Below are 56,244 nucleotides of genomic sequence, written 5' to 3'. Positions count from 1 at the left end.
CAGCCGAGGCCGTCGGTTTCTTCGTACTCATGCCCTTTGCGGGCCAGAAGCTGCATGCCGACGCAGATGCCCAGGAAGGGCACACCGCGGGTTTCGACCGCCTCTATCATCGCCTGAAAGCAGCCCGACTGGCGCAGGGCCCGGGCGCAGGACGGGAAAGCCCCGTCACCGGGCAGCACGATGCGATCGGCCTTGGCGACCGTTTCGGGATCTGTGGTCACAACGACCTTGCCAGCCTCAGTTTCCGCCGCCATGCGCTGAAACGCCTTTTCGGCGGAATGCAGGTTGCCGCTTTCGTAGTCGATGATGGCGGTCAGCATGGCGCGCTCCTGCGTCAGAGGTTTTCGTATTGCGGCATGCCGAGCACGTGGAAGCCACCGTCGACGTGGATGATCTCGCCGGTGGTGCAGGCGCCATGATCGGACACGAGGTAGACCGCCGTGCCGCCGACCGCGTCGAGCGTGGCGTTGGCGCGCATCGGGGCGTTCATGTCGGTGTGTTTGTAGGTCTTGCGCGCGCCCCCGATGGCGGCCCCGGCAAGCGTTTTCATCGGGCCGGGAGAGATGGCGTTGACCCGGATGCCTTCGGGGCCAAGATCGTTGGCAAGGTAGCGCGTCGCCGATTCCAGCGCTGCCTTGGCCACGCCCATGACGTTGTAATTGGGCACGACGCGCTGCGAGCCCTCGTAGGTGAGGGTGATCAGCGTGCCGCCGTTTTCGACCATCAGCGGGTGGGCGCGGCGCGCTACCTCGATGAAGCTGTAGCACGAGATGTCGAGCGAGTTGCGGAAGTTGGCGCGCGAGGTGTTCAGGATGCGCCCCGTCAGTTCCGATTTGTCGGAAAACGCGATGGCATGCACCACGAAATCGATCGTGGGCCAGCGCGTCCCAAGCTGTTCGAAGGCCGCATCCAGCGAGGCATCGTCGGTCACATCGACATCGACCATGAAATCGCTGCCGACCGAGGCCGCCAGCGGTTCGAGCCGCTTGCCGAAAGCGTCGCCCTGATAGGTGAAGGCCAGATCGGCCCCCGCGCCATGCAGGGCTTTTGCGATACCCCACGCGATGGAGCGGTCATTGGCCACCCCCATGACAAGCCCGCGCTTGCCCTTCAAGAGCTCCGACATGTGCTGCTTTCCGCCTGTTAGTCTTTGAACCGGCTCAGCAGCATCGACCCGTTGGTCCCGCCGAAGCCGAAGGAATTGGTCATCACCGTATCGAGCCCGGCATTGTCGACGCGCGCGGTGGCGATTTCGGCCGGCTTGAGCGCGGGGTCGAGCGTTTCGACGTTGATCGAGGGGATGATGAAATCATTGTCGAGCGCCAGCAGGCAGTAGATTGCCTCCTGCGCACCGGTGGCACCCTGGCTGTGGCCGGTCATCGATTTGGTCGAGGACACGGGCGGGGTCGTTCCTTCGCCAAAGACGCGGCGGACGGCCTCGATTTCGCCGACATCGCCGACCGGGGTCGAGGTGCCATGGGCGTTGATGTAGCTGACCTTGCGGCCCTCGGGGAGCGTTTGCAGCGCAAGGCGCATGGCGCGCTCGCCGCCCTCGCCCGAGGGGGCGACCATGTCGTGACCATCGGAGGTGGCGGCAAAGCCGGTGACTTCGGCGTAAATCTTGGCGCCGCGGGCCCGGGCGTGTTCGAGTTCTTCGAGCACGAGGATGCCGCCGCCCGCCGAGATGACGAAGCCGTCGCGCCCGGCGTCGAAGGCGCGCGAAGCTTTTTCCGGGGTGTCGTTGTATTTCGAGGACATCGCGCCCATCGCATCGAACAGGCAGGACAGGGTCCAGTCGAGTTCCTCGCCGCCGCCAGCGAACATCACGTCCTGCTTGCCCATCATGATCTGTTCGGCGGCACTGCCGATGCAATGCAGCGAGGTCGAGCAGGCCGAGGTGATGGAATAGTTGATGCCTTTGATCTTATGCGCGGTCGACAGGTTCGCGCTAACCGTAGAGCACATCGCCTTGGGCACCGCGAAGGGCCCGACGCGCTTGGTGCTGCCGGTCTTGAGCACGGTCTGCTGCGCTGTCAGCAGCGCCGAGGTCGATGGCCCGCCCGATCCGGCGATGAGGCCGGTGCGCGGGTTGACGATGTCTGACTCTTCAAGCCCGCTGTCGGCGATCGCCTGTTTCATGGCGATATGGGCATAGGCGGCGCCCGGCCCCATGAAGCGCAGCGTGCGCTTGTCGACATGCGCGGCCAGATCGAGGTTGATGGCCCCGGCGATCTGGCTGCGGAAGCCGTGTTCCTGCATTTGCTCGTTGGCAGTGATGCCGGAGCGGCCTGCCTTGAGCGAGGCGAGAACCTCTTCGGCGTTGTTGCCGATGGACGATACGATGCCCAGTCCGGTGACGACGACGCGGCGCATGTGGCCTCCCTTGCGTTGGTTGGGGGCTATGTAGGGCAAGGGGCAGGGGGGACGCAAGCGGGGGATGACGCTGTTTTGCGGCGCGGGGCGCGTTGGTCTGCTGCGGCGGTGCCGGAGGGGGCGCTGCCCCCGCCCTTCGGGCCCCCCGGGATATTTGGGGCCAGAAGAAACCGGGGCGGCGCGGGGTCGGGTCAGCTTTCGCTGAGCGCGACCTTCATGTCCTTGACCTGATAGATCACCTCGCCGTCGGCTTCGACGATGCCGTCGGCGACGCCCATGGTCAGGCGGCGCGTCTGGATGGCCTTGGTGAAGTCGATCTTGTAGGTCAGCAGCTTGCGGTCGGGGCGGACCATGCCGGTCAGCTTGACCTCGCCGACGCCAAGCGCGTAGCCGCGCCCGAGCCAGCCGCGCCAGCCGAGGTTGAAGCCGGTCAGCTGCCACAGCCCGTCAAGCCCGAGGCAGCCAGGCATGATCGGGTTGCCGGGGAAGTGGCACTCGAAGAACCACAGGTCGGGGGTGATGTCGAATTCCGCCACGACGTGGCCCTTGCCGTGCGCGCCGCCATCGCCGGAGATCTCGGTGATGCGGTCCATCATCAGCATGGGCGGGGCCGGAAGCTGGGCGTTGCCCGGCCCGAACAGCTCGCCGCGCGCACATTTCAGAAGGTCATCCTTGCCGAAGCTGGTGGGGTAGTCGGCCATGGGTGAAGGCCCTCTCGTTCCTTGAATGTCTGGTTGCGCCCCCTCTAGCATCGCGCCTGCGCAGCTTGCAACCCTGTGCCCATGTCCCGCAGTGGTGCGGGCCATGGCGGTTTCGAATTGAAATCCGGGGCGCATCTTCCCTATATATACAGAATGTGCGGGATTTCTTGAATCGACGGTCAGGCGAGACAGATGACAGCAAATGCAATGACACGGGGCACGCAATGGCTGGGGCAGGCCGGGCTGCGCCCGACGAAACAGCGCCTTGCCCTGGCAGCGCTGCTGATCGGCGACGGTCGAAACCGGCATGTCACCGCGGAAAGCCTGTTTGCCGCCGCGCAGGACAAGGGCGAGAGCGTTTCGCTGGCCACCGTCTACAATACGCTGCGCGCCTTTTGCGAGGCCGGGCTGATGCAGGAAGTCACCGTCGATGGCTCGCGCAGCTATTTCGATACCAACACCCATGAGCATCCGCATTTCTTCTGGGAGGATGACGGGCATCTGACCGATGCCCCGTCCGAACAGCTGGTGATCACGCGGCTGCCCGATGCCCCCGAGGGGGCCGAGATTGCCTCGGTCGATGTCGTGATCCGCCTGCGCCGCAAGGACTGAGCGTTTCGGCGGCTGCGCGGAACCGAGGTGCGGCAGCGGTCGTTGTTCCTGCATAAGGAGGCAACGACATGAGGAGGCAACGACATGACCACCACGCTTACGATCCGCGCCGTCGAGGCGATCACCCACGACACCCAGCGCGTGACCTTTGACAAGCCAGACGGCTTTCGCCATGTGCCCGGCCAGGCCGCGCATATCGCGCTGGACAAGGATGGCTGGCGCGATGTGTGGAAGTCCTTCACCATGACCTCGCTGCCCGAGGATGAGGCGCTTGAGTTCGTCATCAAGAGTTATCCCGAAGAGGCCGAGGGCCATGACGGGGTATCGCAGCGGATTGCCCGGTTGCAACCGGGCGACACGATGGTTCTAAAGGATGTCTGGGGCGCCATCGACGACGAGGGTGACGGCGTGTTCATCGCGGGTGGTGCCGGGGTGACGCCCTTCATCGCCATTTTGCGCGAAAAGCTGGAGAAGACCGGCTCTCTCAAAGGCAATACGTTGATCTTCTCGAACAAGGCAGAGCGCGATATCCTGCTGCGCGACGAGTTCGACAAGATGCCGGGGCTACAGACGCGCTACATCGTCACCGACGAGCCGGACAGCCCGTTGTATCGTGATCGCATCGACGAAGCGCTGCTGAAAGAGTATGTCGAGCCGTCGCGCGACACCTGCTATGTCTGCGGGCCGCCGCCGATGCTGGACGATATTTCGAAGCAGCTGAAACAGATCGGCGTGCCAGAGCAACGCATCGTCATGGAACAGTTCGACTGATCGACGAAGGTGCCCTGCCGGGGTTTGGTCAGAACCATTGTCCCGGTTCCATCAGGCCCAGATCCATCAGCTGGCGCGAATGCCACTCGAAGGCCACCGAATTGTGCCAGCGGAATGTCGGGATGTCGAAGGTGCTGCCGGGGTTGCGCTTGAGCGCCTTGGCGGTGCGGAACGACGCCAGCACGGCCGTCAGGTTGTTGTGCCACGGGCAGGCGTAAGTGTTGTATTCCTCGTCATTGAAGCTGTGATCGTCGCGTAGCGTCAGGCCCGGCTTGGCGCGAAACAGCGCCACGCGGTCGATCTTGCGGCGCGGGGCGGGGATGTGTTCCTCATAGCGCCAGCGCAGACCGCCGAAGAAATCCAGCTGCCGGTCCTTGGGGTGGTTGTGGTTCGACGGGTCGGGCCGCGCCAGCGCGTAATAGCCCGAGCGATCGATGAAGGCCTCGTCCAGCGACACCGCATCGGGAAAGCGCTGTAGGTCGCCGGCATAAAGGTCGATGACATAGGCCAGCATGGCGTTGCGTCGCTCTTCGGCGTGAAACCCCAGCATTTCGGTGATCGAGCGGGTCTCGCAGAACGGGTAGAACAGGTATTCGGCGTTGTAGCACCAGAACATCCACAGCCCCGGCCCGGCCTCGTTCACCGCCTTGACGGCGCGCGGCACCGCGCCGTCGCTGGCCAGCGTGTAATCGATCCGGTGCACCCGCGCCGCCACGTCTCGGGCCAGCGGAAAATGCGGCGGCATGAAGGCCAGCACGCAGCGAAAGCCGCATTGCAGATGGTGGCGCAGGGTGGTGTCGATCTCGGTCTCGTCCTCGCAGAACACCATGGCGACGGGGCCGGTGCCAAGGGCAACGCGCGCTTGCGCCAGGAATTTATCCAGACCGGAATGGTGCATCGCCTGCCTCTATGCGCTTTTCCGGTGAAGACTCCGTCAATTTCGCGCAGGGTGCAAGCGCACAGCGGCCTTTCCTCGCGGGCGTATTTGCGCTATGCGCCGCCACTTGAACCGCCCGATGCCGAAGGTGCCCCCATGTCCGATGCCAAGAAGCTTTTCATCAAGACCTATGGCTGTCAGATGAACGTCTACGACAGCGAACGCATGGCCGAGGCGATGGGCGGGCAGGGCTATGTCGCGACCGACAGCCCTGCTGATGCCGACATGATCCTGCTGAACACCTGCCACATCCGTGAAAAGGCGGCGGAAAAGGTTTATTCGGAACTGGGCCGTTACAAGGGCCTCAAAGACGCGCGCCCGGATCTCAAGATCGGCGTGGCGGGTTGCGTTGCGCAGGCCGAAGGGCAGGAGATCATGCGTCGCCAGCCGCTGGTCGATCTGGTGGTCGGCCCGCAAAGCTATCATCGCCTGCCGGATCTGCTGGCGCGCACCAACGCGGGCGGCAAGGCGCTCGACACCGATTTCCCCGAGGAAGACAAGTTCGACCATCTGAGCGCGCGCCCCAAGGCCAAGCGCGGCCCGACAGCCTTCCTGACCGTGCAGGAAGGCTGCGACAAGTTCTGCGCCTTCTGCGTGGTGCCCTATACGCGCGGGGCCGAGGTGTCGCGCCCTGCCGAGCGTGTGCTGGCCGAGGCGCGCGATCTGGTGGAGCGCGGCGTGCGCGAGATCACCCTGCTGGGACAGAACGTCAACGCCTATCACGGCCATGAGGGCGGGTTGGCGGGGCTGATCTTTGCCCTGGCAGAGATCGACGAGCTCAAGCGTATCCGCTTCACCACCTCGCACCCCAATGACATGGACGATGCGCTGATCGACGCGCATGGCAGCTGCGACAAGCTGATGCCTTACCTGCACCTGCCGGTGCAATCGGGCAGCGACCGCATTCTCAAGCGGATGAACCGCGCGCACAGCGCCGAGAAATATCTCAAGCTGATCGAGCGTCTGCGCGCCGCGCGCCCCGATCTGCACATGTCGGGGGATTTCATCGTCGGGTTCCCCGAAGAGACAGAGGCCGATTTTCAGGACACGCTGGCGTTGATCGAGGCGGTTGGCTACGGCTCTGCCTATAGTTTCAAGTATTCCGAACGTCCCGGCACCCCCGCTGCCGAGCGCGCGCAAGTGCCCGAGGCCGAGAAGGACGACCGGCTGCAACGGCTTCAGGCGCTGTTGCTGCGCCAGCAGCGCGACTTGCAGGATGCGATGGTGGGCCGCGAGGTCGGCGTGCTGTTCGAAAAGGCCGGGCGCATGCCGGGCCAGATGAGCGGCAAGTCCGACTACCTGCACGCCGTGCATGTCGCCGCCGAGGGCGTGATTCCGGGCGATCTGCGCCGGGTGCGGATCGTCGAAAGCGGGCCGAATTCGCTGCGCGGCGAGCTTGTGTAAAGCGACTCCGAAAAAACAATTTTGACGATTGTGATATTCGGCGGGAACAATCCTCGGTTCTCCGGGTGTTTGGTGCTGGATTGGCCACAATATATGGTGGTTTTCGCTTCACAGGTTCGAATTCTCTGCTAATCTTTTGGAATATAGTGATTTGCTCCGTGTGGCCGATCAGGTTAGTTTGCGGCGCGCACGGGAAAACTTTAAGATAGGAACCAAGGCTGTGGTGAAACGCATTTCCAAGGCCCTCCGAGGGACCGCGCGCGCGCTTGCGCTTGCCGGCCTCGCTGCCACGGGGCTCGTGGCGCCCGCTGCCGCTGCGGGCGATGGCTTCAACGACCCGATCCTTTCCACCCAGAACACCCGCACCATCCGCGGCGAACGCATGATCCCCGGCATCAACATCTCGCCCGATGGTTGCGAGATCTGGGTGATGGACGATGGCGTCGAAGGCTACGCCGTCAGCCGCGTCACCCCCGATGGCCGCCCGGTCTGCCGCGACGTCAATGTCTGCGGCACGCTGAAGACCGATCAGTATTTCGCCACCGACAGCTACAAGATCTCCCCCAAGGGCCGCGCCAACCTCGAGGCGTTCTTCCGCAACGGCACCGCCTTTGGCTACATCATCAGCGGCCATACCGATGCCCGCGCCAGCGTCGAATACAACCGCAAGCTCAGCTACAACCGCGCCAACGCGGTCGCGTCCGTGGCGCAGTCGGTCGGCGCCCGCGTCATCGACGTGCAGGGCTACGGCGAGGATTACCCTGTCGCGACCAACCGCACGGCTTTGGGCATGTCCAAGAACCGCCGCGTCGACATCATGTGCGTGCGCTGAGGAGGCCTCGATGACCATGACCAAGCTTACCCTGCTGGCAGGCGTCGCCCTGTCCCTCGCCGCCTGCGCTCCCGTCGGGCCGGACAAAAGCCGTGATCTGCAGACCTTCGATCGCGGCGACCTCAGCCAGATGCGCTGGGGCGTCTGGGTCGACCCGGATGGCTGCGACAACTGGATCGCGGATGACGGCGTCGAAGGCTACCTCGCGCGCCGTCTCGACAAATACGGCAAGCCGATCTGTTCGGGCATCGCCCCGCCGACAGTGGCCACCGGCGATTTCAAGCAAGGCTCGACCAGCCTCATCGGCGATCCTCTCTGAGCCATGACGCTCTCGCAAACAGACAAGGCCGCGCGGTTGCCCACCGCGCGGCCTTTTTACGCTCCGTGTGGCGATCAAAGCCTCACGGGGGCTTGCCGCGCGCCGCCTCGCTTGGCACGATGAAGATGAAATCAATGCGCAGGAGACATGCGTGACCACAGGCACCCTGACCGAAGCGATCCTCGAATTTCCTGACAACCGTCTGCTGATTGAGCTTTGCGGCGAATTCGACCGCAACCTGACAGACATCGAAGCCCGCACCGGCGTGCAGATCCTGCGCCGGGGCAACCAGCTGGCGCTGCACGGCCCTGAAGAGGCGCAGGCCGCCACCCGCGAGGTGCTGAACGCGCTGTATCAACGTCTGGAACAGGGTCGCGCGGTCGGGCGCGGCGACATCGACCGCGAATTCCGCCTGCATCCCGAAGACGAGCCCGCCGAGGGCCAGCTTGAAATGTTCGACGGCGGCAAGGTCGAAATCAAGACCCGCAAAAAGCTGATCGAGCCGCGCACCGATGCGCAAAAGGCCTATGTGCGCTCGCTCTACCGCAACGAGCTGTGCTTCGGCATCGGCCCGGCGGGCACCGGCAAGACCTATCTTGCGGTGGCGGTGGGTGTGAACATGCTGATCACCGGCGCGGTCGACAAGATCATCCTGTGCCGCCCCGCGGTCGAGGCGGGCGAGCGGCTCGGCTTCCTGCCCGGCACGCAGGAAGAAAAGGTCGATCCCTACATGCAGCCGCTCTACGATGCGCTGAACGATTTCATGCCGGGCAAGCAACTGGCCAACATGCGTCAGGAAAAGGTGGTCGAAATCGCGCCGCTAGCCTTTATGCGCGGGCGCACGCTGTCGAACGCCTTCGTGGTGCTGGACGAGGCGCAAAACGCCACCACCATGCAGATGAAGATGTTCCTCACCCGCCTTGGCGAAGGCTCGCGCATGGTGATCACCGGCGACCGGACGCAGGTCGACCTGCCGCGCGGCGTCTCGTCCGGCCTGTCCGACGCGGAACGCTTGCTCAAAGACATCGAGAAGATCGGCTTCAATTACTTCACCTCGGCCGACGTGGTGCGCCACCCGCTGGTCGCAGAGATCATCCAGGCCTACGAAAAAGACGCCGAATCCAGCTGATCCGATCGGCGGGGCGTCGCCGGCCCCGCCGCTTCGAACTTGCGGCGCGGGCCGAACCACTATACGGCGCTCCTGCCTTCTTCTGGCCCCAAATATCCCGGGGGTGGAGGGGGCTGGCCCCCTCCCGGCGCAGGGCCCGCCACCCTTGGGACGCTGGACATGCTGACCGACACGATCCTCGAGGACCCAAGATGGGAGCCTCTCGGCCTCGAACCGCTGGCGGAAACCGCCTCGCGAGCCGCGCTTGCGCATCTCGAGCTCAACGCTGACGGGTTCGAAATCGCGATTCTGGCCTGCGACGATGCCCGCATCGCGACCCTCAACGGCGATTTTCGCGACAAGCCGCAGCCGACCAATGTGCTGTCATGGCCCTCCGAAGAGCGCAGCCCCGAGGAACTGCCACAAGGCGATCCGGACATGCCCGAGGAACTTGGCGACATCGCCATCGCCTATGAAACCTGTGTGCGCGAAGCCACTGACGCTGGCAAAGCGCTTGGCGACCACGTGACGCATCTCGTGGTGCACGCGACCTTGCATCTTCTGGGCTACGATCACATCCGTGACGAGGATGCCACGGTGATGGAAGCGCTCGAAACAGAAATACTTGGCAATCTGGGTATCGCGGACCCATATTTGCAGGACTGACCACCGGGCAATGCCCCAAACAGCAAAACCGGGCAGATCCCGGCAATGGAAAAGGAAAGATGGGCGACAGCGACGCATCGTCTACGGCAGCGCACAGCGCGCAGCCGGATCGACATTCGGAACGGTATTCCGACAAGTACCAGGAACGGGGCGAAAGCATCTTTCGCCGCATCTTTGGCGGGTTGAAATCTGACGGCGAAGAGCCGGGCGTGTCTGACAGCAGCGGCTCTGCGCTGCCTGCGCTCTCCCGGCCCAGCATGCTCAATCTGCGCGACATGCGGGTCGAGGATGTCTCGATCCCCAAGGCCGACATTGTCGCGGTGCCGGACACCATCACCAAGGCAGAGCTGGTGCAGGTCTTTCGCAGCAGCGGCATGACGCGCTTGCCGGTCTATACCGGTACGCTCGACACCCCCGTCGGCATGGCCCATCTCAAGGATTTTGCGTTGCGCTACGGATTCAACGGCTCGGGCGATGACTTCGATCTTGCCAAGATGCTGCGCCCGCTGGTCTTTGTTCCCCCCTCGATGCCCATTGGCGTGCTGCTGACCAAGATGCAGACCGAGCGACGGCACATGGCGCTGGTGATCGACGAATACGGCGGCGTCGACGGTCTGGTGACCATCGAGGATCTGATCGAGCAGGTCATCGGCGAAATCGAAGACGAGCACGACATCGACGAGGGCCGCAACTTCTTCCGCGAAGGCTCGGGCAGCTGGCTGGCTCTGGCCAAGACCCCGATCGAGGAATTCGAGGAAGCGTCCGGCCTTGGCCTGACCGAAGGCGAAGAGATCGACGAAGAAGAGATCGACACGCTCGGCGGTCTGGTTTTCATGCTCGCCGGGCATGTGCCGGCGCGCGGCGAGGTCGTTCCGCATCCCGGCGGCTTCGATTTCGAAGTGGTCGACGCCGATCCGCGCCGCATCAAGCGGCTGCGGGTGCTGCCCCATGCCATGGCGGCGGGCGCGGCGGGCATGTCTGTGCCAAGCGTGCCGGCCAGTCTGCCGGCAAACCCGGTGATCCAGCTGCCGGCGCCCGAGTTGCCGCCCGACTCCCCGTCGGTTTCCCAGCCGGAGACCCCGCGTGACTGACATCTCCGCCCGCCGCCGGCTGGAGGTTTTGCCGCGCTGGCTGCGGCTGGCGCTGGCCATTGGCTCGGGCGCGGTGCTTGGCCTCGGGCAGGCGCCGTGGGATCTGCCGTGGCTGGCCTTCGCGGGGCTGATCGCGGCTGTGGCGATGCTGCGCGCCGCCCAAACGCCGCGCGAGGCGGCGGGCATCGGCTGGGGCGTCGGGCTTGGTTATTTCGGGTTGGTGCTAAGCTGGGTGATCGAGCCGTTCCAGATCGACGCGGCCACCACCGGCTGGATGGCACCCTTTGCGCTGTTCCTGCTGGCGGCGGGCCTTGCGCTGTTCTGGGCGCTGGCGTTCTGGGGCGCGGCCCATGCCACGGCGCGCCGCCGTCTGCTGGCGCTTGCGGTGTGCTGGGCCGCGGCTGAATTCGCCCGCGCCTACCTGTTCACCGGTTTTGCCTGGGCGATGCTTGGCTCTTTCTGGCTGGAAACCCCGGTGATCCAGTGGAGCGCGGTGATCGGCCCGCATGGGCTCAACCTCGTGACGGTGCTGCTGGCCGGGCTTATCGTTGCGGCGCGCCATTGGGCGGCTGCTCTGGGCAGCGCCGCGCTGCTGGCGGTGCTGTTGCTGGGGGGACAGATGCTGACCCCTCCGCTGCAGGATCTCGAGGGGCGCCCGGTGGTGCGGCTGGTGCAGCCCAACGCGGCGCAGCGCGACAAATGGGATCCGTCCCGAATGCAGGGGTTCTTTGACCGACAGGTCGGCTTTACCGCTGATATGGCGCGCAACGGCTATGAGCGCCCGTCGCTGGTGATCTGGCCCGAAACCGCCGTTCCGACCCTGCTGAACAACGCCGAAGAGCTGCTCGGCGTCGTCAGCGATGCGGCGTTTCCCGGCAAGGTGGCACTTGGAATCCAGCGCGAGGAAGACGGGCGCTGGTACAACTCGCTGGTCGTCGCGGGGCTTGGCGGCAAGATCGAGGAGGTCTACGACAAGCACCACCTCGTGCCCTTTGGCGAATACATGCCCGCCGCCGCGCTGTTCCGTCACATCGGGGTCGGTGGCTTGGCGCAGCGGGCGCAATCTGGCTATTCCGCCGGGCCGGGCCCGCATCTTGTCGACCTGGGCGATGAGCTTGGGCAGGCATTGCCGCTGATCTGCTACGAGGCGGTGTTCCCTCAGGATGTGCGGATGCACCCGATGCGGCCGGATTTCCTGTTGCAGGTCACCAACGACGCATGGTTCGGGGCGTTTTCCGGGCCCTATCAGCATCTGGCACAGGCGCGGATGCGGGCCATCGAACAGGGGCTGCCGCTGGTGCGCGCCGCCAACACCGGCGTATCGGCGGTGATCGACGGGGCAGGGCGGGTGATCGACAGCCTCGGGCTGGGCGAGGCCGGGTTCATCGATGAACACCTGCCGCCGCCGCTGCGCGTTACGCCCTACAGCGTGGCTGGCGATCTGCCGATGCTTCCGGTGCTTTTGCTGCTTGGCCTCGTTGCATTTGTCAAAAGACGCGGCGTTTCACGTTGACGGGCCCCAAGCGACGGCCTAGGTAGCCCCGTCATATCCCCGTCACAACGGCTTCCTGGCGTGACGGCAGGTATCTAATGGAGCAATCATGTCCCGACAGAACTACACCTTTACCTCGGAATCGGTCTCCGAGGGGCATCCTGACAAGGTCTGCGACCGTATCTCTGACGCGGTGCTGGATGCGCTCATCGCCGAGGATCCGCTGGCGCGCGTTGCCTGCGAAACCTTTGCCACCACCAACCGCGTGGTCATCGGCGGCGAGGTCGGGCTGAGCGATCAGGCCAAGCTGCACGAGTACATGCAGCGCATTCCCGACATTGCCCGCGCCTGTATCCGCGACATCGGCTACGAGCAGGACAAGTTTCACTGGGAAACGGTCGAGATCACCAACCTGCTGCACGAGCAATCGGCCCATATCGCGCAAGGCGTCACCGGCGAGCGCGGCGACGAGGGCGCTGGCGATCAGGGTATCATGTTCGGCTACGCCACCAACGAGACGCCCGAGATGATGCCGGCGCCGATCCTTTACGCCCATGCCGCTCTCAAGCGGCTGGCCGAGGCGCGCAAATCCGGCGAACAGCCGGTGCTGGGGCCGGATGCGAAATCGCAGTTCTCGGTGCGCTATGAGGGCGGCAAGCCCGTCGGCGTCAGCTCGGTGGTGCTCTCGCACCAGCATCTGGATGCCTCGCTGAGCTCTGCCGATGTGCGTGCCATCGTCGAGCCCTATATTCGCGAGGTGCTGCCTGATGGCTGGCTGACCAGCGCGACGGAATGGTGGGTGAACCCGACAGGCACCTTCGTGATCGGCGGGCCGGATGGCGACGCCGGCCTGACCGGGCGCAAGATCATCGTCGACACCTATGGCGGCGCTGCGCCCCATGGCGGCGGCGCGTTTTCCGGCAAGGACCCGACCAAGGTCGACCGCTCGGCGGCCTATGCGTCGCGCTATCTGGCCAAGAACATCGTTGCGGCCGGGCTGGCAGAGCGCTGCACGGTGCAGCTGTCCTATGCCATTGGCGTCGCCAAGCCGCTGTCGATCTATGTCGATTCGCATGGCACGGGCGAGCTGGACGAAGCGCTGATCGAAGCGGCGATTCCCAAGGTCATCGACCTGACGCCGCGCGGCATCCGCACGCATCTCGCGCTGAACAAGCCAATCTACGAGCGCACCGCCGCCTATGGGCATTTCGGCCGCGCCCCCGAGGCCGATGGCGCCTTCTCGTGGGAACGCTGCGATCTGGCCGAGGCTTTGAAGCGCGAGCTTTGAGTCGGGCGAAACGGGGGCGGCAGACTTTCTAGCCAGGACGTTTGCCGCCCCCACACCTGTCAGAGATGTCTTGCTCCGCCCCGAGGCTTTCGCTACATGCCGCGCCCATGACCACGTCAAACAAGCATCCCGACGCGCCTTGGCGCAATTTTTATGGCCGCATCAAGGGCAAGTCGCTGAAGGCGTCTCAGGAAGCCTATCTGGACGAGGATCTTGCAGCGCTGTCTCCGGGCGCGGTGGATTGGGATGTCAATCCGGACCGCTTGCCGCTGGATGTCGCAGCGCTGTTCGAGGGCCGCCCAGCCTGGCTGGAGATCGGCTTTGGCGGCGGCGAGCATCTGGTGCATCAGGCCTCGACCCATGACGATGTCGGCATCATCGGCTGCGAGCCTTACATCAACGGCGTTGCCATGCTGCTGGGCAAGATCCGCCGGGCCGGGGTGAGGAACCTGCGGGTGCATCCGGGCGATGTGCGCAACCTGTTCGACGTGCTGCCCGACGCCAGCATCGACAGGGCCTTTCTGCTCTATCCCGATCCCTGGCCGAAAAAGCGCCATCACCGGCGCCGGTTCGTCACGCCCGATCACCTTCAGCCGCTGGCGCGGGTGCTGCGCCCCGGCGCGATCTTTCGCGTGGCGACCGATATTCCCGATTACGTGCGCCAGACCTTGGTCGAGGTCCCAAAGGCCGGGTTCGAGTGGCTTGCCGAGCAGCCGTCTGATTGGCGGCAGCCGTGGGACGACTGGTATTCGACCCGCTACGAGCAGAAGGCGCTGCGTGAGGGCCGGGTGCCGCATTACCTGACGTTCCGACGCAACGGATAGGGCGGCGGGGGCCAGCCCCCCTCGGCCTTGCGGCCTCACCCCCCCGGAGTTTGTCGGGCAAGATGAAGACAGGGCGCCGCGATGGACGGGCGCGCGGCGCGCTGCTATGGGCAGTGCGAGCGATAACGAAGAGGGTGTCATGTCGAGCCACGGGGAAGCCATACCGATGATTGCGCGCAGGTCTTCGGGCCTGAGCGGCGAGGCGCATGTGCCGGGAGACAAGTCGATTTCGCACCGCTCGCTGATTCTCGGCGCGATGGCGGTGGGCGAGACGCGGGTGACCGGGCTGCTGGAAGGGCAGGATGTGCTGGACACGGCCAAGGCGATGCAAGCTTTTGGTGCGCAGGTCGAAAAGCGCGGCGAGACATGGCATGTGCATGGCGTCGGCGTTGGCGGGTTTGCCGAGCCGGACGGCGTGATCGATTGCGGCAACTCGGGCACCGGGGTGCGGCTGATCATGGGGGCGATGGCGACAACGCCGATATCCGTGACCTTTACCGGGGATGCGAGTCTGAACAAGCGCCCGATGGCGCGGGTGACCGACCCGCTGGCTTTGTTCGGCGCGCAGGCCCATGGGCGTAGCGGTGGGCGGTTGCCGATGACCATCGTTGGCGCGACGGACCCCTTGCCGGTGCGCTACGCCACGCCGGTGCCCTCGGCGCAGGTCAAATCCGCGGTGCTGCTGGCGGGGCTGAACGCGCCGGGCGAGACCGTGGTGATCGAGCGCGAGGCCACGCGGGATCATTCCGAGCGCATGCTCAACGGGTTTGGTGCTTCGGTGACCACCGAAGAGGCGCCCGAGGGCCGGGTCATTACCCTGCAAGGGCAGCCGGAGCTGAAGCCTCAGGTCATCGTGGTGCCGCGTGATCCGTCGTCGTCGGCGTTTCCGGTCTGTGCGGCGATCATCACCGAAGGCTCTGACGTGCTGGTGCCCAATATCGGGCTGAACCCGACGCGGGCGGGGCTGTTCTTTACCTTGCAGGAGATGGGCGCCGATCTGACCTTCGAGAACCTGCGCGAGGAGGGCGGCGAGCCGGTGGCGGACCTGCGGGCGAGGTTCTCGCCGGATCTGACGGGAATCGAGGTTCCCGCCGAGCGCGCGGCCAGCATGATCGACGAATATCCGGTGCTGTCGGTGGTGGCGGCCTTTGCCAACGGCAAGACCCACATGCCCGGCGTCAAGGAGCTGCGCGTCAAGGAGAGCGACCGCATCGATGCCATGGCGGTCGGGCTGCGCGCCAATGGCGTTGATGTCGACGAGGGCGAAGACTGGTGGACGGTGCACGGGCGCGGTCACGGCGGCGTCAGGGGCGGGGCGGTGACGCAAAGCCATCTTGACCATCGCATTGCCATGTCGTTCCTCGTGATGGGGCTTGCCACGCAGGAGCCGGTGCGGGTCGATGACGGTGGGCCGATTGCCACGTCTTTCCCGATATTCGAGCCGCTCATGACCGGGCTTGGCGCGGATATCTCGCGCGAGAGCTGAACCACGGGGCGTCCGGCGGGGTTGAAGGGCAGGGCGGCTCTGGTCATAACCGGGGCCGAATGAGCCACAAAGAAAGGTCCGACATGGGCTTTACCATCGCCATCGACGGGCCGGCTGCGGCGGGCAAGGGCACGCTCTCCAAGGCGGTCGCGCAGCATTACGGGTTCGGGCATCTTGATACCGGGCTGCTGTACCGGGCGGTTGGCGCGCGGATGCTGGACGGCATGGACCCGATTGCCGCCGCCAAGGCGCTGCTGGCCGAGGATCTTGCGCGCGAGGGCTTGCGCAGCCCCGACGTGGCGCAGGCGGCCAGCAAGGTTGCGATCATCCCCGAGGTACGCGCGGCGCTGGTGGATTTCCAGCGCGCCTATGCCCGCCGCGCCGGCGGCGCGGTGCTGGACGGGCGAGATATCGGCACGGTGATCTGCCCCGACGCCGAGGCCAAGCTGTTCGTCACCGCCATCCCCGAAGTGCGCGCCCGGCGCCGCTATGACGAGATGTGCGCAGCGGGTGTGCAAACCGATTACGAAACGGTCCTCAAGGACACGATCGAGCGCGATCACCGCGATTCGACCCGCGTCGATGCGCCTTTGATTGCGGCGGGGGATGCGGTGATCATTGATACGTCGCAGCTGGATATCGACGCGGCTGTGGCGGCTGCAATTTCGGCGGTGGATGCCGCCCAGGCAAGGATCACCCCATGAAGACCCGGACAATCGGCACGGCAGAGGTTTCTGCGCTTGGGATCGGCGCGATGTCGTTCTCGGATTTCTACGGCGAGACCAGCGAGGCCGAATCGCACGCGCTGCTGGATCGCGCGCGCGAGGTTGGCGTCAGCCACATCGACACCTCGAACATCTACGGCGCGGGCCGTTCGGAAACTGTGATCGGCAGCTGGCTTGCGGCCCATCCCGGCGCACGCGACGCGGTGCATATCGCCACCAAGGCCGGGATCGGCAGCGATGCCGCTGGCAAGCGGGTGATCAACAACAGCCCCGCCTATATGGAGGCGCAGCTTGACGCTTCGCTCAAGCGGCTGGGCACGGATCATGTCGATCTGTTCTACGCGCATCGCTATCAGGCGGATCTGCCGCCCGAAGAGGTGGCGGGCACGCTTGCCCGTCTGGTCGAAAAGGGCAAGTGCCGGTCGATCGGCTTTTCCGAGATTGCCCCGGCCACCCTGCGCCGGGCGGCGTCGGAATACCCTGTCGCGGCGGTGCAATCGGAATATTCGCTGCAAACCCGCGCGCCCGAGTTGGGGCTGATCCAGACCTGCGCCGAGCTTGGCACCGCGCTGGTGGCGTTCTCGCCGGTGGGGCGCTCGCTTCTGACCGACGCGCCGATCCCGCGTGCGCGGATCGAGACCAATCCGTTCCTGTCGGTGAACCCGCGCTTTACCCTGCCAAATCACGACTTCAACCTGCGCGCGCTGGTGCCGTTCCGGGAACTGGCGGCCGATATGGGCCTGAGCACGGCGTCACTCGCCATCGCATGGGGGTTGCACAAGGGCGAGCACATTGTGTCGATTCCCGGCACCCGGTCGCTTGCGCATTTAGACGAGCTGGTGGCAGGCGCAAATGCTGTGCTGACGCCCGAAGACATGGCCCGCATCGAAACGGTGTTGCCGGTCGGCTGGTGCCATGGCGACCGTTATGCGCCGGGCCAGTGGGTCGGGCCGCAGAACTACTGCTAATGGCGCTCGCCCCCCGCAAAACGGGGGGCAACGATCAAGATGCCGCCTGCATCGCCAGATCGGGCGCATCGCCACCGGGCACCTGCGGGGTCTGCCAGCGGGCGTGGATGGCGCGATATTCGGCGACCACCGGCGGGGCCTTGGCCTCTTCGGGAACGGTGAACATCGAGCGCCCGCCCGAGCGTGAGCTAAGCGCGATCAGCCACGGGGCGGCCAGCATCGGCAGGGCAACCGGCAGCAGCCACAGCGTCAGGCCCGGTGCAAGGAAGTAGACCGAGGCAAGGATGATCGCCCCGGCGGTGACGATCCACCAGCTGGCGGCAAAGCCTTCGCGCAGGGTCAGGCGGCCTTCGCCGCGAGCGTTTGCGGGCCAGCCGCCATCCTGCCCCGAAAGCACCTGAAGCACGGCGCGGCTCTGGAACATCAGCATCACCGGCGCGATGGCCGAGGTCAGCAGGATCTCGGTCAGCACCGAGCGCAGCGCGCCGAGCGCGCCGCCAAAACCGCGTGCCCGCCCAGACACCGCCGCCTGCCAGACGATGCCGACCTTAGGCAGGATCAGCAGGCCGACGATGCCGAAGAACAGCGCGGTGATCTCGCGCGAGCGATCAGAGGGGAACACCGGGTAAAGCTGGTGCAGATTCGGGAAATAATCCGGCTCGGGGGCCAGCACGGTGCCCAGCACCGTCGCCACCAGAAACGCCGCCCAAAGTAGCGAGACGAGGTAGGAAAAGATCCCCTGAAGAAACACGTAGCGGCTCCAGAGCGCAAAGCCCGGGGCGCTCAGCAGGCGGATGTGCTGAAGGTTGCCCTGACACCAACGCCGGTCGCGGCGGGCGTAGGACAGCAGGTTCTCGGGGCCTTCCTCATAGGATCCGTCGATGGATTGCTCGACCTTCACGGTCCAGCCCGCGCGGGCGAGCAGCGCCGCCTCGACGTAATCATGGCTGAGGATATGCCCGCCGAACGGCGGCTTGCCGGTCAGCTCGGGCAGGCCACAGCTCTGCACGAAGGCGCGCACCCGCACGATGGCGTTATGGCCCCAGAACGGGCCGTTCAGCCCCTGAAGCCGCGCAAGGCCGCGGGTGAATACCGGGCCGTGGAACACCGAGGCAAACTGCATCGCCCGCCCGAAAAAGCTCGACGCGCCGACCACCTTGGGCAGGGTCTGCAGCAGCCCCAGCTTGGGGTCGGCCTGCATCCGGGCGATCATCTCGCGGATCGCCGCGCCTTCCATCAGGCTGTCGGCGTCAAGGATCACCGCGAATTCGTAGGCGCCGCCGTTGTTGCGGAAAAATTCCTCGATATTGCCAGCCTTGCGGCCCCGGTTGTCACTGCGCCGACGGTAGAAGATCTGGCCTTCGCCGCCGGTTTCGCGCAGCAAACGCGCGAATGTCACGCGCTCGACCGCGGCGAGGGTCTCGTCGCGGGTGTCGGACAGGATGGCGATGTCGGCGCTCACCCCGGCATCGGCGTTCGAGCGGTACATGGCGGCGACGCGGCTGAAGGTGGCCACCGGGTCTTCATTGCAGATCGGCACCAGCACCACGGTGGGCGGCTGATCGCCAATGATCTGCGGCGCCGGGCCACGCCTGCGGCCCGCGACCAGACCGTTCAGGCCCAGAACCGCCCCCCATGCCAGCCAGCCGGTTGTCACAAAGATCAGCACGGCGCGCACGACATCCCAGACCTGCACGCCATCCTGCACCGAGGCTGCGACCGTCAGCCATGTGGCCACCACGGCGGCCAGCGCGGTGACAGCGAGCGACAGGGCGCGGGCCATGGCGGTTGCGGGATCGACGCGTGCGCCCATGGTCAGGCGCTCTGGCCGGTGAGCAGCAGGCGCAGCATCGCGAGCGGTGACAGGCGCGTCGTGCTGCGTTCCAGCACCTGCTGGGGCATGTCGAGCGGGGCAGGGGCCGGTGCCCAGCTCTCCGGGGCCGGGTTCATGATCTGATCGTGCGAAAGATGGGATTGCAAGGTCATTGTCTCATCCATTGGTAAAGCCATGTCTCGGTCAGGACTTGTCCGAAGCCCTCGATTCTGGCGGTTATCTCCATCGAGCTGCCCGGTGCGGTGGTCGCTTCGACCACCAGCCGCCAGACGCCGTCCTCATCGGTTTTGGACAGCACCACCTGGGTGATCTCGCCGCGGGTGGCGCTCGTTACCGGAACAACTTCCGCGTTCGCCGGAAGTTCCGACAAAGCGCCGCCTGCGAAGTCGATGACGAATTTCTGAGCGTCGGACTTCTGCTCGACCCCGGCCACTCCGGCGGCGCCAACGCGCGAGCGCAGGACGCGGGCGCGGCTTTTGTCGCCGTCGCCGGCGGGGGACATGCCCCAATGCAGCCGGTAGGCGAATTCCATTTCTCCACCCGCCTCTGCTGGCGCTTCGGGAATCCAGAAGGCAACGATATTGTCGTTGGTTTCGGTCTTGGTGGGGATCTCGAGCAGGCGCACGCTGCCCTTGCCCCAATCGCCCATCGGCTCGACGATCAGCGTCGGGCGCCGTTCGTAATGGGATTCCGCGTCGAGGAACTGACCAAAGTCGCGTTCGCGCTGCACGAGGCCGAAAGAGGCGGGCGATTGCATCCCCAGATATGAGCTGGCCAGCCGCGGCGGGTTCGACACCGGGCGGAACCGGGTTTCGCCATCGGGTGCGGTCAGCACCAGCGCGTCGCTGTCGTGCACCGCCGGGCGGAAATCGTGGAACGCGCCGGGATCGGCGCCGCCGAACAGGTACATCGAGGTCAGCGGCGCGATGCCAAGCTGTTCGATGTCGTCGCGAAAGAACAGTCGGGCGGTGACCTCGGCGGTGGTGTCCTGCCCCGGCGTGATGACAAAGCGATAGGCCCCGGTCACCGAATCGCTTTGCAGCGCGGCATAAAGCGTGATCGTGGTGGCGCCGGGGGCAGGGCGCTCGATGTAGAATTCGGTAAAGCGGGGGAATTCCTCTTCGCCGGACAGCCCGGTGTTCACCGCAAGCCCGCGCGCCGACAGCCCGTAGCGGTTGCCGCGCCCGAGCAGGCGGAAATAGCTGGCCCCAAGGAAGGAGCCGACCTCGTCATAAAGATCGGCGCGATTGAACGGCGCCATGAGCCGAAAGCCCGCCACGCCGGGCAGCACCAGATCGGGCGGCAGCGCCGTCTTGACGTCGCGGTAATCAAAATCGGCGGTCGAGAACACCATCGGGCGCGACACGCCGTCGACCAGCTCGAACATGTGTACGGGTTCCTTGAACAGCCAGCCAAGATGGAAGGCGTTCAGGCGGAACAGGCGGCTGGGATCGTCGGCCCAGCGTATGTGATCGGCGCGAAAGCGGATGCGGTTGAAATCATCGTAGTCGATCTCGGTCAGCGGGCCACTGATTTCATCGCGCGGGGCAGGGTCGGATTGCGCAAGCTCGCGCATCCGCTCGCTCAGCCCGTCAAAGGAAAACGGCTGGCCTTCTTCTTGCGCATGGGCGGCGCGCAGGCCCAGCAGCGCCGGTGCAGTGGCCGTGCTGAGCAATGCCGCCAGCACATGGCGGCGGGTTGGACGGATTGCGGGTTGGCAGCACGTGGGCGTCACACAGGTCTCCTGACAGAAATCTTGATAAAATGATGGGCGTATATGGCGGAACATCAAGAAGACGCGCGAGCGGTCCGCGGGGTTCCGCGCAATGCTGCAGATGCATAAGCGGAATTCCGTCAGAGCTGTGCAATCCAGCCCTCGGCGTTAACGGTTTCGGCGGGTAATTGCCTGTTTCTCGGGCGAATCTATTTCCCGATCCGGACGCTGCCGGCAAGCGCATCTGACACCTTCTGCGGTCTCAAGCAAGATCTTGCGCATGCAGAATCGCGTCAATCGTCTTGCGTTGCGACGCAAGACGCGCTATGTCGCGCGCGTCGAGACAGGCAGCATAGCCCGCAGGCATCTCGGAAGGGGCGGTTATCCGGCCCCTTTTGTCATATGCACCCGTCGCGGAGAAATCCGCGGCAATGTCCGAACCGACCAAGCCAGCCCGCCCCCGCCTTGGGGACACAGCGGTAGGGAAACCGAAGACCGGCGGAGACAACCGCCCGGCCAGTATAAATCGATGAAAAGGATACGACTGCCACATGGCTGATACGACCATGGAGGAATTCGAGGCCCTCCTTAATGAAAGCCTCGAAATGGACACCCCGGACGAAGGTTCGGTTGTCAAAGGCAAGGTCATCGCGATCGAAGCGGGCCAAGCCATCATCGATGTCGGCTACAAGATGGAAGGCCGCGTCGATCTTAAAGAATTTGCAAATCCCGGTGAGACGCCCGATCTGAGCGTTGGCGACGAAGTCGAGGTCTTCCTCCGCTCCGCCGAAAACGCACGTGGCGAAGCCGTGATCAGCCGTGAGATGGCCCGCCGCGAAGAAGCGTGGGACCGTCTCGAGAAGGCCTATGCCGACGACGCCCGCGTCGAAGGTGCGATCTTCGGTCGCGTCAAGGGTGGCTTCACCGTCGACCTCGGCGGCGCCGTGGCCTTCCTGCCCGGTTCGCAGGTCGATGTGCGCCCCGTGCGCGACGCCGGCCCGCTCATGGGTCTCAAGCAGCCGTTCCAGATTCTCAAGATGGACCGTCGCCGTGGCAACATCGTTGTCTCGCGTCGCGCTATCCTTGAAGAATCGCGGGCCGAGCAGCGCGCGGAAGTCATTGCCAACCTCACCGAAGGCCAGACGGTCGACGGCGTGGTCAAGAACATCACCGAATACGGTGCGTTCGTTGATCTGGGCGGCGTTGATGGTCTGCTGCACGTCACCGACATGGCATGGCGTCGCGTCAACCACCCGTCCGAGATCCTGACCATCGGCGAGACCGTCAAGGTCCAGGTCATCAAGATCAACAAGGACACTCACCGTATCTCTCTGGGCATGAAGCAGCTTCAGGAAGATCCGTGGGATCTGGTGGCTGCCAAGTACCCGCTGGGTTCTGTCCATGCTGGCCGCGTGACCAACATCACCGATTACGGTGCGTTCGTCGAGCTGGAGCCGGGTGTCGAAGGTCTCGTTCACGTCTCGGAAATGTCCTGGACCAAGAAGAACGTGCACCCCGGCAAGATCGTTTCGACCTCGCAGGAAGTCGAAGTCATGGTGCTGGAAATCGACGCTGCCAAGCGTCGCGTTTCGCTTGGCCTCAAGCAGACCATGCGCAACCCGTGGGAGCTCTTCTCGGAGACGCATCCCGAGGGCACGCAGGTTGAAGGTGAAGTCAAGAACATCACCGAATTCGGTCTGTTCATCGGTCTTGACGGCGAGATCGACGGCATGGTGCACCTTTCGGACCTCTCGTGGGACCAGCGTGGCGAAGAAGCCATTCAGGAATACCGCAAGGGCGACGTGGTGCAGGCTGTCGTCACCGAAGTCGACACCGACAAAGAGCGGATCTCGCTCTCGATCAAGGCGCTTGGCGGCGACAAGTTCGCCGAAGCGGCTGGCGGCGTGAAGCGCGGCTCGATCGTGACCGTGACCGTGACCGCGATCGAAGATGGCGGCGTCGAAGTGGAATACGAAGGCATGAAGTCCTTCATCCGCCGCTCCGACCTGTCGCGTGACCGTGCCGAGCAGCGCCCCGAGCGGTTCTCGGTCGGTGACCACATCGATGTGCGCGTCACCAACGTCGACCTCAAGACTCGTCGTCTGGGTCTGTCGATCAAGGCACGCGAGATCGCCGAAGAGAAAGAGGCCGTGGAACAGTTCGGCTCCTCCGACTCGGGTGCATCGCTGGGCGACATCCTTGGCGCAGCGCTGAAGCGCGACAACTGATCCAGTCCGGTTTCGGATTGACGGGAAAGGGGCCTTCGGGCCCCTTTCTTCGTTTCAGCGCCGCGCCCGGCGGGGGGCTCATGGCGCTTGCGGGCCTGCACGGGCGCGCCTGACGCCCGTTCGGAGCGGTCGATTTTCCCGAATCGCGGGCTGCCTCATTCGCAGGCGTTGCCGCTACCGGCTGGCACAGGCTGCCGCTGCCTGCCGCCGAACCTCACGTGATCCGCATCAAACCGCTGCCCATGCATGCTTTTCTCCGTGAACAGCCGGTTTCCGTTTGGCAGGTTTTGTGTAAGTGTCGTAGAACGGAATGGCGCGGGAAGGCGCCTGGCAGGGGATGGTGAGATGATCAGATCGGAATTGATCCAGAAGATCGCGGAAGAGAATCCGCATCTCTACCAACGGGACGTCGAGAGGATCGTGAATACGATCTTCGAGGAGATCACCGATGCGATGGCCGCGGGTAACCGGGTCGAGCTGCGCGGTTTCGGGGCCTTTTCGGTAAAGAAGCGGGATGCGCGGCTCGGGCGGAACCCGAGGACCGGAGAGGCGGTTGAGGTCGAGGAAAAGCATGTGCCGTTCTTCAAGACCGGCAAGCTGCTTCGTGACCGGCTGAACGGAAAGTAAGAAAGAACATGCGTTACATTCGCTATGCGTTTCTGGCGGTGCTGGCCGTGGTCCTTGTGGCTATCGCAATGGCCAACCGCGAGATGGTTGATCTCAAGCTGCTGACGGCAGAGCTGTCGTCGCTGCTGCAGTTTCAGGCGGGGATCACCGTTCCGGTGTTTCTGGTGTTTTTCGGCGGCATCGTCTTTGGCCTGCTGATCGGCTTTGTCTGGGAATGGCTGCGCGAGCACAAGCACCGCGCCGAAGCGCAACACCGCAAGGCCGAGGTGCGCAAGCTCGAACGCGAGCTGAAAAAGACTCAGGCCCAGCGGGACGAGGGCAAGGACGAGGTTCTGGCGATTCTCGATCGCAGCGCCTGAGACTGGCCCCTTCGGGAAGCATTTGAAAACGGCGCGGGGCCACAGGCTTTGCGCCGTTTTTCTGTGCCGGACCTGCGTTTCGCCGTGATGTCCGCGCAAACCCTGCGCGATAGCATGCAAACCGCGGCTGCGGGCGGACCCTCTTGGCTGAACACCTGCGCAAGCGGCCGCCAAAGGCGCGCGCCTTGCCCGCGCGGCCCGCTTTGTGCGACAAGGCCGCGACGGCGGGCGCGGGGGTCTTGCCGGGCATGCAGCGAGGCAGGCGATGACACAGGTTTCGGTCAAGATTTGCGGTTTGAAGACGGCGGCGGATGTGGCGGCGGTCGCTGCCAGCGGCGCGCGCTATGCTGGCTTCGTGTTCTTTGCCAAAAGTCCGCGCAATGTGGCCATCGACACGGCGCGCCTGCTGGCGCTTGGCGCGCCGGTGGGGCTGGCCAAGGTCGGCCTTGTGGTCAATGCCACCGACGCGGCGCTGGACGAGATCCTTGGCGCGGTGCCGCTGGATATTCTGCAATTGCACGGCAGCGAAACCCCCGAGCGGGTGGCACAGGTGCGGGCGCGCTTTGGCCTGCCGGTGATGAAGGCGGTCGGGGTGCGCGGCGAAGAAGACCTTCCGGCGCTGGTCGAATATGGCCGCGTCGCCGACCAGCTTCTGGTCGATGCCAAGGCGCCGAAGGGGGCAGCGCTGCCGGGGGGCAATGGTCTCGCCTTTGATTGGCGGCTGATCGCCGGGCGGCGCTGGCCTTGCCCTTGGATGCTGGCCGGAGGTCTGACCCCGGACAACGTCGCGCGCGCCATCGAAATGACCGGGGCACGGCAGGTCGATGTGTCCTCCGGGGTCGAATCGGCTCCCGGCGTCAAGCAGGCGGCGCTGATCGAGCGTTTCGTCGCGGCGGCCCGCGCCGGGGCAGAGGCCGAGGCTGTGCCGCGCCTTTGAGCGCCGCGCGCCTGCGTCGGGGCAGGTCCGCCGCATGGGGCTTGCACCGCGCGTATCCGTGTGCCGCCATCGGGGCGGGGGCATCCCCTGTGCCTGACAGGAGAGGACATGCGCTTTTCGGTGCTGCACGAGACGATCTACAGCTATGAAACCCCGGTGACGCTGGCCGCGCACCGGCTGCGGATGAGCCCCCGCCGCGATGCCGGGCGGTTGCTGAGCCGGGAGCTGGCCGTCGATCCCGGCCCCATCGTCAAGCGCGAGGTTGCCGACAATCAGGGAAACCTGACGCTGCTGCTGGAATTCGAAGGCTAAACCGACCGGCTGCGGCTGGAAAGCCGCTTTGTCATCGACACCGTGCCGCCGCCCATCATCACGCGGGCCTTGCCGCCACTGCCTTGGGCGTTGCGGGCAAAAGAGCACCGGCCCTACCTTGTCAGCGCCGATCCCGGCCCGGCGGTGAGCGATTTCGCCGCCGCCCTGCTGCGCGAGGCAAGGGCAGAGCCGCTGGCCTTTCTGGATGCGCTGACGCTCACGCTGTTCCGCCGCACCGATCGGCGCATCCGCGAGACCGGCTTTGCCCAGACCCCCGCCGAAACCCTGACCCGCGCCGAGGGGGCCTGCCGCGATCTTGCGATTCTGTTTCTTGCCTGCTGCCGGGGGGTCGGGCTGCCGGGGCGCTTTGCCAGCGGCTATCAGGCCCATGCCGAAAGCGTCGATGGGCAACGTCACCTGCACGCCTGGCCCGAGGTCTGGCTGCCGGGGGTTGGCTGGCTGGGGTTCGATCCGACCCATGGTCTGCGGGTCGGCGACGGGCATGTCGCGGTTTATGCCGCGCCCACGCAAGAGGAAACCATGCCGGTCGAGGGGGGCTATTATGGCCTGCCCACCGGCGCGCGGCTCGATTACCGGGTCGAGATCACCATAGGCTGAGGCAACACCGGAACGGGTCGAAACAGATGCCCGAACAGCAAAAAGGCCACCCAATGGGCGGCCCCTGCAATCTTTATGCGATCAATGCGACGATCAGCCCTGTCGGGCTTTGAACCGACGCTGGGTCTTGTTGATCACGTAAACGCGGCCCTTGCGACGCACAACGCGGCAGTCGCGATGGCGCTTTTTGAGCGAGCGGAGCGAGTTTGCGACCTTCATGGGTCTCTCCTCATTTCGCGGCGCGCGAGCGCCTGATGTTGCCGTCTGTCCCGGGTGCCATGTGGGCGCGTGCCCGGGTCACAGCACCGCGAAACGGTGAATTGTAGGTCATGGTGGGCGGTACTGGGATCGAACCAGTGGCCACTACGATGTCAACGTAGTGCTCTACCGCTGAGCTAACCGCCCATTCTGACCCTTGCGCTAGCGTGTCTCTTGCCCCGGAAGCGCCGGGGCGCGAGGTGTTTCGCGCCGGTAGCGGGCGTATAAAAGGAGTCGTAAGTCGTGGCAAGGGCTTTTGTCTCCACGATTTCAGGTTTTTTACTTCGCCGTGAAACTACAGAAAAGACGCTTTGGGCCAGAGGCAAAATCGCGCTAGGATGCCTTGAAACGGAGGGTGTATTGCCGAAGGTCCCCTATCATCTCGATTTGCCCGAAGCGATCACCTCGCTCGTGGTTTTTGCCTCTCCGCATTCCGGGCGCGACTATCCCTGGAGCTTTCTGCGCACCACCGTGCTGGACGATCAGTCCATCCGCACCTCCGAAGACGCTTTTGTCGACCGGCTGTTCGACTGTGCGCCGCAATTCGGCGCGCCGCTGTTGCGGGCCAATGCACCGCGCGCCTTTCTGGATCTCAACCGGGCCGCCGATGAGCTTGACCCGGCGCTGATCGAAGGGGTGCGGCGCGGCGGGCACAACCCGCGCGTGGCCAGCGGGCTGGGCGTGGTGCCGCGCGTGGTGTCGAATGGGCGGGCGATCTATCGCGGCAAACTGCCCATGGCCGAGGCCGAGCGGCGCATCGCGCATTTCTGGCACCCTTACCACGACCAGCTGCGCGCGCTGCTGGCGCAGGCCCATGCGCAATTCGGAGAGTCGGTGCTGATCGATTGCCATTCCATGCCGCATGAGGCGGTGGACGCGGTGGCCCGCAATTGTGCCCGTCGGCCCGAGATCGTCATTGGCGATCGTTTCGGCGCTTCGGCCGCGCCTGCCATCGTTTCGCGGATCGAGGCGGCTTTTGTCGCGGCGGGGCTGTCGGTGGTGCGCAATATGCCGTTTGCCGGGGCCTATGTGACGCAGGCATATGGGCGGCCGTCGCGCCGTCAGCACGCGGTGCAGATCGAAATCGACCGCTCGATCTACATGGACGAGGTCGAGATCAGGCCAAACGCCAATTTTCAGGCCTTCCGCCGCCTGCTGCGCGGCGTGGTGGCGGATATTGCCAGCATCGGTCACGAGGGCAAGGCGCTGCCGCTCGCGGCAGAGTGATCACAGGATCCGGTCCAGCGCCGCATCAAGCGGGGCCGGGGCGTCGATCTGCAAGCGCACCGGCAGGCTCAGCACCTTTGGGCGGAAACTTTCCGGCAGGCGCACCGCGTCCTTTTCGGTGGTGACCAGCTGAGCGCCCAGTCGCAGCGCATCCGCTTCCAGCCGGGTCAGCAGGGCGGGGGTAAAGGGCTGGTGATCGTCCAGCGCGTGCGAGGCCAGCAGATCCGCGCCAAGGCTCTTCAGCGTGGCAAAGAATTTCTCTGGGTGGCCGATGCCGGCAAAGGCCAGCGCGGGCAGGCCCTGCCAGTCCATGCCTGTCTGCAACGGGGTCAGCGCCCCGGTCAGATGCGGCAGGGTGATGCGCTTGCTCCAGAGCGCGGCGAACTGGTCCTGAGCGGGCTGCGGGCCGATCGACAGCAACAGATCGGCGCGGGCAAGCCCGGTCGCGACCGGCTCGCGCAGCGGTCCGGCGGGCAGGCAGCGCCCGTTGCCAAAGCCCTTGGCGGCATCGACGACGACGAGGCTCAGATCCTTGTGCAGGGCCGGATTCTGGAAGCCGTCATCCATCACGATGACATCGGCGCCTGCGGCCAGCGCGGCGCGCGCACCCGCGGCGCGATCGCGCGCGATCCACGCCGGGGCAAACGCGGCCAGCAGCAGCGGCTCGTCGCCGACCTCGGCTGCGCCATGGTGCTGCGGGTCGACGCGGGTGGGGCCGGTCAGGCTGCCGCCATGCCCACGCGACACCACATGCGGGCTGCGCCCACGCGCCAGCAGCCGTTCGACAAGGGCGATCACGGTGGGGGTCTTGCCGGTGCCGCCGGCGTTGATGTTGCCGACGCAGATCACCGGGACGCCGATGCGCGCGCCGGGCCGCGCCAGACGCCGGGCCGTGGCGCGGGCGCTCAGCGCAGCCAGCGGCGCCAGCAGGCGCGCGGGCAGGGCGGGCGTATCGGGATCGGTGTACCAGAAGGCGGGGGGGCGCATCAGGCGGGCTCCGGCTCGGCATCGACGGTGTCGCAGACCAGCGCGATGATTTCGTCGGTCAGCGCTGCACCCTGGCTCACCACGTCCCAGCCCGCATGGGCCATGGCGGCGGCGTGATCGGGGGCCACAAGATGCGACACGGCGGTCGCCAACGTGTCGGAATCGCGCACGATGCGCGCCGCGCCCGCCTCGGCGAGGCGCGAATAGGAGGAAAGGTAGCGCCCGACGTTCGGCCCATAGAGCAGCGCCGTGCCATGGGCGGCGGCCTGCAGCGGGTCTTCGCCGCCGGGGCCGGGGCGCAATGACCCGCCAAGAAAGGTGACCGGCGCCAGCCGATACCACAGCCCGAGTTCCGAGGCATCCTCGGTCAGCAGCACCTGGGTGTTTTCATCGGGCATGTCGCCATCGTCCCAATAGGCCCCCCGCAGCGGCGATTCGCGCAGAAGCGTGGCAATGGCGCGCCCGTCTCCGCGGCTGGCAGGCACCATGAACAGCAGCAGGCGATGCGCAAGGCGGATGGCGCGGGCATGGGCGCGCAGGATGTCGCCCGCCTCGTCGGCGCGCACCCGCGCCGCCAGCCAGCAGGGCCGGCCAGACAGCAACTGTGCCATCTCTTCGTGCAGCGTGCGGCGGCAATCGAGCGTCGGGGCGGTTTCAATCAGCGGGCCAGAGCGGCGCAGCCGGTCCACGGGCAGCCCAAGGCGGCGCAAGCGGCGCCAGCCGGGCTCATCCCCGGCAAACAGCAGGTCAAACAGATCAAGCGTCGCCGTGGTGCAGTCGGGCATCCAGATCGGGCTGGGCACACGCCAGATCTCGGGGGCGATGCAGGCCAGGCGCGTGCCCTTGTCATGCAGCCGTGACAGCAGCGCCGGATGCAGAAGCGTGCCCGTCCACAGCCCGATCTGCGGACGCCAATGCGCGGCAAAGCCTTGCGCTTCGCCAGCGCCATCCGGCCCCAGCGGCTGCCCCAGCAGCCCATCGGGCAGCCGCTGCGGCCCCAGCGTCGCGGGCCATGTCAGCAGGACCGAGATTTCGGGCCTCTGGCAGCGCAGCCGCGCGCCGATGCTTGCAAGGGTGCGCAGCACGGCCTTGTCATGGGCATGCATCCAGACAAGCGCGCCGCCCGGGCGCGCCGCCGTCGGGGGCGTCGCAGAACTTCGGCTCCGAGCGGCGGCGAGATAGGCGCTCAGCGCAAAGGGCTTTCGCGCGGGGGGCGAGTCCGGCAAGGGTGTCAGCCGAGTTCTTCGGTGGTCGATGCCTCGGCTTCTTCGTCGCGCAGGCGGTGCAGATGGGCGATGAAATAGCGCATGTGGGCGTTATCGACGGTGCGCTGCGCTTCGGCCTTCCACGCATCATGGGCGCTGGCGTAATCGGGGAAGATCCCGACAACGTGCAGATCGTCGACATTCTTGAAGACGTTCTTTTCCGGGGTGACGAGCTCGCCGCCGAAGACAAGATGAAGTCGCTGAACCATGGGAGGTGTCCTTTCATGCGGGAATGGGTGCACCCTACGAGCCGCAGGGGCGAGGTCAAGCCAGCATCCGGCGCGCCGCAGAGAGCCTAGTGCCGCAGCCGCGCCAGCATGTTGGCGTGCAGCGCGGGGTTGGCGGCAAGGATGCCGTCATGGCGCGGATCGGGCGCATTGAAGCGGATCGGCGCGCCGTGCCGGTCGGTCATTCGCGCGCCCGATTCGGACAGCAGCAGCGCCCCTGCCGCGATATCCCATTCCCACGAGGCGCGCAGCGTCAGCATCGCGTCAAAGCGTCCCTGCGCCACCAACCCCAGCCGGTAGGCCACCGACGGGCGGTGGTGGCGGCTGAGCTGCGGCACCGCGCCATCCCAATGCTCTGGTTCGAGCACCGGGCGCGTCACCAGCACGCGGGCGGTTTCGGCATCGCGCACCGTGCTGGCCCTGAGCGGGGCACCGTTGAGCCGCGCGCCCTCGCCGAGGGCCGCATCGAACATGCGGTCCAGCAGCGGCAGGTACACCACGGCGGCGGTGATCTTGCCGCGCCGCGCCACCGCAAGCGAATGCGCCCAGCTGTCAGAGCCTTCGATAAAGCTGCGCGTGCCGTCGATGGGATCGACGATGAACACGCTGTCGGCCGCCAGCCGGTCCGTCGAATCGATGCTTTCCTCGGAGAGCCAGCCATAGCCGGGCCGCGCCCCGCGCAGAATGTCGCTCAGCGCCGCGTCCACGGCCATGTCGGCATCGGTCACCGGGCTGCCATCGTCTGGCTTCCGGCGCACGTTCAGCGCGCTTTGGGCAAAGCCCGTGGCGATCTCGGCCGCAGCGCGTGCGGCGCGGATCAGCAGCGCAAGATCACTCTCCGGCAAGCGTGAGCCCCTCGACCAGCAGCGAGGGCACCACGCGGCTGAGATAGGCCCGCCCGTCATTGGCCGGGATCACCCGTGGCAGGAAATCGCGCAGGTTGCCGGCGATGGTCACCCCGGAAACGGTGTAGCTTGGCACACCGTTTTCAACCCAGATGCCCGCCGCGCCGCGCGAATAATCGCCGGTGTTGGGGTTGATCGTCGCGCCGATCATCGAGGTCACGATCAGCCCGGTGCCCATCTGCGCGATCAGCTCGTCGCGGCTGGCGCTGCCTTGGGTCAGCGCGATGTTCCAGCTGCTCGGCGACGGGCCGCCGCCGGTGCCGCGCGCGGCATTGCCGGTCGGGTCCATGCCCAGCTTGCGCGCATTGGCCAGATCCAGCGTGAACCCCTTGAGCACGCCGTCCTCGACCAGGGCGCGGCGCTGTACCGGCAGGCCCTCGGCATCGAACGGGCGCGAGCCCATCATGCGCGGGCGGAACGGGTCCTCGATCAGCGACAGACCCTTGGGCAGCACCTGCTCTCCGAGTGCGTCGCGCAGCCACGAGGCGCCGCGCGCCACGGCGCTGCCGTTGATTGCCCCGAGAAGATGCCCGATCAGCGACGACGAAATGCGCTCGTCAAACAGCACCGGCCATGCGCCGGTCTTGGGCTTGCGCGGGTTCAGCCGTTCCAGCGCCCGCTCGGCGGCAATGCGGCCAATGTCTTCGGCAGAACGCAGATCGGATTGGAAGGTGCGGCTGTCACCGTCGTAATCGCGCTCCATCGTCGCGCCTTCGCCCGCGATGGCCACGCAGGAGCGCGACCGGCTCGACCGGGTATATCCGCCGGAAAAGCCGTTGCTCGCGGCCATGTGCACCCGTCGCCGCCCGTATCCGGCCGAGGCCGATTGCACCTGCCCGATGCCGCTCACCGCCAGCGCGGCGGCCTCGGCGATGCGGGCGTCTTCCTGCAGCTCGGCGGGCGAGGGGTCTTCGGCGGGATCGCACATCTCAAGCGCGCCCACATCCCATGACGCGACCAGCTGCGCCGGGTCGGCCAGCCCGGCGTGGGGGTCTTCGGGCGCTTCGCGGGCCATCGCCACGGCGCGCTCGGCCATGCTCGCCAATGTCTCGGGGCGGACATCCGACGACGAGACCACCGCCGAACGCCTGCCCACGAACACCCGCAGCCCGATATCGACGCCTTCGGAGCGTTCGGCATGTTCCAGCGCGCCGCCGCGCACGTCGATGGCGATGGAACTGCCATCAACGGCAATCGCGTCCGATGCATCGGCGCCCGCCTTCGCGGCGGCGTCCAGCAGATTGCGGGTCAGTATGTCGAGGGTTCGGGTGGTGTCGGTCATGGATGCTCCGCCTTGGCTCGTATCCCGAGGTAGGGTGCGCCGCCCCGCGACGCAAGGAAAACGGCTCAGTCGGGCGTGCCGACCACGCCGACGATCGGGCCCATGGCGCGCCCGACCAGATCACGCCGCCCGAAACCGGGCGCGTAGAGGCGCGAAACATTGCCATCAAGGAACAGCGCCTGATCCAGCTTCAGCCCGTCGCGGAAAAAACTCGCGAAGTCGTGGAAATTTACCGGGTTGTTCGAGATGGCAAAGATCGCGGTCTTGCCGTTGTCGGATGTGCCGACGCCATTGCGCAGATAGCGCGAGTCACTGTCCGGAATGAATCGCGGATGCAATTCGCCGTCGATCACCAGCATCGGGCCGGACTGGGTGGCGAAATCGCAGGCGGGGCGGTCAGCGAGGTATTTGCGGGTCTCGATCACGTCGGCGCGGCGGGCGCGGATGCACAGGATGCCATTGGGCAGCAGCCCGAAATTGCCCGGACCAGCGCTCGAGACGGCCTCGTTCAGGGTCTCGCCGTCTTCGATATAAAGCCCGACCGGCGCGCGGTTCGGGTGGTACATGCCAGCGTTCATCGCAAACAGCAGCGCCTTGTCCTCGGCGCCAAGGCTGGCATCCAGCTGCGGGAACTGTCCCCAAGCCCCGCCGTCGGGATTGTAGAGAAACAGGCGCAGATCCTCGCGCGCCGCATCCACCTTGCACCAGGTGTAGCGGTTGCCCATGTAGCTGCTGTCCTGACATTCAAGCGCAGCCGCCGGGCCGGCCAGCAGGGCAAGCGCGGCAAGGACGGCGCGCAGGATCACTCTTCTTCCTCGATGTCCCGGCGCACCGCATCCTGCGAGAACAGGCGGCGCGTCTCGTCGAGCCGATCGAAGGTTTCGTCGAGCCGAAACCGCAGCTCGGGCGCGTATTTCAGGGTCAGCCCCTTCGATACGGCGCGGCGCAGCTCGTTCTGGTTGCGTTTGAGCCTTTCGAACATCGCGTCCGAATCGCCGCCGCCAAGTGGCACCACATAGGCGGTCGCGACCTTCAGATCGGGAGACACGGAGACCTCGCCGACGGTGATCGACAAGCGGTTGAGTTCTGGGTCATGGATATCGCCTCGCTGCAGGACTTCGGACAGGGTGCGGCGAATAAGTTCGCCGACCCGAAGCTGTCGCTGGCTGGGCCCTTGCCCGTCGTGGAATCTGTTCTTTGCCATGGGCACTCACTTAGTCTTCTGCCGGGGCTTTGCCAAGCGGCGCACTGCGCGCTAAGCAGGGCGCGATTTATGGACAGGAGATGACGATGACGGACAAGCCGGGCGTGGTGGTGACGGGGGTGTCTGGCCGCATGGGGCAGATGCTGGTGCGCGCACTCGAGAAAAGCGACCGGCTGGCCCTGGTCGGCGCCGTCGAACGAACGGGGCACGACTGGGTCGGACGCGATCTTGGGGCCTGCATGGGCGGGCAGGAAAACGGCGTCGTCGTGACCGATGACGCGCTCGAGGCGTTCTCGAAGGCGCAGGCGGTGATCGATTTCACCGCGCCTGCGGCCACGGTGGCCTTTGCCGAACTGGCGGCGCAGGCCCGGGCGGTGCATGTGATCGGCACCACAGGGCTGTCCGATGACGATCTGGCAAAGATCACGGCAGCGGCGCGCCACGCGGTTGTGGTGCGGGCCGGGAACATGAGCCTTGGCGTGAATCTGCTGACCAAGGTGACGCAGCAGGTGGCGGCGGCGCTGGATGAAGACTGGGATATCGAGATCGTCGAATCGCATCACAACCAGAAGGTCGATGCCCCCTCCGGAACGGCGCTGATGCTCGGCGAAGCCGCCGCCGCCGGACGCGCGGTCGATCTGGCCGAGGTGTCAGACCGTGGCCGTGACGGCATCACCGGCAAGCGCACGCGTGGCCACATCGGCTTTCACGCCCTGCGCGGCGGCGATGTGGTGGGCGAGCATGAGGTGATCTTTGCCGCCGCAGGCGAGCGGATCTTCCTCAAACACGTCGCTTCCGACCGTGGTTTGTTCGCACGCGGTGCCCTGAAGGCAGCGCTCTGGGGGCAGGACAAGGCACCCGGTGAGTATGACATGCTGGACGTGCTCGGCCTGAACGACTGATCGCACCTGACTGTCAGAGCACGGAGGGGGCGCTGCCCCCGCGCTTCGCGCCCCCCGGAGTTTACCCGGCAAGATGAAGACAAGCGCCGCGCCCCACCTTCATCTTGCCGGAGAAACTCCGGGGGTGAGGCCGCAAGGCCGAGGGGGCTGGCCCCCTTTCCACCGTTCGGCGGGGCGGATCAGAAGTCGATCGCGAGACCTTTTTTCTCCCAATCCCCGTAGCGCGCGGGGTCGAGGCCGTCGCGACCGCCGTATTCCTTGGGCAGCGGATTGCGGGCGGGGTCTTCTTCGGCAGTGCGGCGGCGCTCTGCGGCTTCGGCAAGGGCGCGCTGTGCAGCGGGGGGCAGGTTTGCGGGGGCTTGGATATCTTCGGTCATGGCGGCTTTCCTCAGGTGTTCCCTGCTGATATAGGCGCGGCCAACCCCACCAGACAACCCGGGAGAGATCCATGGCCGCCATTCCCTCTGCCCGCGCGCAGGCTGTTCAACTGCTTGGGCAGGTCCTGGGGCAGGGGCGGCTGATGTCAGATGCCATGTCCGGCCATGCGTGGGAGGCTCTTGCGCCCGCCGACAAGGCCACCGCGCAGAGGCTGGCGATGGAGGTGCTGCGCAATCTCGACCGCTGCGACCGGGTGCTGAAGCCGCATTTGCGCAAGAACCCTCCGCTATTTGTGCGCAACGTCTTGCGCCTGGGTACGCTGGAGCTGTGCAGCGGCGGGGCGGCTCATGGCGTTGTGAACGAAGCGGTGCAGATGGTGGGGGCGGATCGCAAGACCCAGACCATGAAGGGCATGGTCAACGCCGTGCTGCGCAAGGTGGCCGAGGATGGCCCCGCGCAATGGGCGAGGCTACGTGCGCCGCGTCTGGCGCGCTGGCTGCGCGATCCGCTTGTCGCGGCCTGGGGGCCGCAGGCGGTGGCCGCGATGGAGGCCGCGCATCTTGCCGGCGCGCCGCTGGATCTGACTGCCAAGGGCGATCCGCAAGCGCTCGCCGATGCCACAGGCGGCGCGCTGCTGCCCACTGGGTCGGTGCGGCTGGCGCAGGCGGGGCAGGTGTCTGCGCTGCCCGGCTTCGAGGCTGGCGAGTGGTGGGTGCAGGACGCCGCCGCTGCGCTGCCTGCGCGTTTGCTGGGGGATGTCGCCGGTCTGAGCGTGCTTGACATGTGCGCCGCCCCCGGCGGCAAGACCATGCAGCTTGCGGCGGCGGGGGCGCGGGTCACCGCGCTTGACCTGTCCGAACATCGCATGGCCCGGGTGGCCGAGAATCTTGCCCGCACCGGGCTGGCCGCGCAGATCGTGGTTGGCGATGCGTTGGACCATCAGGGCGCCTACGATGCCATCGTGCTCGATGCGCCCTGTTCCGCCACTGGCACCATTCGCCGCCACCCGGATCTGCCGCATGCCAAGCAGGGCGAGGGCATTTCCGAGCTGATCGGTCTTCAGGGCGCAATGATCGACCATGCGCTGACGCTGCTGGCGCCGGGCGGGCGGCTGGTGTTCTGCACCTGCTCGCTGATCCCTGATGAGGGCGAATGCCAGATCGAAGAGGCGCTGGCCCGCCACGAAGGTCTGCGCGTTCTGCGCCCCGAGGCGCCCGGCCTTGACGAGGCGTGGCGCAGCGACGAGGGCGGCCTGCGTCTTCGGCCCGATTTCTGGGCGGATCGCGGCGGCATGGATGGGTTCTATATGGCAGTGCTGCACAAACCCGCCTGACCCGGCCCTTTGCGGGATGACTTGATTCTGTGCGCTTGGTAAGCTTGTGCCCGAAAGAACCGCGCCACCAAGAGCCGCGGACAGACCCCTGAGTCGGGGCAGGACTGAGGGCAAAAGAGGCGTATGTCACGGACAGAGGGCTTGTCCGCCGCAATCACGCGGCTTCTCAACCGCTTTCACGCGCGCTTGTCGGCGCGGGCACGGCCGGCGACCGGGTTCGTGTCCAGCCCCGAGCCGCGCAGCACCGGGCGCTTTGCGCGTGGGCGGCAGCTTTGCGCCGGGAACCTTTTGTTCGCAGGTCATCTTATCGAAGCCCCCGGTGCAATGATCTGGGATCTGAGCGCCCCCGATCCGGCATGGGACGCAGAGATCCACGGGTTTCGCTGGCTCGACGATCTCGCCGCTGTCGGTGACATGCACGCGCGGGCGCTGGCGCAGGACTGGCTGTGGGGTTGGATCGACCGCTTTGGCGCAGGGCACGGCGAGGGCTGGTTGCCCGAGGCGGCGGGCCAGCGGCTGATCCGCTGCATTCACCATGCGCTGTTCGTGCTGAGGGGCACTGACGGCGCGCGCTCTGATCTGTTCTTCCAGTCGCTGGCGCGGCAGACGATCTTTCTGGCGCGGCGCTGGAAAGCCTCGCCGCCGGGGCTGCCGCGTTTCGAAGCGCTGACCGGGCTGCTCTATGCCGGGCTGGCGCTGGAGGGCATGGCCGAACATGTCGCCCCGGCGCTTCGGGCGCTGGCGCGCGAATGCGATGCGCAGATCGATGCTCAGGGCGGCATTCCCACGCGCAATCCCGAAGAGCTGCTCGAGGTGTTTACCCTGCTGACATGGGTACAGGCGGCGCTGGAGGCGAGCGATCGCGAACCAGACCCGGCGCTGACCGGTGCCATTGCCCGCATCGCGCCGACCCTGCGGGCGTTGCGCCATGCCGATGGCGGGCTGGCCCGGTTTCAGGGTGGGGGAAAGGGCATCGACGGGCGGCTCGATCAGGCGCTTGCCGCCTCGGGGGTGCGCCGCAAGCCTGCGGACGGGCTTGCGATGGGCTATGCGCGGCTTGGCTTTGCCCGCACCACGGTGATCATCGACGCCGCGCCGCCGCCGCGCGGCAAGGCCAGCGCCGATGCCCATGCCTCGACCCTTGCCTTCGAGCTGACCTCGGGGCGGCGGCCGCTGGTGGTCAGCTGCGGTGCGGGCACGGTGTTCGGCGAGGACTGGCGCCGCGCCGGGCGCGCCACGCCATCGCATTCGACACTGTGCCTTGATGGCTACAGCTCGGCGCGGCTGGCCGAACCGACAATGGTTGGCGGGATGCCGCGCGAATATCTCGAAGAGGCGCCCGAAGACGTGCCGGTGCAGATCACGCCCTCGGGCGACGGGCTGTGCTTTGAGGGCGGACATGACGGTTATCGCCGCACCCATGGGCTGACCCATGCCCGCAAGCTTGAGCTGTCGCAGGACGGGCGCACCCTGATTGGCGAAGACCTGCTGACCACCCTGACCGACCCCGACAAGCGCCTGTTCGACCGGCGCATGGATCACGCCCAGCTCAGCGGCCTGCCTTGGCAGTTGCGATTCCATCTGCACCCGGATGTCGATGCGGCGCTTGATATGGGCGGCTACGCCGTGTCGATGGCGCTGAAATCCGGCGAGATCTGGGTGTTTCGGGCGGAACAGGGGCCGCAACTGACGCTGGAGCCGTCGGTTTACCTTGAAAAGGGCCGTTTGCGGCCCCGTGCGAGCAAACAGGTCGTTTTATCCGGCCGCGCGATGGAGTATGCGAGCCGCATCCGCTGGAGCCTGGCCAAGGCACAGGAGACCGCCATCGCGGTCCGGGACCTGGTCGAGACGAGGGCGGAAGACGAGACGCCTTAACCTTTGGGAACCGATCCGTATGCCTGACCTGCACAAAGTCGCCCGCGCCCTGATTTCCGTATCCGACAAGAAGGGGCTCATCGAGCTGGGCCAGGCGCTGGCCTCGCGCGGGATCGAGATCCTGTCGACCGGCGGCTCTGCCGCTGCCCTGCGCGCTGAAGGTGTGCCGGTGCGCGATGTCGCCGAGGTGACCGAGTTCCCCGAGATGATGGATGGCCGGGTAAAGACCCTGCACCCGCGCATCCATGGTGGCCTGCTGGCGCTGCGTGACAACGACGCCCATGTCGACGCCATGAAGGGCCATGACATCCCGGAAATCGACTTGCTGGTGGTGAACCTCTACCCGTTCGAGGAAACCGTGGCCAAGGGCGCCGATTACGACACCTGCATCGAGAACATCGACATAGGCGGCCCGGCGATGATCCGCGCCGCGGCCAAGAACCATGCCTTTGTCAACGTCGTGGTCGACGTGGCCGATTACGAGCCGCTGCTGGCCGAGCTTGATGCCAATGACGGCGCCACCAGCTATGCCTTCCGCCAGAAGCTGGCGCAGGTCGCCTATGCCCGCACCGGCGCGTATGACGCCGCTGTGTCGACATGGATGGCGGGCGCGCTGGACGATGCCGCACCGCGCCGCCGCGCCTTTGCCGGAAGCCTCGCGCAGACCCTGCGCTATGGCGAGAACCCGCATCAGGCGGCGTCGTTCTACCGCGATGGCTCGGATCGCCCGGGCGTTGCCAGCGCCGTGCAGCATCAGGGCAAGGAACTGAGCTACAACAACATCAACGACACTGACGCGGCCTTTGAACTCGTGTCGGAATTCCTGCCCGGCGATGGCCCGGCGGTGGCGATCATCAAGCACGCCAACCCCAGTGGTGTGGCGCGCGGGGCGACCCTGCTTGAAGCCTATAAAAAGGCCTATGACTGCGATCGCACCTCGGCCTTTGGCGGCATCGTGGCGCTGAACGGCAAGCTGGACGCAGAAACCGCCGAGGCGATCACCGAGATCTTTACCGAGGTGGTCATCGCGCCGGGCGCGGATGACGCGGCCAAGGAGATCTTTGCCAAGAAGAAGAACCTGCGCCTGCTGACCACCAATGGCGTTGCCAACCCGGGCACGCCCGGCCTGACCTATCGGCAGGTGGCGGGCGGTTTCCTTGTGCAGGACAAGGACACCGGGATGATCGGCCTTGACGATCTGCGGGTGGTGACCAAGCGCCAGCCGACCGACGATGAACTGCGCGACCTGCTGTTTGCGTGGAAGGTGGCCAAGCACGTCAAGTCCAACGCCATCGTCTACGTCAAGGATGGTGCCACCGTCGGCGTTGGCGCGGGCCAGATGAGCCGCCTTGATTCGGCGCTGATCGCCGCCAAGAAGGCCGAGCGCATGGCCGAGGCGATGGGCCTGCCCGAACCGCTGACCAAGGGCTCGGCGGTGGCGTCGGATGCGTTTTTCCCCTTTGCCGACGGGCTGCTCGAAGCGGCGGCGGCGGGCGCGAGCACCGTCATCCAGCCGGGCGGCTCGATGCGCGACGACGAGGTGATCGCCGCCGCTGACGAGGCGGGCCTTGCGATGGTCTTTACCGGAATGCGCCATTTCCGGCACTGAGCCAGATTCGCCAGCCAGACAAAGCAAAAGGGCCGGAGCATCGCTCCGGCCCTCTTTTCATGTGCTGCGCAAGTTTCATGTACGGCGCAGGGGCTCAGCCCGGCGTTTCTTCCAGCCCCTCGGGCTGGCCAATCACGACAAAGCGCAGCGCCTCTGGCTTGAGGATGCGCGATGCGACGCGGTTGACCTCATCCAAGGTCAGGGCCTCGATCTTGTCGTTGCGGGTCAGCACGTAATCCGGGGTCAGCCCGTCCATCTGCATCCCCACAAGAATGCGCGCGATCGGCCCGTTGCCATCGAATCGCAGCGGGTAGGCGCCGGTGAGATAGGTCTGTGCCTGCGTCAGCTCCTCCTGCGTGACGCCGCTTTGCACCATTTTCGCCCATTCGTCACGGATGACTGAGACCGCCTCGGCGATGCGGTCATTGGCCGAGGCGACGCGGCCGACATACAGCTCGGCGTGGTCCATCGGCATCAGGTAGGAATAAACGCCATAGGTCAGCCCGCGCTTCTCGCGCACTTCGTTCATCAGGCGCGCCTCGAATCCGCCGCCGCCAAGGATGGTGTTCAGCACATAGGCGGCAAAGAAATCCGGATCGTCGCGCGTAATGCCCTCATGGCCGAAGATCGCCACCGATTGCGGTGTCTCAAAGGGCACGACGGTCACGCCCGCCGTGGTGGCGACCTGCATGTCCGGCGGCAGCGCTACGCCAGACTCCGGCAGATCCGCCAGCAAATTGTCGATCAGCGCCGACAGCTCGTCCGCCGAGATATCGCCCGCCGCCGAGATATACACCCGATCGCGGGTCATCGCGGCTTGATGCGCGGCGATCAGGTCCGCGCGCGTCAGCGCCGTCACGCTGTCGATGGTGCCGTCCGAGGCGCGGGCATAGGGGTGATCGCCGAACACCAGCGAATCAAAGGCGTGCGAGGCGATGGCGTCGGGGTCCTTGGCATCGCTGGCGATGCCCGACAGCACCTGCTGGCGCACCCGCTCGATGGCATCATCATCAAAACGCGGCTCGATCAGGCTCTGGCGCAGCAGGTCCACCGCCTCATCGCGGTTTTCGGTCAGGAACTGTGCAGAAACGGCGATGCTGTCGGTGCTGGTACGGTAGCGATAGCTGGCCGCCAGCGATTCGCTTGCCTCGGCAAAGGCGGCGGAGTCCATCTCACCCGAGCCTTCCTCAAGCAGGCCGGTCATCAGGTTGATGGCGCCCTCCTTGCCCGGTGCATCCAGCGAGGTGCCGCCCCGAAAGCGGATTTCCAGCGAGGTGAAGGGAATGCTGTCTTCCTGCGCCAGCCATGCGTGAAAACCACCCGGCGTGTCGATTTGCTGAATCTGCATCTCTGCCAGCGCCGGAGAGGCAACAAGCAGCGCGAAAGCGGCGGCGAGAAACGGCTTCATTGGGTCACCTCCTTGCTGGCGGGCAGCGATACCGGCTGCCCTGATGCAGGCGCATCGCGCGCGGGCATCAGGTAGCCGGTGACCGCTTGGCTGGGATCGAACAGGCTGCGCGCGGCGGCGACGATCTCCTCCGGGGTGACCTGCTGCAGGATCTGCGGCCAGTCGTGAATGTCGTCAATGCTAAGGCCGGATGTCAGCGCATCGCCATAGCGCCGCGCCAGCGAGCTGACGTTGTCACGCTCATAGATCGCTTCGGCGCGCAGCTGGAACTTGATCCGGTCAAGCTGTTCCTCGTCAACGCCATCGCTGAGGAAACGCGCCAGCACCTCGTCCATCTGCGCCTCGGCCTGCTCCAGCGTCACCCCCGGCGCGGGCACCACCACAAGACCAAAATCGGTGTCGTCATAGCTGGTGCCATTGTACCACGCGCTGCTGTAGATCGCGGTCTGGCTATCGAATTGCAGCGCCCGCGTCAGAACCGAGGTCTGCCCGCCCGACAACACTTGCGCCAGCAGCGTCAGCGCGGCGGCGGCGCGCTGATCGCCAGCATCGCGTTCGGGCGCAAGGTAACGCCGCATCACATAGGGCTGGGCCACGCGCGGGTCGGACATGCTCAGGCGCCGTTCGGCCAGCTGCGGCGGCTCCTGCGGGCGGATGCGCTCGGCGTCAAGCTCGGGATTCGGGGGCAGGGGGCCGTAGTATTGCTCGGCCAGACGGTGCACCTCGTCGGGGGTGACATCGCCCGCCACGATCACGATGGCGTTGTTGGGCGCATAATTGCGGTGGTAGAAATCATAGGCGGCGGCAAGATCGAGCGTTTCCATCTCGGGGCGCCAGCCGATGATCGGCACGCCGTAGCGGCTGTTCATGAACATCGCCGCGCTCATCTGTTCGCGCATCAGCGCCGAGGGGTCGTTTTCGACACGCATGTTGCGCTCTTCGATGATGACCTGCCGTTCGGTGGCAATGTCCCCCTCGTCGAGCCGCAGGTTGACCATACGGTCGGCTTCCATCTTCATCATCAGGCCAAGGCGGTCGGCGGCGACGTTCTGGAAATAGGCGGTCTGGTCGTACGAGGTGAAGGCGTTGTCGTTGCCGCCGTTCGCGGCCACGGTCTTGCTGAATTCGCCGGGGGCAAGCGTGTCGGTGCCCTTGAACAGCAGATGTTCCAGAAAATGCGCCACGCCGGAACGCCCTGCCGTCTCGTCCGCCGATCCGGCGCGATACCAGACCATATGGGTGACCACCGGCGCGCGATGATCTTCGATCACCACCACCTGCAGCCCGTTGTCCAGCGTGAAGCTCGTCACTTGATCCGGCGCCACGGCGGCGGGTTGTGGCGCGCTGTCCTGCGCGTGCAGGGGGAGGGCGGTAAGCAGGGCGGCAGCAAGGGCCGCAGCGCATTTCAACATCGGCAAGTCACTCCGGTAGGGACGTGGTGCCGGTGACGCTAGACGGGAACGGGGCCCATTCCAAGCCGCGCTTGCGGGATCGTGATGCGCAGTCAGTCGGCGTAATCTGCCGGAGGCGCCGAGGGCGTGCGCGCCCCCGCCCGGCGGAACGCCTCGAGCACCGCGTAGGTATCAAGCCACTGGCTGCGATAGGCGTCGTAATATTCGTCGGTCGGCACGATCTTCCAGCTGAACAGCGACTTGCGCTTGCGGAAGTCCAGATCCTCGGCGGCAAGCTGGGCACGGATCTGCGGATCACGCCCAAAGCGCGAGGCGGTGCTGATAAGCGCGCCCTCAGACACAGGCGAGCCATCGGCCATCAGCCGCGCCGGATTCCCGCCCAGCGCCGCAACGGCATCCGCCTTCGGCGTCTGGTCGGCCTGATTGGCCCCGCCCGGAACCGGTGCAGGCAGCGCGGCGAAATTCGGCGGTGTCTGCAACGGCTTGTTGGGCACGATGGCAAACTCTTCGGGCTTGCCGCTGTTGGCCTGCAGGCGATGCAGGCGAATATCCCGCTCACCCGAGGAACAGGCGCCGAGCAGCAACACTCCCGACATCATTGCGATCTGCGCGAGCTTCATTGCCAGCCTCCGGTTCTCGTCTTCATTCGCTTTAACCTATCGGGCAAGCCTCGTCACGGGGCCTTTTTTCCCGCCCCGGTCTTGCCAGTCCCGGCCCGGTCGCGCCCACCGGGCAACAGCACCAGCCCAAGCGCTCCGGCAAAGATCGCAATGTCGGCAACGTTGAAGGCAAACGGGTTGTCGATGCCACAGCACGACATGTTGAGAAAATCCGCCACCGCGCCGTATAGCAGTCGGTCGACCACGTTGCCCAGCGCGCCGCCGATCAGCAAACCGCCCGCCACGAGTCCGGGCAGCCCCGGCGGGTCGCGCCGCAGCCAGACCACGACAAACAGCACGATGCCAAGCGCCACCGAAATCAGGATCCATTTCGTCGCCTCAGAGCCGCTTCCCAGCAGCCCGAAGTTGATGCCGTAATTCCATGCCATGCGGAAATTCAACAGCGGCGGCAGAACGTCGATGGCATGGCGCACGTCCAGCGCCATCACATGCACGACGATCCATTTGCTCAACTGGTCGATGATGAAGGTGAGCAGCGCCACCCAAGCCACGATCCGCACGTTCTGTCTCCACCTCTTGGGGTTCGCCACGCTCTACCCTCCCGGCGCGCCGTTGAAAAGGTCCGGGGCAGGGTGACGGCGCTCAGCACCGCTCACAAGTGCAAAAGGGCCGGACGAGCCGGCCCCTGCGGGTTTCTTCTGGCGTCAAATATCCCGGGGGAGCCGCAGGCGGGGGCTGCGCCCCCTGCAACGCTGGATCTCAGTCCAGCAGCCCGGCGTGGCGCAGCGCCGCATCCAGCCGCGCCGCGACAGGCTCGCTCACCGGCAACAGCGGCAGGCGCACCTCGTTCTCGCACAGGCCAAGCTTCGACATGGCGTATTTCGCCCCCGACACGCCCGGCTCGGCAAAGATCGCCTGATGCAGCGGCATCAGCTTGTCCTGAAGCTCGAGCGCCTTGGCGAAATCGCCCGCAAGCGTGGCTTCCTGAACCTGCGCGCAAAGCGCCGGCGCCACGTTTGCGGTCACGGAAATGCAGCCGATGCCGCCCTGCGCGTTGAACCCGTGCGCGGTGGCATCCTCGCCCGAGATCTGCAGGAAATCGAGGCCACAGGTGATGCGCTGTGCGCTGACCCGGGCCAGATCGCCTGTCGCGTCCTTGACCCCGACGATGCGCGGCAGCTTGGCAAGCGTGCCCATGGTCGCCGGGCTCATGTCCACCACCGAGCGGCCGGGGATGTTGTAGATCACCAGCGGGATCTCGGCGCAGTCATGCAGCGCGGTGAAATGCGCGATCATCCCAGCCTGCGTCGGCTTGTTGTAATACGGCGTCACCACCAGCGCCGCGTCGGCGCCGATGCGCTTGGCGAATTGCACAAAGCGCATTGCCTCGACCGTGCTATTCGATCCGGCGCCAGCGATCACCGGAATACGGCCCGCCACCGCGTCGACGACGCATTGGATCACGGCTTCATGCTCGGCATGGGTCAGCGTCGGGCTCTCGCCGGTGGTGCCGACGGGAACCAGCCCGTGGCTGCCTTGCGTGACATGCCATTCGACAAGGCGTTTGAGCGTGTCGAAATCCACTGCGCCGTCCTTGAACGGCGTAATCAGGGCGGGCATAGACCCTTTCAACATGACACGCTCCATTTTCTGTTGTCTCCTTGCAGTGAACTGTCCCGTCCTGCCAGAGTTGTGAGTTGGACAGGCAGGGCAGGCAGGGTAGTCTCTGCCGCGCGTCTATTCCTTTTCAAAACGGAAATTGCAAGCTCATGTCTCGCCCCTGGGCCCTGATCCTCTTTCTTCTCGCCGCCGTCCCTGCCTCTGCGCAGCAGGATCGCCCGCTCGCCAAGGCGATGGATGACATGCGCGGCGGCAACTGGGCCGCGGCCCTGATCGATTCGCGCGGGGATGGGCAGGCGGCGCTTGACGTGATCCTGTGGCACTATCTGCGCGCCAGTCGCGGCAATGCCACACAGATCATGGATTTCATCACCCGCAACCCCGACTGGCCGGGCATGGCCTACCTGCGCGAGAAATCCGAGATCGCCATTTCCGAATCCGGCGACATGGATGTGATCGCGAAATTCTTCGACGGCTATCGCCCGCAAAGCGGCGCGGGGGCTCTGGCGCTGGCGCGATCCTACATGGCGCAGGGCCAGCGCGGCGCTGCCGAGGCCGAGGTGGTTCTGGCCTGGCGCACCCTTGTGATGTCGCCCGACGAGCATCGCGCCTTTGTGGAAGACTGGTCCGACCTGCTGAAGCCGCACCATGAGGCGCGGCTGGACATGGCGCTGTGGAAGGGCTGGGAGTCGAACGCGCGGGCCATGCTGCCGCTGGTGTCTGACGGCTGGAAGAAACTGGCCGAGGCGCGGATGGGCCTGCGCGAGATGGCTCCCGGCGTCGACAGGCTGATCGAGGCGGTTCCCGAGGCGCTTGGGAACAATTCGGGGCTGGCCTACGAGCGCTTCCTGTGGCGGGTGCGCAAGGGGCGCAGCGAGGATGCCGTCGCGCTGTTGCTGGAGCGGTCGGAAAGCGCCGAGAGCCTTGGCGAACCCTGGGCCTGGGCGGGCAATCGCGACGATCTTGCCCATACGCTGATGCTCGATGGCAAGGATAAGCTGGCCTATCAGGTCGCCGCGACGCATCGCCTGTCCGAAGGGTCGGATTTTGCCGCGCTGGAATGGCTGGCTGGCTATATTGCGCTGCGCCGTCTTGATGATCCGAAAACCGCGCTGAGCCATTTCCGCGGCCATGGCGACGCGGTCGAATCGCCGATCTCGCGGGGCCGGGCCGGGTATTGGCGGGGCCGGGCGCTCGAGGCGCTGGGCGATTCCGCTGGCGCTCAGACCGCCTACGCCGAGGGCGGCCGCTGGCAAACGTCTTTCTACGGTCTGCTGTCGGCGGAAAAGGCGGGGCTGCCCCTTGATCCCGCGCTGTCGGGCAAAGAGGATTTTCCGCCGTGGCAGGATGCGCCATTTACCGAAAGCAGCGTCTACAAGGCGGCGATTCTGCTACTGGCCTCGGGCGAAAAGACCCTCGGAGAGCGATTCCTGACCCACCTTGCCGAAAGCCTCGACCGACAGCAGATCGGTCAGATGGGGCGGATGCTCGAAGAGATGCAGCTGCCGCATGTGCAGGTGATGCTTGGCAAACGCGCCGCCCGCTACGGGATGGAACTGCCCGGCCCCTATTATGCGCTGCACCCGCAGATCGTGGCGACGCAGTTTCCGGTTCCCAAGGAACTGGTGCTGGCCATTGCCCGGCGCGAATCGGAATTCGATCCGGTGGTGGTCAGCCATGCTGGCGCGCGCGGCTTGATGCAGCTGATGCCGGGCACCGCCAAGGACGTGTCGGGCTGGCTGGGCATCGATTATTCGCTGGATCGCCTGACATCGGATCCGGCCTACAACGCGACGCTTGGCTCGACCTATCTTGCCAGCCTTGCAAAGCGGTTCGACGGCAATATCGTGATGATGGCGGCGGGGTACAATGCTGGGCCGGGGCGGCCGATCCGCTGGATGGATGCCTATGGCGATCCGCGCAACGGCGAGATCGACGTTGTCGACTGGATCGAGCTCATCCCCTTCAACGAGACCCGCAATTACGTGATGCGCGTTGCCGAAAGCCTGCCGGTCTACCGTGCCCGGCTGGGCGAAACCGCCTTGCCGGTGCCGTTCAGCAAGGAACTGGTCGGCAGCACCTTGCGCGCCACCAACTGAGCTGCGGCCTTATCCGACGGCGCGGCGCAGGATCGCCATCGCGTCCTCGGCGCTGGGGGCGCTTTGCACGAAATCGAGCAGCGAGGCCTCGGCGAAGCCCTCGTTGACCACGTGCGAGAGCAGCGCCTTGAGCGGCCCCCAGAAGCCGTCACTGTCGAGCAGCACGATGGCTTTGTCATGCAGGCCCAGCTGTCGCCATGTCAGCACCTCGAAGAACTCGTCGAGGCTTCCGGCGCCGCCCGGTAGCAGCACGATGGCGTCGGCATTCATCACCATCACCTTCTTGCGCTCGTGCATGGTTTCGGTGATCACGAACCGGGTGAGATCGGTCTTGCCGACCTCGCGGGCGAGCAGATGGGTGGGAATCACGCCGAAGGTGTCGCCGCCGCCCTGCTGTGCCGCGCGTGCCACAAGCCCCATCAACCCGACGTCGCCAGCGCCATAGACCAGACGCCAGCCTTCACGGGCGATGGCGGCCCCCAACGCCTCTGCGCTTTGCGCATGCGTTGCATTTTTGCCATTGCGTGCGCCGCAATAGACACAGATCGACTTGGGGCTCATGACACGGCCTCGGTAAATAGGGGATGATCACAGGTGATAACGAGATCGTCACGACTACTCAAGCGGGCGGCATGCCTGTCTGCCCGGCATGCGGGAAGGATACATGGACAACAAGCTTCTCGGATGGGGAATCCTTGGGGCCGTCGCGCTTGCGGCGGCCATGTCCGTGATGAATCTGACGGAACGTCGCGTTCCGGCAGAGCTGAGCTCGGCCTCTTCCGGCACGCCCGCCAAGGTCGCCGCCGTGCCAGAGACGCCCGCCACTGGCGGTGCGCCGGACTCTCCGCCGCCCGCCTCAGAGGTCGTCGCTGAAGCACCGCCGCCGCAATTCGATCTCGTGCGCGCCGACCCCGATGGCACGACGCTGATCGCGGGCAGCGCCGAGCCCGGCGCGCAGGTCTTTGTGCTGCTGGACGGGGTCGCGCTGGGCAGCGCCGAGGCGGATGGGGCGGGCCGCTTTGCCCAGTTTCTCGATCTGCCGCCCAGCGATGCGGCGCGGGTGCTGACGCTCCGCATGTCGCTCGACGGGCGCGAGATCGCCTCGGACGGCGAAGTGATCCTGTCCGCCACGCCGCCGGGCGATCCCGAAGAGCCGTCCGCGCCGATGCCGGATGCCGCCGCGCCAATGGCGGATGCCGGTGCAGAGCAACCGCAGGGCGATGCCATCGCCGAGGTCGACGCGACAGACACCGCTCCGGCCCCTGTTGCGCTGCTCTCGACGCGCGAGGGTGTCGAGCTGATGCAGCCGCCCGGCCCGCCGATTGACGCTGGCGCGGTGGCCATCGACGCGATCACCTATGACGCCACGGGCGAGGTTGCCCTGTCGGGGCGCGGCTCTGCCGATGCGCAGCTGAGGATCTATCTCGACAACCGCGCCATCGGCACTGCGACGGTCCCCGGCGATGGTCGCTGGCAGACCGACCTTCCGGCGATCACTGCGGGCACCTATACGCTGCGGGTCGATCAGATCGGGGCAGGCGGCGACGTGACCGCCCGCGCCGAAAGCCCGTTCCTGCGCGAAAGCGCAGAGACCCTGACGGCGGCAACGGGGGACAGCGGCGCGGCGCTGCGCTTGGTGACGGTACAGCCGGGCCACACGCTCTGGGCGCTGGCGCGCGATCGCTATGGTGACGGCGTCGCCTACATCAAGCTGTTCGAGGCCAACAAGGCGCAGATCCGCAACCCTGACCTGATCTACCCCGGACAGGTGTTCGAACTGCCCGACTGACGCGCTGCGCCAGTCCACAGCCACGCCGTTCTCCGCGCGCGCCGGGTCTCTGGCATCCTGCCCTGCGCCGCGTTAAGCCCGAGGTCAGCGAAAGGAGCCGCCATGCCGCCCGAGACCGATACCGAGATTGCCCGCGAGGAACGTGGCTCTGCGTGGCGCACCATTCAGCGGGTCGGTCCCTACCTGTGGCCGAATGGCGAGGGCTGGGTGAAACGGCGCGTGGTCATGGCGCTGCTACTGTTGCTGGTGGCCAAGCTGATTTCCGTCGGCACGCCGATCCTGTACAAGCGCGCGGTCGACAGCCTGTCGGGCGAGGTGCCCGACCTTGCGCTTGGCGCTGTCGGGCTGACCGTCGCCTATGGGGTTGCGCGGCTGACCACCGTCGGTTTTCAGCAATTGCGCGATGGCGTGTTTGCCCGCGTCGGTCAGCATGCCTTGCGCCGCCTTGCGCTGGAGACCTTTACCCATATCCACCGCCTGTCGATGCGCTATCACATCACCCGCAAGACCGGCGGGCTGAGCCGCATCATCGAGCGCGGCGTCAAGGGCGTGGACTTTCTGCTGCGCTTCATGCTGTTCAGCGTCGGCCCGCTGATCATCGAGCTGCTGCTGGTCGGTGCGGTGCTGTTCTGGCTGTTCGACGTCTGGTATCTTGCGGTCGTTGCGATCACCATCGCGCTGTATGTCTGGTTCACCTTTGCGGTGACCGAATGGCGGGTGCGCCTGCGTCGCATCATGAACGCGCAGGACACCGACGCCAATCAAAAGGCCATCGACAGCCTACTCAACTTCGAGACGGTGAAATATTTCGGCGCCGAAAGCCGCGAGGCGCAGCGCTACGATGCCGCGATGGCGGGTTATGAGGCGGCGGCGGTCAAGACAACCACATCGCTGGCGTTTCTGAACTTTGGGCAAAGCCTGCTGATCACCTGCGGCCTTGTCATCGTCATGGTGATGGCGGCGCTGGGCGTGCAGAACGGCAGCCTGACCGTGGGCGATTTCGTCATGGTGAATGCCTACATGATCCAGATCACCATGCCGCTGAACTTTCTTGGCACGGTCTATCGCGAGATCCGGCAGAGCCTTGTCGACATGGGCCAGATGTTCGATCTGCTCGACCAGCCGCAAGAGGTCACCGACAAGCCCGGCGCGCCAGCCATCGCCGTCGCTGGCGGCGTGGTTGAATTCGACAACATCCGCTTTGGTTATGATTCCGCGCGCCCGATCCTTCAGGGCGTGTCGCTGACCGTGGGCGCGGGGCAGAACGTTGCGCTGGTCGGGCCGTCGGGGTCGGGGAAATCGACCATCGGGCGGCTGCTGTTCCGATTCTATGATGTTGGCGGCGGGGCGATCCGCATCGACGGGCAGGATCTGCGCGATGTCACGCAAGACAGCCTGCATTCGGTGATTGGCGTGGTGCCGCAGGACACGGTGCTGTTCAACGATACCATCCGCTACAACATCGCCTATGGCCGCGCTGATGCCACCGAAGCCGAGATCATCGCCGCCGCCCGCGCCGCGCAGATCCATGAGTTCATCACCAGCCTGCCCGAAGGCTACGACACCGCCGTTGGCGAGCGCGGGCTCAAGCTGTCGGGCGGCGAAAAGCAGCGGGTGGGCATTGCGCGCACGCTGCTCAAGAATCCTCCGATCCTGCTGCTCGACGAGGCGACAAGCGCGCTCGACACCGAAACCGAGGCCGAGATTCAGGGCGCGCTGAAACGCGCCGGGGAAGGCCGCACCGTGATCACCATCGCGCATCGGCTGTCGACCATCGCCGATGCCGACCGGATCGTGGTGCTGGAAAAGGGTCTTGTTGTCGAAGAGGGCACTCATGAGGAACTTCTGGCGAGGCAGGGGCGCTATGCCCAGCTTTGGGCGCGTCAGCAGGCTGAACGTGATGACGCCTGATCGCGGCGCTTGGCCTGCGCCAGAGAATTTGCGAGCAATTGGTCAGATAATGTGACCGCACTTGTTTCCGATCGGAAACTTGCCTAGACCTGAGCATAATTGACCCCGTTCGGAGACCTTTACATGAGCACGCGCACCCCTCGTAGCGATCTGTCCGTCGACACGGTCCTTGCGGATTTCATCGAAGCGCAGGCATTGCCCGGCACCGGCATCGACGCCCAGACCTTCTGGGCGAAGCTGTCCGAGCTGGCGCATGTGCTTGGCCCGCGCAACCGGGCGCTGCTCGAAAAGCGCGACGAGATGCAGGGGCTGATTGACGGCTGGCATCTGGAGCGCAAGGGCAAGCCGCATGATGCCGCAGCCTACCGCGCCTTTCTGGAAAAAATCGGCTACATCGTGCCCGAAGGCGGCGATTTCACCATCGACACGCAGGACACTGACCCCGAATTCGCCTCGGTTCCCGGCCCGCAGCTGGTGGTGCCGATCACCAATGCCCGCTACGCGCTGAACGCGGCGAACGCGCGCTGGGGCTCGCTCTACGATGCGCTTTACGGCACCGATGCGCTGGGCACCCTGCCGCAGAAGGGCGGATTCGACATGTCCCGCGCTGGCGATGTGGTGGCGCGCGCCAAGGCGTTCCTTGATGAGAGCTTCCCGGTCGAGGGCGGTCAACATGACGGCGCGGATGGCTACAGCATCGTCGACGGCGCGCTTCAGGTCGGCGGCAAGCCGCTGCGCGATCCGGCGCAGTTCGCTGGCTATCGCGGCGATGCAGCGGCGCCGAGCGCGATGCTGCTGCGCAACAATGGCCTGCATGTCGAGCTGGTCATCGACCGCGACCATTTCATCGGCAAGACCGACAGCGCCGGGCTGGCCGACGTGCTGATGGAAGCCGCCGTCTCTGCTATCATGGATTGCGAGGATTCGGTGGCCTGCGTCGATGCGCAGGACAAGACGCAGGCCTATGCCAACTGGCTGGGCCTGATGAAGGGCGATCTCGCCGATACTTTCGAAAAGGGCGGCAAGAGCGTCACCCGCACGCTGGCGGCGGACCGCAGCTATACCGCGCCCGATGGCTCGGAGCTGACGCTCAAGGGTCGCTCGCTGATGCTGGTGCGCAATGTTGGCCACCTGATGACCAACCCCGCGATCCTGCTCAAGGACGGCTCCGAGATCTACGAGGGGCTCATGGATGCGATGATCACCACGCTGATCGCCATGCATGATCTTGCGCGCGAGGGCGGCAATTCGGTCAAGGGCTCGGTCTATGTGGTCAAGCCCAAGATGCACGGGCCCGAAGAGGTGGCCTTTGCCGACGAGATCTTCAGCTTTGTCGAAGAAGCGCTCGGCCTGCCACAATACACCGTCAAGCTGGGCATCATGGATGAGGAGCGGCGCACCAGCGTCAATCTCAAGGAATGCATCCGGGCGGCGAAGCACCGGGTGGCCTTTATCAACACCGGCTTCCTCGACCGCACCGGCGACGAGATGCACACCTCGATGGAAGCGGGGCCGATGCTGCGCAAGGGCGACATGAAGGGCACCGCCTGGATTGCCTCCTACGAGGATCGCAACGTCGATATCGGGCTGGCCTGCGGGCTGCGCGGCAAGGCGCAGATCGGCAAGGGCATGTGGGCTATGCCGGACCTGATGGCCGACATGCTCAAGGCCAAGATCGGCCATCCCAAAGCCGGGGCAACCTGTGCATGGGTGCCGTCGCCCACCGCCGCCACGCTGCACGCGCTGCATTACCACATGGTCGATGTCGCCGCCGTTCAGGCCGAGCTTGCGGCAGGCGGGCCGCGCGGCACGCTGGACGATCTGCTGACCATCCCGGTGGCGCAGGGCGCCAACTGGTCCGAGGACGAGATCCGCGAAGAGATCGAGAACAACGCGCAGGGCATCCTTGGCTACGTGGTGCGCTGGGTCGATCAGGGCGTGGGCTGTTCCAAGGTGCCCGACATCCACGACGTTGGGCTGATGGAAGACCGGGCGACCTGCCGGATTTCCTCGCAGCATCTGGCGAACTGGCTGCATCACGGCGTGGTCTCGGAAGACGAGGTCATGGCGGCGATGAAGAAGATGGCCGAGGTGGTTGACCGTCAGAATGCCGGGGACGCGGCCTATGTGCCGATGGCGCCGGGTTTTGACGGGGTGGCGTTCAAGGCGGCCTGCGATCTGGTCTTTGACGGGCATGTGCAGCCGTCGGGCTATACCGAACCGGTGCTGCACCGTCGCCGGCTTGAGCTGAAGGCGGGATAAGCCCCGCACATTTATTCTGAAACGTTGAAAAGGAGAACGCTCATGGCGTCGATTTCACTGAGCCGTGCGCGGCAGATGATCCGCAAGACACTGGAAGCTGGCCGGGAAGCAGAGATGAACCCGCTGTCGGTGGTGGTGCTGGACAATGGCGGCCACGTTATCGCATTTGAACGTCAGGACGGGGCAAGCCCGGGCCGCTTTGCCATCGCGCATGGCAAGGCGTATGGTGCGGTGATGCTGGGTATGCCCGGCAGCGCACAGATGGCGCGCGCTGAGGCACAGCCCTATTTCGTTGCCGCCGCCAACGGTGCTTTCGGAGGCGCGATGATTCCGGTGCCGGGCGGCATTTTGATCAAGGATTCCAAGGGCCGCACCCTTGGCGCGCTGGGCGTGACCGGCGATAGCTCTGACAATGACGCGGCTGCTGGAAAAGCGGGCGTCGAGGCGGCCGGACTGGTTGCCGCGATCTGAGCAACCTTTCTTAAATGCTGCTCCTGCATTATATTCCGATGCAGGAGCAGCAAGAAGAGGTTCACATGGCCCGCCCCGTGGTCGGTATCATCGGCAACTTCCACATGATCAACGACAGCTACCCCGCCCATGCAGGGGGCGAGATGAACACCGAGGCCGTGTCTTGCGTGTCCGGTTGCCTGCCCCTGCTTGTCGCGCCCGATCCGCGGTTTGTCTCGGTCGACGAGTTGATGGAGATCTGCGACGGGTTCCTGCTGACCGGCGGGCGCCCCAACGTACATCCCGAAGAATATGGCGAACAGGCGACCGAGGCGCATGGCACCTTTGACCGTGCCCGCGATGCCATCGTGCTGCCGCTGGTGCGGGCCTGTGTTGAGCGTGGGCAGCCCTTCATGGGCATTTGCCGCGGTTTTCAGGAGGTGAACGTGGCCATGGGCGGCTCGCTTTATCCCGAAATCCGCGATCTGCCGGGGCGGATGAATCACCGGATGCCCCCCGACGGTACGCTCGAAGAGAAATTCGCGCTGCGCCACAAGGTGTCGCTGGCCGAGGGCGGTTGCTTTCACCAGCTGTTCGGCGCCAATGAGGTGATGACCAACACCCTGCACGGGCAGGGGATCAAGACCCCCGGTGCGCAGATCGAAATCGAAGGTTACGCGCCCGATGGCACCCCCGAGGCGCTTCGCGTCAGGGGCGCGCAGGGGTTCACCCTGTCGGTGCAGTGGCATCCCGAATGGGACGCGGCCAATGATCCGGTTTCGCGCCCGCTGTTCGAGGCCTTTGGCAGCGCCGTGCGCGATTTCGCCCTGCGCCGTTGCGCGCCGCAGAGAATTTCCGCCTAGGCGAGGCAGGAGCGGCTTTTACGGTCTTACCGGTATGGAAACGCTGCCCGTGACCGCCGCGCGCGGGTTCAGGTCACAGGTTTGCGCCTGTGGTATTTCGGGTGATCCCAAAGCGCGCCGCGCAGGATGCGGGCCAGCACCTCGACGGCTTCCTTGATTTCGGTCTCGCCGATATACAGCGGCGTGATGCCAAAGCGCAGAACGTCGGGGGCGCGGAAATCGCCGATGACGCCAAGGTCGATCAGCGCCTGCATGATCGCATAGCCATGTTCCGAGCGGAACGAGACCTGAGAGCCGCGCGCCTCGTTTTCGCGCGGCGTGGCGAGTTTCAGGCCGGGGCAATTCATTTCGATCTCTTCGATCATCAGCCCGGTCAGTTCGAGCGAGCGTTTGCGCAGACGCCCCATGTCGACCTTGTCCCAGACGTCGAGCGCCGCGTCGAGCGCCGCCATCTGCAGCACCGGCGGGGTGCCGACGCGCATCCGCTCGATGCCTTCGGCAGGGCGGTAACCCGGTTCGAAGGAAAAGGGCTTGTCATGGCCAAGCCAGCCGCACAGCGCCGGTTCAACATGATCGACATGTTCGGGCGATACATAGATAAAGGCGGGCGCACCGGGGCCGGCGTTGATGTATTTATAGGTGCAGCCAACGGCGAAATCGGCGCCTCCGGCGGCGACATGCACCGGCAGCGCGCCGACGGAATGCGCCAGATCCCAGATCACCATCGCGCCCATGTCATGCGCCTTGCGGGTCAGCGCCTTGAGATCGTGCCGTCGCCCGGTGCGGTAATCCACCTCGGTCACCAGCAGCACGCCGACCTCTTCGGTGATCGCATCCTCTAGCTCGTGCGGGGCGACGAGGCGCAGTTCGTGCCGGTCGCCAAGCATGTGGATCAGCCCTTCGGCCATATACAGATCCGACGGGAAATTGCCCCGGTCCGACAGGATCACCCGCCGTTCCGGCACCACCTGAAGCGCCGCCGACAGCGCCTGAAACACCTTGATCGACAGGGTGTCGCCCACCACGACATGACCTTCCTCGGCGCCGATCAGGCGGCCAAGCCGGTCGCCAAGGCGGCGCGGCATCTGCATCCAGCCGCAGGCGTTCCAGCCGGTGATCAGCCGCTCGCCCCATTCCTCGGTCATCATCCGTTCCAGCCTGGCCGGCGTCGCCTTGGGCATCGGCCCCAGCGAATTGCCATCAAGATAGATCAGCCCCAGCGGAATGTGGAACTGGTCGCGAGTCCAGGCGAAATCGGTCAATGGGTCCTCCGGGCGTGGCGTTCTGGCAACCTGACCCGGATTCGCGGGATCGGCAAGCCGCCTCGTCCGCGCGGGGGCGCAGCGGCCACAATCTGCGCGATCTGCGCCGCCATCCCGCCCCGCGAGGCGCTGCCGATTTGCGGGGGCTTGCGGCAGGCGCGGAACTGAGGGAACCTGCCATCTGCGAAACCATCGGGGGCGGGCAATGCCGAGAAAATGGATCGATATTCCGCCGCTGTGGTTGGCCGCTTTCCTGTTGCTCGCTTGGTGGCAGGCGCGTCACCATCCGCTGGGATTGAGCTTTGGCCCGGTCTGGGCGGATCTTTTGGGCGGCGTCATGCTGGGCGCGGGGCTGCTGGTGATGGCGCTGGCCATCACCGAAATGCGGCGCAACCGCACCACGATTATGCCGCATGGCGAAGCGACGCAGCTTGTGACCAGCGGGATCTTCAGTCGGTCGCGCAACCCGATCTATCTTGCCGACAGCCTGATCCTTACGGGGCTGGTGCTTTACTGGGATGCGGTCCCGTCGCTTGCATTGGTTCCGATTTTTGTCTGGGTTATCGAAAAGAGGTTTATCGAGAAGGAAGAGATGTTTTTGCGACGCAAGTTTGTTGCTCGATATGAGCGATATTTGCAGCAAACGCGAAGATGGCTTTGATATTCCGTCCGGATTCCATTAGACGACGCGATGACGTTGCGGCCGGCTGGCCGCGCCTGTAGCACTTGTGCCGACGGCCTGATTGGCCTGAGACGGCAAAGACGCCTCAGAAACAGAGGGAGATGAGGAACGTGAAGATAGGGACGCCGAAGGAGCTAGTGCCTGGTGAGAACCGGGTAGCGCTGACGCCGGAGTCGGCGCGTGCGTTG

56 protein-coding genes, 1 tRNA gene and 1 riboswitch (1 of these 58 only partly in view) are annotated in these 56,244 nt (G+C 65.6%); of the genes, 32 read left to right on the top strand and 25 right to left on the bottom strand.

The genetic code is table 11. From position 1 onward, the window contains the following. From hisH to fabA, 4 genes are all read right to left on the bottom strand, one after another. Positions 1-320, bottom strand: the 5' portion of a protein-coding gene (gene hisH / locus Q4543_RS13945) for an imidazole glycerol phosphate synthase subunit HisH (RefSeq protein ID WP_303439074.1). 316 nt of this gene lie to the left of the window's left edge; only the first 320 of its 636 coding nucleotides appear in the window; the start codon lies at positions 318-320; its stop codon lies off the left edge, out of view. 14 nt (positions 321-334) lie between these two features. Further along, complete coding sequence (locus Q4543_RS13940) at positions 335-1,126, bottom strand: enoyl-ACP reductase (RefSeq protein WP_303439073.1); 792 nt, start codon at positions 1,124-1,126, stop codon at positions 335-337. A 17-nt stretch (positions 1,127-1,143) separates the two neighbouring features. Continuing rightward, a complete protein-coding gene (fabB, locus tag Q4543_RS13935; protein ID WP_303439072.1) occupies positions 1,144-2,373 on the bottom strand; it encodes a beta-ketoacyl-ACP synthase I in 1,230 nt (409 codons plus the stop codon). Between the two features lie 191 nt (positions 2,374-2,564). Continuing rightward, positions 2,565-3,074: a bifunctional 3-hydroxydecanoyl-ACP dehydratase/trans-2-decenoyl-ACP isomerase gene (fabA, locus tag Q4543_RS13930; protein WP_303439071.1), complete on the bottom strand. Its 510-nt coding sequence runs from the start codon at positions 3,072-3,074 to the stop codon at positions 2,565-2,567. A 192-nt stretch (positions 3,075-3,266) separates the two neighbouring features. On the opposite strand from fabA, the gene irr reads away from it, so the two are divergent. After that, positions 3,267-3,686 carry a Fur family transcriptional regulator Irr gene (irr, locus tag Q4543_RS13925; protein WP_216005355.1) on the top strand — a complete coding sequence of 140 codons (420 nt, stop codon included), beginning with the start codon at positions 3,267-3,269 and terminating at the stop codon, positions 3,684-3,686. 84 nt (positions 3,687-3,770) lie between these two features. Continuing rightward, complete coding sequence (locus Q4543_RS13920) at positions 3,771-4,457, top strand: FAD-binding oxidoreductase (RefSeq protein ID WP_303439070.1); 687 nt, start codon at positions 3,771-3,773, stop codon at positions 4,455-4,457. A 28-nt stretch (positions 4,458-4,485) separates the two neighbouring features. On the opposite strand, the gene Q4543_RS13915 is transcribed toward Q4543_RS13920, so the two are convergent. Further along, positions 4,486-5,355: a hypothetical protein gene (locus tag Q4543_RS13915; RefSeq protein ID WP_303439069.1), complete on the bottom strand. Its 870-nt coding sequence runs from the start codon at positions 5,353-5,355 to the stop codon at positions 4,486-4,488. Positions 5,356-5,490: 135 nt separating this feature from the next. On the opposite strand from Q4543_RS13915, the gene miaB reads away from it, so the two are divergent. The 12 genes from miaB to Q4543_RS13855 all read left to right on the top strand — a co-directional run bounded on the left by miaB (position 5,491) and on the right by Q4543_RS13855 (position 17,597). Then, complete coding sequence (gene miaB / locus Q4543_RS13910) at positions 5,491-6,798, top strand: tRNA (N6-isopentenyl adenosine(37)-C2)-methylthiotransferase MiaB (protein WP_303439068.1); 1,308 nt, start codon at positions 5,491-5,493, stop codon at positions 6,796-6,798. Between the two features lie 220 nt (positions 6,799-7,018). After that, positions 7,019-7,630 (top strand): OmpA family protein, encoded by a 612-nt coding sequence (locus Q4543_RS13905; RefSeq protein WP_303439067.1) that lies wholly within the window; start codon positions 7,019-7,021, stop codon positions 7,628-7,630. 10 nt (positions 7,631-7,640) lie between these two features. Then, a complete protein-coding gene (locus Q4543_RS13900; RefSeq protein WP_303439066.1) occupies positions 7,641-7,949 on the top strand; it encodes a hypothetical protein in 309 nt (102 codons plus the stop codon). A gap of 151 nt (positions 7,950-8,100) precedes the next feature. Next, the gene (locus Q4543_RS13895) at positions 8,101-9,078 is read left to right on the top strand and encodes a PhoH family protein (protein WP_216005360.1); all 978 of its coding nucleotides are present in this window, start codon (positions 8,101-8,103) and stop codon (positions 9,076-9,078) included. 159 nt (positions 9,079-9,237) lie between these two features. After that, positions 9,238-9,723, top strand: coding sequence for an rRNA maturation RNase YbeY (gene ybeY, locus Q4543_RS13890; RefSeq protein WP_303439065.1), 486 nt, complete (start codon positions 9,238-9,240; stop codon positions 9,721-9,723). Positions 9,724-9,782: 59 nt separating this feature from the next. After that, a complete protein-coding gene (locus Q4543_RS13885) occupies positions 9,783-10,814 on the top strand; it encodes a hemolysin family protein (protein ID WP_303439064.1) in 1,032 nt (343 codons plus the stop codon). Further along, positions 10,807-12,327, top strand: a complete 1,521-nt coding sequence (gene lnt, locus Q4543_RS13880; RefSeq protein WP_303439063.1) for an apolipoprotein N-acyltransferase — start codon at positions 10,807-10,809, stop codon at positions 12,325-12,327. The genes Q4543_RS13885 and lnt overlap by 8 nt, the downstream gene beginning before the upstream one ends. Positions 12,328-12,363: 36 nt before the next feature. Further along, a riboswitch (SAM-SAH riboswitch) is annotated at positions 12,364-12,412 on the top strand. Positions 12,413-12,415: 3 nt separating this feature from the next. Further along, on the top strand, positions 12,416-13,594 hold the full coding sequence (metK, locus tag Q4543_RS13875) for a methionine adenosyltransferase (protein ID WP_216005363.1): 1,179 nt from the start codon (positions 12,416-12,418) through the stop codon (positions 13,592-13,594). A gap of 107 nt (positions 13,595-13,701) precedes the next feature. Continuing rightward, on the top strand, positions 13,702-14,418 hold the full coding sequence (locus Q4543_RS13870; protein WP_303439062.1) for a tRNA (guanosine(46)-N(7))-methyltransferase TrmB: 717 nt from the start codon (positions 13,702-13,704) through the stop codon (positions 14,416-14,418). Positions 14,419-14,557: 139 nt separating this feature from the next. Further along, positions 14,558-15,904 (top strand): 3-phosphoshikimate 1-carboxyvinyltransferase, encoded by a 1,347-nt coding sequence (gene aroA, locus Q4543_RS13865; protein ID WP_303439061.1) that lies wholly within the window; start codon positions 14,558-14,560, stop codon positions 15,902-15,904. An 83-nt stretch (positions 15,905-15,987) separates the two neighbouring features. Then, complete coding sequence (locus Q4543_RS13860) at positions 15,988-16,608, top strand: d(CMP) kinase (RefSeq protein ID WP_303439078.1); 621 nt, start codon at positions 15,988-15,990, stop codon at positions 16,606-16,608. Next, the gene (locus Q4543_RS13855) at positions 16,605-17,597 is read left to right on the top strand and encodes an aldo/keto reductase (RefSeq protein WP_303439060.1); all 993 of its coding nucleotides are present in this window, start codon (positions 16,605-16,607) and stop codon (positions 17,595-17,597) included. The genes Q4543_RS13860 and Q4543_RS13855 overlap by 4 nt, the downstream gene beginning before the upstream one ends. A 34-nt stretch (positions 17,598-17,631) precedes the next feature. Here the strand turns inward: Q4543_RS13855 and mdoH are convergent, their stop codons facing one another. Genes mdoH through Q4543_RS13840 form a run of 3 tightly spaced genes read right to left on the bottom strand, consistent with a single transcriptional unit; the run spans position 17,632 to position 21,166 of the window. After that, complete coding sequence (mdoH, locus tag Q4543_RS13850) at positions 17,632-19,410, bottom strand: glucans biosynthesis glucosyltransferase MdoH (RefSeq protein ID WP_303439059.1); 1,779 nt, start codon at positions 19,408-19,410, stop codon at positions 17,632-17,634. Between the two features lie 2 nt (positions 19,411-19,412). Continuing rightward, positions 19,413-19,583, bottom strand: coding sequence for a hypothetical protein (locus tag Q4543_RS13845; protein WP_303439058.1), 171 nt, complete (start codon positions 19,581-19,583; stop codon positions 19,413-19,415). Then, positions 19,580-21,166 (bottom strand): glucan biosynthesis protein, encoded by a 1,587-nt coding sequence (locus Q4543_RS13840; protein ID WP_303439057.1) that lies wholly within the window; start codon positions 21,164-21,166, stop codon positions 19,580-19,582. The genes Q4543_RS13845 and Q4543_RS13840 overlap by 4 nt, the downstream gene beginning before the upstream one ends. A 530-nt stretch (positions 21,167-21,696) precedes the next feature. Between Q4543_RS13840 and rpsA the strand changes: the two genes are divergently transcribed. From rpsA to Q4543_RS13810, 6 genes are all read left to right on the top strand, one after another. Next, positions 21,697-23,373 (top strand): 30S ribosomal protein S1, encoded by a 1,677-nt coding sequence (gene rpsA, locus Q4543_RS13835; protein WP_303439056.1) that lies wholly within the window; start codon positions 21,697-21,699, stop codon positions 23,371-23,373. A 345-nt stretch (positions 23,374-23,718) separates the two neighbouring features. After that, complete coding sequence (gene ihfB / locus Q4543_RS13830) at positions 23,719-24,000, top strand: integration host factor subunit beta (protein ID WP_216005372.1); 282 nt, start codon at positions 23,719-23,721, stop codon at positions 23,998-24,000. An 8-nt stretch (positions 24,001-24,008) separates the two neighbouring features. Continuing rightward, the gene (locus Q4543_RS13825; protein ID WP_216005373.1) at positions 24,009-24,359 is read left to right on the top strand and encodes a LapA family protein; all 351 of its coding nucleotides are present in this window, start codon (positions 24,009-24,011) and stop codon (positions 24,357-24,359) included. Between the two features lie 265 nt (positions 24,360-24,624). After that, positions 24,625-25,296 carry a phosphoribosylanthranilate isomerase gene (locus tag Q4543_RS13820; RefSeq protein WP_303439055.1) on the top strand — a complete coding sequence of 224 codons (672 nt, stop codon included), beginning with the start codon at positions 24,625-24,627 and terminating at the stop codon, positions 25,294-25,296. 108 nt (positions 25,297-25,404) lie between these two features. Then, on the top strand, positions 25,405-25,608 hold the full coding sequence (locus Q4543_RS13815; protein ID WP_303439054.1) for a transglutaminase N-terminal domain-containing protein: 204 nt from the start codon (positions 25,405-25,407) through the stop codon (positions 25,606-25,608). A gap of 42 nt (positions 25,609-25,650) precedes the next feature. Next, entirely contained in the window at positions 25,651-26,226 is a 576-nt protein-coding gene (locus tag Q4543_RS13810) for a transglutaminase family protein (RefSeq protein ID WP_303439053.1), read from the top strand. 93 nt (positions 26,227-26,319) lie between these two features. On the opposite strand, the gene ykgO is transcribed toward Q4543_RS13810, so the two are convergent. Beyond that, complete coding sequence (ykgO, locus tag Q4543_RS13805) at positions 26,320-26,445, bottom strand: type B 50S ribosomal protein L36 (protein WP_007792261.1); 126 nt, start codon at positions 26,443-26,445, stop codon at positions 26,320-26,322. Positions 26,446-26,556: 111 nt separating this feature from the next. Beyond that, positions 26,557-26,631, bottom strand: a tRNA-Val gene (locus Q4543_RS13800). 213 nt (positions 26,632-26,844) lie between these two features. Here Q4543_RS13800 and Q4543_RS13795 point away from each other — a divergent pair. Next, entirely contained in the window at positions 26,845-27,711 is an 867-nt protein-coding gene (locus Q4543_RS13795) for an N-formylglutamate amidohydrolase (RefSeq protein ID WP_303439052.1), read from the top strand. Here the strand turns inward: Q4543_RS13795 and lpxK are convergent, their stop codons facing one another. From lpxK to rbfA, 7 genes are all read right to left on the bottom strand, one after another. Further along, a complete protein-coding gene (gene lpxK / locus Q4543_RS13790) occupies positions 27,712-28,698 on the bottom strand; it encodes a tetraacyldisaccharide 4'-kinase (RefSeq protein ID WP_303439051.1) in 987 nt (328 codons plus the stop codon). After that, the gene (locus tag Q4543_RS13785; RefSeq protein ID WP_303439050.1) at positions 28,698-29,924 is read right to left on the bottom strand and encodes a 3-deoxy-D-manno-octulosonic acid transferase; all 1,227 of its coding nucleotides are present in this window, start codon (positions 29,922-29,924) and stop codon (positions 28,698-28,700) included. Before Q4543_RS13785 ends, lpxK begins: the two co-directional genes overlap by 1 nt. 5 nt (positions 29,925-29,929) lie before the next feature. Further along, positions 29,930-30,172: a DUF4170 domain-containing protein gene (locus Q4543_RS13780; protein WP_216005379.1), complete on the bottom strand. Its 243-nt coding sequence runs from the start codon at positions 30,170-30,172 to the stop codon at positions 29,930-29,932. An 86-nt stretch (positions 30,173-30,258) separates the two neighbouring features. Continuing rightward, positions 30,259-31,035, bottom strand: a complete 777-nt coding sequence (locus tag Q4543_RS13775; RefSeq protein WP_216005380.1) for a 3'(2'),5'-bisphosphate nucleotidase CysQ — start codon at positions 31,033-31,035, stop codon at positions 30,259-30,261. Continuing rightward, complete coding sequence (locus tag Q4543_RS13770; protein ID WP_303439049.1) at positions 31,022-32,377, bottom strand: TldD/PmbA family protein; 1,356 nt, start codon at positions 32,375-32,377, stop codon at positions 31,022-31,024. Before Q4543_RS13770 ends, Q4543_RS13775 begins: the two co-directional genes overlap by 14 nt. 65 nt (positions 32,378-32,442) lie before the next feature. Beyond that, positions 32,443-33,180 carry a phosphodiester glycosidase family protein gene (locus Q4543_RS13765; RefSeq protein WP_303439077.1) on the bottom strand — a complete coding sequence of 246 codons (738 nt, stop codon included), beginning with the start codon at positions 33,178-33,180 and terminating at the stop codon, positions 32,443-32,445. Further along, positions 33,180-33,581 (bottom strand): 30S ribosome-binding factor RbfA, encoded by a 402-nt coding sequence (gene rbfA / locus Q4543_RS13760; protein WP_216005382.1) that lies wholly within the window; start codon positions 33,579-33,581, stop codon positions 33,180-33,182. Before rbfA ends, Q4543_RS13765 begins: the two co-directional genes overlap by 1 nt. A gap of 86 nt (positions 33,582-33,667) precedes the next feature. Here rbfA and dapB point away from each other — a divergent pair, with 86 nt between their 5' ends. Next, positions 33,668-34,483, top strand: a complete 816-nt coding sequence (gene dapB, locus Q4543_RS13755) for a 4-hydroxy-tetrahydrodipicolinate reductase (protein WP_303439048.1) — start codon at positions 33,668-33,670, stop codon at positions 34,481-34,483. Between the two features lie 179 nt (positions 34,484-34,662). Here dapB and Q4543_RS13750 read toward each other — a convergent pair whose 3' ends face one another. Next, entirely contained in the window at positions 34,663-34,860 is a 198-nt protein-coding gene (locus Q4543_RS13750) for a DUF1674 domain-containing protein (protein ID WP_303439047.1), read from the bottom strand. 71 nt (positions 34,861-34,931) lie between these two features. On the opposite strand from Q4543_RS13750, the gene Q4543_RS13745 reads away from it, so the two are divergent. From Q4543_RS13745 to purH, 3 genes are all read left to right on the top strand, one after another. Continuing rightward, positions 34,932-36,194, top strand: a complete 1,263-nt coding sequence (locus Q4543_RS13745; RefSeq protein WP_303439046.1) for an RsmB/NOP family class I SAM-dependent RNA methyltransferase — start codon at positions 34,932-34,934, stop codon at positions 36,192-36,194. Between the two features lie 123 nt (positions 36,195-36,317). After that, entirely contained in the window at positions 36,318-38,069 is a 1,752-nt protein-coding gene (locus Q4543_RS13740; protein ID WP_303439045.1) for a heparinase II/III family protein, read from the top strand. Positions 38,070-38,088: 19 nt separating this feature from the next. Beyond that, a complete protein-coding gene (purH, locus tag Q4543_RS13735; RefSeq protein ID WP_303439044.1) occupies positions 38,089-39,678 on the top strand; it encodes a bifunctional phosphoribosylaminoimidazolecarboxamide formyltransferase/IMP cyclohydrolase in 1,590 nt (529 codons plus the stop codon). 94 nt (positions 39,679-39,772) lie between these two features. Here the strand turns inward: purH and Q4543_RS13730 are convergent, their stop codons facing one another. From Q4543_RS13730 to dapA, 5 genes are all read right to left on the bottom strand, one after another. Then, positions 39,773-41,086 (bottom strand): pitrilysin family protein, encoded by a 1,314-nt coding sequence (locus Q4543_RS13730; RefSeq protein ID WP_303439043.1) that lies wholly within the window; start codon positions 41,084-41,086, stop codon positions 39,773-39,775. Beyond that, positions 41,083-42,498, bottom strand: a complete 1,416-nt coding sequence (locus Q4543_RS13725) for a pitrilysin family protein (RefSeq protein ID WP_303439042.1) — start codon at positions 42,496-42,498, stop codon at positions 41,083-41,085. Before Q4543_RS13725 ends, Q4543_RS13730 begins: the two co-directional genes overlap by 4 nt. Positions 42,499-42,590: 92 nt before the next feature. Next, complete coding sequence (locus Q4543_RS13720; RefSeq protein ID WP_303439041.1) at positions 42,591-43,118, bottom strand: DUF3035 domain-containing protein; 528 nt, start codon at positions 43,116-43,118, stop codon at positions 42,591-42,593. A gap of 53 nt (positions 43,119-43,171) precedes the next feature. Beyond that, complete coding sequence (lspA, locus tag Q4543_RS13715; protein ID WP_303439040.1) at positions 43,172-43,678, bottom strand: signal peptidase II; 507 nt, start codon at positions 43,676-43,678, stop codon at positions 43,172-43,174. A gap of 199 nt (positions 43,679-43,877) precedes the next feature. Beyond that, positions 43,878-44,753, bottom strand: a complete 876-nt coding sequence (dapA, locus tag Q4543_RS13710) for a 4-hydroxy-tetrahydrodipicolinate synthase (RefSeq protein ID WP_216005392.1) — start codon at positions 44,751-44,753, stop codon at positions 43,878-43,880. 134 nt (positions 44,754-44,887) lie between these two features. Between dapA and Q4543_RS13705 the strand changes: the two genes are divergently transcribed. Then, a complete protein-coding gene (locus tag Q4543_RS13705) occupies positions 44,888-46,837 on the top strand; it encodes a lytic transglycosylase domain-containing protein (RefSeq protein ID WP_303439039.1) in 1,950 nt (649 codons plus the stop codon). 9 nt (positions 46,838-46,846) lie between these two features. On the opposite strand, the gene Q4543_RS13700 is transcribed toward Q4543_RS13705, so the two are convergent. Beyond that, a complete protein-coding gene (locus Q4543_RS13700; RefSeq protein WP_303439038.1) occupies positions 46,847-47,398 on the bottom strand; it encodes a TIGR00730 family Rossman fold protein in 552 nt (183 codons plus the stop codon). 103 nt (positions 47,399-47,501) lie between these two features. Here Q4543_RS13700 and Q4543_RS13695 point away from each other — a divergent pair, with 103 nt between their 5' ends. The 5 genes from Q4543_RS13695 (at position 47,502) to Q4543_RS13675 (ending at position 54,112) form a co-directional block, all read left to right on the top strand. Further along, on the top strand, positions 47,502-48,626 hold the full coding sequence (locus Q4543_RS13695) for a LysM peptidoglycan-binding domain-containing protein (RefSeq protein ID WP_303439037.1): 1,125 nt from the start codon (positions 47,502-47,504) through the stop codon (positions 48,624-48,626). A 102-nt stretch (positions 48,627-48,728) separates the two neighbouring features. Then, positions 48,729-50,537, top strand: a complete 1,809-nt coding sequence (locus Q4543_RS13690) for an ABC transporter ATP-binding protein/permease (RefSeq protein ID WP_303439036.1) — start codon at positions 48,729-48,731, stop codon at positions 50,535-50,537. Between the two features lie 123 nt (positions 50,538-50,660). Then, a complete protein-coding gene (locus Q4543_RS13685; RefSeq protein ID WP_303439035.1) occupies positions 50,661-52,799 on the top strand; it encodes a malate synthase G in 2,139 nt (712 codons plus the stop codon). A 42-nt stretch (positions 52,800-52,841) separates the two neighbouring features. Then, positions 52,842-53,270: a heme-binding protein gene (locus Q4543_RS13680; protein ID WP_216005398.1), complete on the top strand. Its 429-nt coding sequence runs from the start codon at positions 52,842-52,844 to the stop codon at positions 53,268-53,270. Positions 53,271-53,335: 65 nt separating this feature from the next. Continuing rightward, positions 53,336-54,112: a gamma-glutamyl-gamma-aminobutyrate hydrolase family protein gene (locus Q4543_RS13675; protein WP_303439034.1), complete on the top strand. Its 777-nt coding sequence runs from the start codon at positions 53,336-53,338 to the stop codon at positions 54,110-54,112. A gap of 68 nt (positions 54,113-54,180) precedes the next feature. Here the strand turns inward: Q4543_RS13675 and kynU are convergent, their stop codons facing one another. Then, a complete protein-coding gene (gene kynU / locus Q4543_RS13670; protein WP_303439033.1) occupies positions 54,181-55,374 on the bottom strand; it encodes a kynureninase in 1,194 nt (397 codons plus the stop codon). 205 nt (positions 55,375-55,579) lie between these two features. On the opposite strand from kynU, the gene Q4543_RS13665 reads away from it, so the two are divergent. After that, complete coding sequence (locus tag Q4543_RS13665) at positions 55,580-56,035, top strand: isoprenylcysteine carboxylmethyltransferase family protein (protein WP_216005412.1); 456 nt, start codon at positions 55,580-55,582, stop codon at positions 56,033-56,035. Positions 56,036-56,244 lie beyond the last annotated feature (209 nt).

The organism is Salipiger sp. 1_MG-2023 (assembly GCF_030547555.1).
GTDB lineage: Bacteria > Pseudomonadota > Alphaproteobacteria > Rhodobacterales > Rhodobacteraceae > Salipiger.
This window is presented reverse-complemented; position numbering and strand designations above follow the sequence as displayed.

Excerpts from the sequence above, each read along its gene's own strand:
- Q4543_RS13745 (WP_303439046.1), top strand. The coding sequence starts at position 34,932 with ATGGCCGCCATTCCCTCTGCCCGCGCGCAGGCTGTTCAACTGCTTGGG.
- ykgO (WP_007792261.1), bottom strand. The coding sequence starts at position 26,445 with ATGAAGGTCGCAAACTCGCTCCGCTCGCTCAAAAAGCGCCATCGCGAC.
- dapA (WP_216005392.1), bottom strand. The coding sequence starts at position 44,753 with ATGTTGAAAGGGTCTATGCCCGCCCTGATTACGCCGTTCAAGGACGGC.
- irr (WP_216005355.1), top strand. The coding sequence starts at position 3,267 with ATGACAGCAAATGCAATGACACGGGGCACGCAATGGCTGGGGCAGGCC.
- Q4543_RS13820 (WP_303439055.1), top strand. The coding sequence starts at position 24,625 with ATGACACAGGTTTCGGTCAAGATTTGCGGTTTGAAGACGGCGGCGGAT.
- miaB (WP_303439068.1), top strand. The coding sequence starts at position 5,491 with ATGTCCGATGCCAAGAAGCTTTTCATCAAGACCTATGGCTGTCAGATG.
- rbfA (WP_216005382.1), bottom strand. The coding sequence starts at position 33,581 with ATGGCAAAGAACAGATTCCACGACGGGCAAGGGCCCAGCCAGCGACAG.
- Q4543_RS13860 (WP_303439078.1), top strand. The coding sequence starts at position 15,988 with ATGGGCTTTACCATCGCCATCGACGGGCCGGCTGCGGCGGGCAAGGGC.
- Q4543_RS13940 (WP_303439073.1), bottom strand. The coding sequence starts at position 1,126 with ATGTCGGAGCTCTTGAAGGGCAAGCGCGGGCTTGTCATGGGGGTGGCC.
- ybeY (WP_303439065.1), top strand. The coding sequence starts at position 9,238 with ATGCTGACCGACACGATCCTCGAGGACCCAAGATGGGAGCCTCTCGGC.
- Q4543_RS13695 (WP_303439037.1), top strand. The coding sequence starts at position 47,502 with ATGGACAACAAGCTTCTCGGATGGGGAATCCTTGGGGCCGTCGCGCTT.
- metK (WP_216005363.1), top strand. The coding sequence starts at position 12,416 with ATGTCCCGACAGAACTACACCTTTACCTCGGAATCGGTCTCCGAGGGG.
- Q4543_RS13730 (WP_303439043.1), bottom strand. The coding sequence starts at position 41,086 with ATGAAGCCGTTTCTCGCCGCCGCTTTCGCGCTGCTTGTTGCCTCTCCG.
- Q4543_RS13705 (WP_303439039.1), top strand. The coding sequence starts at position 44,888 with ATGTCTCGCCCCTGGGCCCTGATCCTCTTTCTTCTCGCCGCCGTCCCT.
- Q4543_RS13815 (WP_303439054.1), top strand. The coding sequence starts at position 25,405 with ATGCGCTTTTCGGTGCTGCACGAGACGATCTACAGCTATGAAACCCCG.
- Q4543_RS13900 (WP_303439066.1), top strand. The coding sequence starts at position 7,641 with ATGACCATGACCAAGCTTACCCTGCTGGCAGGCGTCGCCCTGTCCCTC.
- dapB (WP_303439048.1), top strand. The coding sequence starts at position 33,668 with ATGACGGACAAGCCGGGCGTGGTGGTGACGGGGGTGTCTGGCCGCATG.
- Q4543_RS13750 (WP_303439047.1), bottom strand. The coding sequence starts at position 34,860 with ATGACCGAAGATATCCAAGCCCCCGCAAACCTGCCCCCCGCTGCACAG.
- Q4543_RS13680 (WP_216005398.1), top strand. The coding sequence starts at position 52,842 with ATGGCGTCGATTTCACTGAGCCGTGCGCGGCAGATGATCCGCAAGACA.
- Q4543_RS13720 (WP_303439041.1), bottom strand. The coding sequence starts at position 43,118 with ATGAAGCTCGCGCAGATCGCAATGATGTCGGGAGTGTTGCTGCTCGGC.
- Q4543_RS13870 (WP_303439062.1), top strand. The coding sequence starts at position 13,702 with ATGACCACGTCAAACAAGCATCCCGACGCGCCTTGGCGCAATTTTTAT.
- Q4543_RS13915 (WP_303439069.1), bottom strand. The coding sequence starts at position 5,355 with ATGCACCATTCCGGTCTGGATAAATTCCTGGCGCAAGCGCGCGTTGCC.
- Q4543_RS13685 (WP_303439035.1), top strand. The coding sequence starts at position 50,661 with ATGAGCACGCGCACCCCTCGTAGCGATCTGTCCGTCGACACGGTCCTT.
- Q4543_RS13920 (WP_303439070.1), top strand. The coding sequence starts at position 3,771 with ATGACCACCACGCTTACGATCCGCGCCGTCGAGGCGATCACCCACGAC.
- Q4543_RS13780 (WP_216005379.1), bottom strand. The coding sequence starts at position 30,172 with ATGGTTCAGCGACTTCATCTTGTCTTCGGCGGCGAGCTCGTCACCCCG.
- Q4543_RS13825 (WP_216005373.1), top strand. The coding sequence starts at position 24,009 with ATGCGTTACATTCGCTATGCGTTTCTGGCGGTGCTGGCCGTGGTCCTT.
- Q4543_RS13665 (WP_216005412.1), top strand. The coding sequence starts at position 55,580 with ATGCCGAGAAAATGGATCGATATTCCGCCGCTGTGGTTGGCCGCTTTC.
- Q4543_RS13845 (WP_303439058.1), bottom strand. The coding sequence starts at position 19,583 with ATGACCTTGCAATCCCATCTTTCGCACGATCAGATCATGAACCCGGCC.
- Q4543_RS13770 (WP_303439049.1), bottom strand. The coding sequence starts at position 32,377 with ATGACCGACACCACCCGAACCCTCGACATACTGACCCGCAATCTGCTG.
- aroA (WP_303439061.1), top strand. The coding sequence starts at position 14,558 with ATGTCGAGCCACGGGGAAGCCATACCGATGATTGCGCGCAGGTCTTCG.
- purH (WP_303439044.1), top strand. The coding sequence starts at position 38,089 with ATGCCTGACCTGCACAAAGTCGCCCGCGCCCTGATTTCCGTATCCGAC.
- lpxK (WP_303439051.1), bottom strand. The coding sequence starts at position 28,698 with ATGCGCCCCCCCGCCTTCTGGTACACCGATCCCGATACGCCCGCCCTG.
- Q4543_RS13885 (WP_303439064.1), top strand. The coding sequence starts at position 9,783 with ATGGGCGACAGCGACGCATCGTCTACGGCAGCGCACAGCGCGCAGCCG.
- Q4543_RS13700 (WP_303439038.1), bottom strand. The coding sequence starts at position 47,398 with ATGAGCCCCAAGTCGATCTGTGTCTATTGCGGCGCACGCAATGGCAAA.
- Q4543_RS13675 (WP_303439034.1), top strand. The coding sequence starts at position 53,336 with ATGGCCCGCCCCGTGGTCGGTATCATCGGCAACTTCCACATGATCAAC.
- Q4543_RS13725 (WP_303439042.1), bottom strand. The coding sequence starts at position 42,498 with ATGTTGAAATGCGCTGCGGCCCTTGCTGCCGCCCTGCTTACCGCCCTC.
- Q4543_RS13855 (WP_303439060.1), top strand. The coding sequence starts at position 16,605 with ATGAAGACCCGGACAATCGGCACGGCAGAGGTTTCTGCGCTTGGGATC.
- ihfB (WP_216005372.1), top strand. The coding sequence starts at position 23,719 with ATGATCAGATCGGAATTGATCCAGAAGATCGCGGAAGAGAATCCGCAT.
- Q4543_RS13690 (WP_303439036.1), top strand. The coding sequence starts at position 48,729 with ATGCCGCCCGAGACCGATACCGAGATTGCCCGCGAGGAACGTGGCTCT.
- rpsA (WP_303439056.1), top strand. The coding sequence starts at position 21,697 with ATGGCTGATACGACCATGGAGGAATTCGAGGCCCTCCTTAATGAAAGC.
- fabA (WP_303439071.1), bottom strand. The coding sequence starts at position 3,074 with ATGGCCGACTACCCCACCAGCTTCGGCAAGGATGACCTTCTGAAATGT.
- mdoH (WP_303439059.1), bottom strand. The coding sequence starts at position 19,410 with ATGGGCGCACGCGTCGATCCCGCAACCGCCATGGCCCGCGCCCTGTCG.
- fabB (WP_303439072.1), bottom strand. The coding sequence starts at position 2,373 with ATGCGCCGCGTCGTCGTCACCGGACTGGGCATCGTATCGTCCATCGGC.
- Q4543_RS13740 (WP_303439045.1), top strand. The coding sequence starts at position 36,318 with ATGTCACGGACAGAGGGCTTGTCCGCCGCAATCACGCGGCTTCTCAAC.